At 52.1% G+C, this 57,671-nt stretch carries 37 protein-coding genes and 2 tRNA genes (2 of these 39 only partly in view); 18 read left to right on the top strand and 21 right to left on the bottom strand.

Features of this window, described 5'->3' with window-relative positions; all coding sequences use genetic code 11:
- From GmarT_RS01095 to GmarT_RS01055, 9 genes are all read left to right on the top strand, one after another.
- Positions 1–2,067, top strand: the 3' portion of a protein-coding gene (locus tag GmarT_RS01095; protein ID WP_002649579.1) for a LamG-like jellyroll fold domain-containing protein. 1,215 nt of this gene lie to the left of the window's left edge; 2,067 of the gene's 3,282 nt are visible here — the last part of the coding sequence; the start codon falls outside the window, past its left edge; it ends in the stop codon at positions 2,065–2,067.
- On the top strand, positions 2,057–2,236 hold the full coding sequence (locus GmarT_RS29680; protein WP_149302394.1) for a hypothetical protein: 180 nt from the start codon (positions 2,057–2,059) through the stop codon (positions 2,234–2,236). The genes GmarT_RS01095 and GmarT_RS29680 overlap by 11 nt, the downstream gene beginning before the upstream one ends.
- A 343-nt stretch (positions 2,237–2,579) precedes the next feature.
- Positions 2,580–3,143: an RNA polymerase sigma factor gene (locus GmarT_RS01085; protein ID WP_002649581.1), complete on the top strand. Its 564-nt coding sequence runs from the start codon at positions 2,580–2,582 to the stop codon at positions 3,141–3,143.
- 10 nt (positions 3,144–3,153) lie between these two features.
- The gene (locus GmarT_RS01080) at positions 3,154–4,653 is read left to right on the top strand and encodes a serine/threonine-protein kinase (RefSeq protein WP_002649582.1); all 1,500 of its coding nucleotides are present in this window, start codon (positions 3,154–3,156) and stop codon (positions 4,651–4,653) included.
- 37 nt (positions 4,654–4,690) lie between these two features.
- Positions 4,691–5,575 (top strand): hypothetical protein, encoded by an 885-nt coding sequence (locus GmarT_RS01075; protein WP_044240524.1) that lies wholly within the window; start codon positions 4,691–4,693, stop codon positions 5,573–5,575.
- Positions 5,576–5,749: 174 nt separating this feature from the next.
- Positions 5,750–6,148 (top strand): hypothetical protein, encoded by a 399-nt coding sequence (locus GmarT_RS01070; RefSeq protein ID WP_002649584.1) that lies wholly within the window; start codon positions 5,750–5,752, stop codon positions 6,146–6,148.
- A gap of 289 nt (positions 6,149–6,437) precedes the next feature.
- The gene (locus tag GmarT_RS01065) at positions 6,438–6,686 is read left to right on the top strand and encodes a PF20097 family protein (RefSeq protein ID WP_002649585.1); all 249 of its coding nucleotides are present in this window, start codon (positions 6,438–6,440) and stop codon (positions 6,684–6,686) included.
- Between the two features lie 98 nt (positions 6,687–6,784).
- Positions 6,785–7,429 carry a hypothetical protein gene (locus GmarT_RS01060; RefSeq protein WP_002649586.1) on the top strand — a complete coding sequence of 215 codons (645 nt, stop codon included), beginning with the start codon at positions 6,785–6,787 and terminating at the stop codon, positions 7,427–7,429.
- A gap of 88 nt (positions 7,430–7,517) precedes the next feature.
- Positions 7,518–8,066, top strand: coding sequence for a hypothetical protein (locus GmarT_RS01055; RefSeq protein WP_002649587.1), 549 nt, complete (start codon positions 7,518–7,520; stop codon positions 8,064–8,066).
- A 116-nt stretch (positions 8,067–8,182) separates the two neighbouring features.
- On the opposite strand, the gene GmarT_RS01050 is transcribed toward GmarT_RS01055, so the two are convergent.
- Complete coding sequence (locus GmarT_RS01050) at positions 8,183–8,893, bottom strand: hypothetical protein (RefSeq protein WP_002649588.1); 711 nt, start codon at positions 8,891–8,893, stop codon at positions 8,183–8,185.
- A 310-nt stretch (positions 8,894–9,203) separates the two neighbouring features.
- Between GmarT_RS01050 and GmarT_RS01045 the strand changes: the two genes are divergently transcribed.
- The 3 genes from GmarT_RS01045 (at position 9,204) to GmarT_RS01035 (ending at position 12,127) form a co-directional block, all read left to right on the top strand.
- Complete coding sequence (locus GmarT_RS01045; RefSeq protein WP_149302393.1) at positions 9,204–11,105, top strand: dienelactone hydrolase family protein; 1,902 nt, start codon at positions 9,204–9,206, stop codon at positions 11,103–11,105.
- 40 nt (positions 11,106–11,145) lie between these two features.
- A complete protein-coding gene (locus GmarT_RS01040; RefSeq protein ID WP_149302392.1) occupies positions 11,146–11,376 on the top strand; it encodes a hypothetical protein in 231 nt (76 codons plus the stop codon).
- A gap of 289 nt (positions 11,377–11,665) precedes the next feature.
- Positions 11,666–12,127, top strand: a complete 462-nt coding sequence (locus GmarT_RS01035; protein ID WP_002649591.1) for a nuclear transport factor 2 family protein — start codon at positions 11,666–11,668, stop codon at positions 12,125–12,127.
- Between the two features lie 162 nt (positions 12,128–12,289).
- Here GmarT_RS01035 and GmarT_RS01030 read toward each other — a convergent pair whose 3' ends face one another.
- The 6 genes from GmarT_RS01030 to GmarT_RS01005 form a co-directional block, all read right to left on the bottom strand.
- On the bottom strand, positions 12,290–14,071 hold the full coding sequence (locus tag GmarT_RS01030) for an amidohydrolase (RefSeq protein ID WP_149302391.1): 1,782 nt from the start codon (positions 14,069–14,071) through the stop codon (positions 12,290–12,292).
- A 62-nt stretch (positions 14,072–14,133) separates the two neighbouring features.
- A complete protein-coding gene (locus tag GmarT_RS01025; RefSeq protein WP_149302390.1) occupies positions 14,134–14,694 on the bottom strand; it encodes an antibiotic biosynthesis monooxygenase in 561 nt (186 codons plus the stop codon).
- Positions 14,695–14,786: 92 nt separating this feature from the next.
- Complete coding sequence (locus GmarT_RS01020) at positions 14,787–15,455, bottom strand: hydrolase (RefSeq protein ID WP_149302389.1); 669 nt, start codon at positions 15,453–15,455, stop codon at positions 14,787–14,789.
- Between the two features lie 482 nt (positions 15,456–15,937).
- On the bottom strand, positions 15,938–16,132 hold the full coding sequence (locus tag GmarT_RS29775; RefSeq protein ID WP_002648971.1) for a DUF5616 domain-containing protein: 195 nt from the start codon (positions 16,130–16,132) through the stop codon (positions 15,938–15,940).
- Positions 16,133–16,188: 56 nt separating this feature from the next.
- On the bottom strand, positions 16,189–16,692 hold the full coding sequence (locus tag GmarT_RS01010; RefSeq protein ID WP_002648972.1) for a DMP19 family protein: 504 nt from the start codon (positions 16,690–16,692) through the stop codon (positions 16,189–16,191).
- 31 nt (positions 16,693–16,723) lie between these two features.
- On the bottom strand, positions 16,724–17,143 hold the full coding sequence (locus GmarT_RS01005) for a hypothetical protein (RefSeq protein ID WP_149302388.1): 420 nt from the start codon (positions 17,141–17,143) through the stop codon (positions 16,724–16,726).
- A gap of 420 nt (positions 17,144–17,563) precedes the next feature.
- Here GmarT_RS01005 and GmarT_RS01000 point away from each other — a divergent pair, with 420 nt between their 5' ends.
- A complete protein-coding gene (locus GmarT_RS01000; RefSeq protein WP_002648975.1) occupies positions 17,564–18,844 on the top strand; it encodes a hypothetical protein in 1,281 nt (426 codons plus the stop codon).
- A gap of 623 nt (positions 18,845–19,467) precedes the next feature.
- On the opposite strand, the gene GmarT_RS29320 is transcribed toward GmarT_RS01000, so the two are convergent.
- The 4 genes from GmarT_RS29320 to GmarT_RS00985 form a co-directional block, all read right to left on the bottom strand.
- Entirely contained in the window at positions 19,468–19,752 is a 285-nt protein-coding gene (locus GmarT_RS29320; protein WP_002648978.1) for a hypothetical protein, read from the bottom strand.
- Between the two features lie 190 nt (positions 19,753–19,942).
- Positions 19,943–21,553: a TROVE domain-containing protein gene (locus tag GmarT_RS00995; RefSeq protein WP_002648979.1), complete on the bottom strand. Its 1,611-nt coding sequence runs from the start codon at positions 21,551–21,553 to the stop codon at positions 19,943–19,945.
- Between the two features lie 302 nt (positions 21,554–21,855).
- Positions 21,856–22,001: transfer RNA gene (locus tag GmarT_RS00990), tRNA-OTHER, on the bottom strand.
- Positions 22,002–22,367: 366 nt separating this feature from the next.
- Positions 22,368–22,439: transfer RNA gene (locus GmarT_RS00985), tRNA-Cys, on the bottom strand.
- 641 nt (positions 22,440–23,080) lie between these two features.
- Between GmarT_RS00985 and GmarT_RS00980 the strand changes: the two genes are divergently transcribed.
- From GmarT_RS00980 to GmarT_RS00970, 3 genes are all read left to right on the top strand, one after another.
- A complete protein-coding gene (locus GmarT_RS00980; protein WP_002648981.1) occupies positions 23,081–24,814 on the top strand; it encodes a choice-of-anchor I family protein in 1,734 nt (577 codons plus the stop codon).
- A gap of 84 nt (positions 24,815–24,898) precedes the next feature.
- A complete protein-coding gene (locus tag GmarT_RS00975; protein WP_002648982.1) occupies positions 24,899–25,831 on the top strand; it encodes a DUF1559 domain-containing protein in 933 nt (310 codons plus the stop codon).
- A gap of 215 nt (positions 25,832–26,046) precedes the next feature.
- Positions 26,047–26,775, top strand: coding sequence for an SGNH/GDSL hydrolase family protein (locus GmarT_RS00970; RefSeq protein WP_002648983.1), 729 nt, complete (start codon positions 26,047–26,049; stop codon positions 26,773–26,775).
- A 145-nt stretch (positions 26,776–26,920) separates the two neighbouring features.
- Here the strand turns inward: GmarT_RS00970 and katG are convergent, their stop codons facing one another.
- From katG to GmarT_RS00920, 10 genes are all read right to left on the bottom strand, one after another.
- On the bottom strand, positions 26,921–29,296 hold the full coding sequence (katG, locus tag GmarT_RS00965) for a catalase/peroxidase HPI (protein WP_002648984.1): 2,376 nt from the start codon (positions 29,294–29,296) through the stop codon (positions 26,921–26,923).
- Positions 29,297–29,784: 488 nt separating this feature from the next.
- Positions 29,785–31,830 carry a DUF1559 family PulG-like putative transporter gene (locus tag GmarT_RS00960; protein ID WP_044240066.1) on the bottom strand — a complete coding sequence of 682 codons (2,046 nt, stop codon included), beginning with the start codon at positions 31,828–31,830 and terminating at the stop codon, positions 29,785–29,787.
- A gap of 107 nt (positions 31,831–31,937) precedes the next feature.
- Positions 31,938–33,440: a hypothetical protein gene (locus GmarT_RS00955; RefSeq protein WP_149302387.1), complete on the bottom strand. Its 1,503-nt coding sequence runs from the start codon at positions 33,438–33,440 to the stop codon at positions 31,938–31,940.
- A gap of 390 nt (positions 33,441–33,830) precedes the next feature.
- Positions 33,831–35,297 carry a hypothetical protein gene (locus GmarT_RS00950; protein ID WP_002648988.1) on the bottom strand — a complete coding sequence of 489 codons (1,467 nt, stop codon included), beginning with the start codon at positions 35,295–35,297 and terminating at the stop codon, positions 33,831–33,833.
- A gap of 19 nt (positions 35,298–35,316) precedes the next feature.
- Complete coding sequence (locus GmarT_RS00945; RefSeq protein WP_149302386.1) at positions 35,317–36,501, bottom strand: hypothetical protein; 1,185 nt, start codon at positions 36,499–36,501, stop codon at positions 35,317–35,319.
- Between the two features lie 18 nt (positions 36,502–36,519).
- Positions 36,520–40,494, bottom strand: a complete 3,975-nt coding sequence (locus GmarT_RS00940) for a cell envelope integrity TolA family protein (RefSeq protein WP_002648990.1) — start codon at positions 40,492–40,494, stop codon at positions 36,520–36,522.
- 88 nt (positions 40,495–40,582) lie between these two features.
- The gene (locus tag GmarT_RS00935) at positions 40,583–42,982 is read right to left on the bottom strand and encodes an SHD1 domain-containing protein (protein WP_157158996.1); all 2,400 of its coding nucleotides are present in this window, start codon (positions 42,980–42,982) and stop codon (positions 40,583–40,585) included.
- Between the two features lie 104 nt (positions 42,983–43,086).
- A complete protein-coding gene (locus GmarT_RS00930) occupies positions 43,087–44,496 on the bottom strand; it encodes a hypothetical protein (RefSeq protein WP_002648992.1) in 1,410 nt (469 codons plus the stop codon).
- A 20-nt stretch (positions 44,497–44,516) separates the two neighbouring features.
- Positions 44,517–49,769 carry a DUF1559 family PulG-like putative transporter gene (locus tag GmarT_RS00925; RefSeq protein ID WP_149302385.1) on the bottom strand — a complete coding sequence of 1,751 codons (5,253 nt, stop codon included), beginning with the start codon at positions 49,767–49,769 and terminating at the stop codon, positions 44,517–44,519.
- Positions 49,770–49,847: 78 nt separating this feature from the next.
- Positions 49,848–53,783: a hypothetical protein gene (locus GmarT_RS00920; RefSeq protein ID WP_149302384.1), complete on the bottom strand. Its 3,936-nt coding sequence runs from the start codon at positions 53,781–53,783 to the stop codon at positions 49,848–49,850.
- Positions 53,784–54,239: 456 nt separating this feature from the next.
- On the opposite strand from GmarT_RS00920, the gene GmarT_RS00915 reads away from it, so the two are divergent.
- Positions 54,240–55,823, top strand: coding sequence for a sulfatase family protein (locus tag GmarT_RS00915; protein WP_002648996.1), 1,584 nt, complete (start codon positions 54,240–54,242; stop codon positions 55,821–55,823).
- A 411-nt stretch (positions 55,824–56,234) separates the two neighbouring features.
- Positions 56,235–57,671 carry the 5' portion of a PSD1 and planctomycete cytochrome C domain-containing protein gene (locus tag GmarT_RS00910; protein WP_044240079.1) on the top strand. 1,077 nt of this gene lie beyond the right edge of the window, so the window shows 1,437 of its 2,514 coding nt (coding positions 1–1,437); its start codon is at positions 56,235–56,237; the stop codon falls past the right edge of the window.

Below are 57,671 nucleotides of genomic sequence, written 5' to 3'. Positions count from 1 at the left end.
GACGCCGGCAAACCGGTGCCGACAGATGGTCCGGAAACGATCAATGCCGTCAGGGGCATGCTCGATTCAGCCCTGGCGAATGATTTTGATATCGCTGCTTCACTCTATGCAGGCCACTTTTTAAAAGATCGTAAAGAGTTGAGCAGGGTCGATCGAAACGGTCAGCCTTACCAACGGCACGATTGCAATGCCTCCTTGCCCGGTCTGCAGGAGTTCTCAGAAAACTATGGCCGCAGTGTGGGAGAGATGTATGGTGACCACCCCGCCTTAACGGCAGCACTCATTAACAGCGAAGTCCGCGATAGCACACACGTCAGTTTTTCCAAGAGTGATTTTGCACGTTATCGTGAGTTCTCTGGGGAAGACATTCCGGCTGAGGTGACTGATAAAATCGGGCCACGCTGGCATACCATCCCCGATTTTCCCAAAAACCGGGTCCTGCCCGATGATGATCGGCTGCTGAAGTTTTATCGCTGGTTCTGGACCGTCGGTGATGGCTGGAACCCGTTACACACCGCTTTGCATCGGGGCCTGAAGGCCGACGGGCGAGATCGCATCTGGACGTTTTATGATCCCGCCATTCGTGCCCCCAGCATCGGTGGCTCAGGTGGAGAGGTAGATGTGATCAGTCAGTGGACCTATACCGAACCTTCGGCATTACGCGTAGGCTATTTTTGTGATGAAGTTTTTGCGATGGCAGCCGCCTCAGACAAACCACAGGATGTCATGAAAATGACACAACTGTTCTGGTACCGCTCTTCCAGCGCGCCAAAGAAAACCGGTAAAGAATTTATCGCTTCTCCGTTTGACGATCATGATCCCGATGCCGCCTACATCTCCATCGCACCCACACATTTACGCAGCGCTTTCTGGAACAAAATTGCACGACCCGTAACAGGCTTGATGTATCACGGCTGGTCCTCCCTGGTGCCCACCGATGGCACACATGCCTACAAATACACGCAGCCCGATCTGCAGACGGAATTCAAACGCCTGCATCGGGAAATCCTGGAACCGCTGGGACCGACGCTGCTAAAAGTCCCCGACCGTCAGGCTGATGTCGCGTACCTCGACAGCTTCACATCGCAAATATTCGCAGGCCGCGGGAGTTACGGGTATTACCATGACGAAGCATACCTGACGCTCCTGCATGCACAGTTGCAGCCCGAAGTGATCTTCGAACAGACACTGCTCAAAAAAGGACTGGATCAGTACAAGCTGCTGGTGCTGGCTGACTGTGATGTGCTGACCCGCTCCGTCGTAGAAAAGATCCTTGCCTTTCAGAAACGGGGAGGCATCGTCATTGGCGACCCCAATCTGACACCGGCGATCAAAGCGGACATCGTGCTGCCGAAATTCGTACGTTCCAAACGGACACAGGAAGATCAGAAGACCATTCTGCAGCATGCAGCGCAGTTAAAATCCGCGTTAGCAGGACGGTATGAATGGTATTCGCAGTGTACGACTCCCGAGATCGTAACCAGAACCCGCTCGGCTGGAAACAGTGATTATGTATTCGTGATCAATGATCGACGCGAATTTGGAACGTATGTGGGACAGCATGGCCTGGTGATGGAAGATGGCCTGCCAGCGGAAGGCAGTCTCACTTTATTACGCGAGGGTGGTCACGTTTATGATTTACAGACAAACCGTGAAATTTCGACCCAGCAGACAGAAAACAAGGTAAGCTGGCCCGTGCAACTGGGCCCCTGTGAAGGACGAGTGTTTCTGGTGACACCCACTCCAATCGCTGCAGTGAAGATTACAGGCAATGAAAGCACGCCAGCCGGAAAGCCGCTCGAGTTGCTGGTGTCGGTACTTGATAGCAAATCAAAAACGATCCCTGCTGTGATTCCATTGCAAGTAAAGATCACCGATCCCGCCGGCAGGGTGGCTGAATTCAGCGGATATTACGGAGCCGAACAGGGACAACTCCCTTTAAAGCTCGACATTGCCGGCAACGACCGGCCCGGGATGTGGAAAGTTCACGTCCGGGAACTGGCTGCGGGACAGACCGGCGTCTCTTACTTTCGTGTGCAAAACACAGCAGAAAGTAATGCCAAATAACCACGCTGGCAACATCACAAGAGTCAGCAGCCAGATACCCGAATTAAATATTTTTCGTGTCGGTTCGCGTCTTTCGTGGTCGGAATATTTCCGGGTTGGTCATACAACTGGCCCCGTTTACACCAGTCCTGAACCAGCGATGGTCAGCCCGGGGGACTGGTTCTGTTAACGCTCTGACTATAAGAGCCGTTTCAGGGTTTGTCCGAAAACATTGCTGCATTCACACAGAAAACTGATATAACGGATAGAGGAACTCTACTGGTCACATGTCTGCACATTTCAAACCACACCAGGCGCTGCCTGCCCCCTGAGACGTACCGGAACCGGATCAACAAACTCAATTTTCAATCTTCTGACAAAACTAAAAAGATAAGCGTATATCCTTTTCTGAAATGACTTTACAACACGACTAAAGAGATCCCATTCAAATATTATTTCTTTTTTTGTGACAACTTCAGCATTCCCGTGTGTTATCTCGTGGAGGAGTCGCTTTGCAAGGTCCTGAAACAAGAGTGTCGCTGATCGCAAGACTACAGCATCCTGCCGATGATGCTGCCTGGGATGAGTTCAACGGCATCTATCGACCTCTGATCGTGCGAGTCGCTCGTCTGAAAGGTTTACAGCATGCCGATGCAGAAGACATGGCCCAGGAAGTATTAGCAGCGGTTCGCAAGTCAATCAAACGATTTGTCCCCCACGCGCAGGGTACATTTCGAGGCTGGCTGAGAACCATCACCCGGAACCTGGTAATCAACCATTTGACGCGCTCAAAAGGACCAGTTGGGTCGGGGGACAGTAATGTTCAGGCAATGTTGCAACAGGTTCCTGCGTGTGACGACCCCACGGCAACACTGTTCGATATCGAATTGAAGCGGATGCGGTTTCGCGTAGCGGCAGAGGAACTGAAGACTGAGTTTAATGATCCCATCTGGCTGGCCTTCTGGCTGACAGCAGTGGAGGGACACTCGATTGCTGACGTTGCACAGCAGTTGGAAAAGTCAGAGGGTTCGATTCGTATGTCGCGTTGTCGTGTCATGGCCCGATTACGCGATAAGGTACGCACATTCGAAGAATGAGGTAAGTGGTATGGTGGCACGTTTTCATTTCGACGAAATCATGCTGGAACGTTACCTGCGTGATCAGCTTGACGATCAACAGCAGAGTGCGCTGGTCGAACATGTCGAAACATGCGAAGTCTGCCTTCAACATATTGACACTTTGTCACAGCAGGGGCTGTCATGGGACGACGTGGGGGAGATGTTGCGTGATGATGAACTCTCCGAAGCCGTTTCAGGAGCAGACCATCCGGAGTCGCGTTCCCCGGAAGACGACCAGGCAGATTTGCTGGAACCGACGGAACGTCAAGATTCGCTGGGACGTTTCGCTCAATATGAAATACTGGATTTCCTGGGGCGAGGCGGAATGGGGATCGTGATGCGAGGGCTTGATACGGCACTCGACCGCCAATGTGCAATCAAAGTCCTCGCTCCGCGCTTCGCCAGCAGCGCGGCGGCCCGCAAACGTTTCTCTCGGGAAGCGAAGAGCGCCGCAGCAGTAGTCCATCCGCACGTGGTACCGATTCTAACCGTCAACGAACATAACGGACTGCCGTTTCTTGTGATGCCCGTTGTAGAAGGCCAGAGTTTGCAACGCCGCATTGAGGAATACGGGCCATTGTCTGTCATTGAATCCATACGCATCGCTGCACAGGTTGCCGACGGGCTCGCGGCAGCTCATACCCAGGGACTGGTTCATCGAGATATCAAGCCGGAAAACATCCTGCTGGAACATGAGGTCGAGCGGGTTCAGATTACCGACTTCGGACTGGCCCGCGCCATCGACGATGCCAGCATGACCCGCAGTGGTGTGATCGCCGGTACGCCACAATACATGTCGCCCGAACAGGCACACGGTGATTCGATCGACCATCGCAGCGATCTGTTTTCGCTCGGCAGCGTGATGTACTTCATGCTCGCGGGCCGCAGCCCGTTTCGCGCTGAAACAACGATGGGAATCTTGAATCGTATTGGGAACGACTCTCCACGTGGCTTGAGAAGCATCAACGTCGATGTACCAGTCTGGCTGGAAGCGATTGTGATGAAGCTGCTTGAAAAAATTCGGGAAGACCGTTTTCAATCTGCCGAAGATGTATCCGGCCTCCTGAATCAATGGCTGGCGCATCTGCAGACACCGGACTCAGCTCCGCTGCCGAGTCAGCCAATGCCATCTGCAGGCCAACCCGAAACGGTGATCATCACAAACACGGCCCGTTCCGGAAACCACAAGCGCTGGCTGATTGCCGGCTGTGTAAGTGTGATACTACTGACGACGCTGATCCTGCTTAATTCGGGGAAAGTCACGTCGCCGAGCGGGGCGCAGCATCATCCTGGCAACACATCGCACTCAGCGAAAGAACTGGGCTTCGAGACACAGAAAGTGCCTGAAATGGCAAAAGGAACAGGATGGAATACAGGACCCTCTCTGCAGGAGACAACCGAACTGCTGAATTATTCCGATACCCTTTCGCAAGACGCACAACGACCGTTCCGTAACACCCCGTCAGCAGAGACAACCATTTCAGAATAAACAGATACAAACCCTTTTCCTCAACGAGGTGATTCTTATGCGTATGATACTGAGTTTAATCTTACTTTTTTCCGGCTTTGTTGGTTTAACACTCGCCCAGACCGTCAAAGAAGATCCGAAAGCAAAGCAGAAAACTTCGCGTCCCGATCCCAGCCTGACTTCCGGTAAACACTCGCACGAGATTCAAGCATTACGCGCTGATTACGAACAGGCGGAACGAGATTCAGCCCGCTACGCCGTCGCGTTGAGAAAACATTCGAAGACAGACGCCCCGTCAAAAGAAAAAAAGGGAGCTGCTGCTGCGATCGATCAGCAGAACGAAGATCCAAAGACCTGGGATCAAATGAAAAGCCAGTTAGCGGAGGCAGTAGAGCGTGCCTTCAATCTGCGTCTACAAATACAACGGGCACAAATTGAGCTGGTCGAACAAAAGTTGAATGAGACCCGGGAACAACTCGGCCAGCGCAAACAGGATGCCAGAATTATTATCCGGCGCCGCGTTGAAGAACTGACCCACAGTGACGATCTCTCGTGGCTGGGAAATGCCTCAAAACTGCCGGTGGCCTCTGCTTTTCCTCGCAATACGCCGAAGTCTCAGGCTCCGGAAGAATTACCGATCTACCCCCGAGATGCCGTGCTTAAATATATGGCAGCGGCCCTGGCACTCGATTCAAAGGCAGCAGCCAGATGGGCCAGCGATGAACTGGCACAGCAAGCATCCCTGAAGCGCTGGAATGCATTTCTGAATGAGCAGCCCCACTTTATTCAACAAGTGCTGGTCGATTCGAAAACCACCCATTCCCAGATTTTGATGACCGTTCATGGGGAACGGGTCCTGTTCGAACTGGAGCGATTCACGACAGGCGAGTGGCGGGTGACAGCAATCAACCGACTTGAACTCATCGCACCGCTCGATAAATAACCGTCGTCATTCAGTAAGGTTGACTTTTGTTGGGATTGTCAGCCTCTTTTCCAGAAAAGCATGAAACAGAGCCGCGCGCCATGTGTGTTACTATCAGGAAGAATTCGCCGGCAGATACCGACTGCCAGATTCCAGAATCAACCAATGCCTGATACCCACGGGTGGAGAAGTGACATGAAAGATTTATTATCAACGACCTCATCCCTCTTTATCATCCTGTTCAGCCTGTCGCTACTGTTCCTGACTGAAGAGCCGAATGTAGAATCCGGCGAACAGAAAAAGACGATTGCCACTCAGCGAAAGCAGCCTCCTGAGAAAAAAACGACGACCTATGGCAGGGTTCAAAGCGTAACGGTCCGAGACGGCGTACTGATTTTTGTAGCGTTCGAAAAGGATGGACTGAAGGAATACTATTTTTCTCTGCGAGGTAAAAACGTGATTCTCTGCCAGTCACCAACATCACAGATGCCGCACAAATCCATTCAGTTTGAAGAAAGTGATTCTGGCAGCCTGCGAATCACACTCTCCACCAGCCTCGATATCAATTTAGAAAAAGAGCTGAAAGACTTCTAAAAAAACGCGTCACAGATAACCATAGCGTCTCTCAGTCTAAGATACGCGGTCTAAATGGCCCAGGAGACACTACTGTAAAACTGGACATAGCCTAAAACGTACCCGGCTTGCACCAACGTCTTTCATCCATCAACACCCGGCCCAAACCCACCGGAAGACGCCCCGTTTATCGGGACACAACCTCGTGATGACGTTTTGGATTATTTTGACATTCGAATGATCCAATGGCGATCATGCTGCGTTCAACCCAGATCAGCAGTTATGAAAACAAGACTGATCGGAGCGTCTGATGAACACGATACCCCACTGCCCGGACTGTGAAAAACAGATGGAAAAAGGATTCATTCCAGATACGACACTCCTGGGTGCGCTCCAGGCGACGTGGCATCCGGACGATCCAGAAAACGCGGGCGGCACGTTTTTCGGGTTCAAGACGAAAAACAGAACCAAGACTGTCAGAATTGAAGAATCCCGAACAAGAAAGATCATTTCCTATCGCTGCCCCGAATGTGGCCTGTTGCGCTCCTTTGCGAAGTGACTGGTTTCCTGTATTATTATATTGAACGTCAAAGCTAAACATTAAAGGTTCCATAAACATTAAAGGTTCCAGGAACCGAAAAATAAATCCCCCACGCAATGCAGAAACTGCCCTATCGTACTGATTCTACCTGTCTCTCAGACAATGATCTGATTCTGCTGGATGTTCTTTTTGATTGTGATGTTCGGTTTCAATACCTGCGGCAGGAGGTCTTCTGCGAGCAGTGGAATCTGGGTTACTCACATGACTTCGATGATGATCAATTACAAGACCGCCTTAAGTGGTTATGTAAGCGTGGTGTGCTTGAAGTCGGAGGAAACCGAAATCAGCCTTACTTCCGGATCACACTCAAAGGGGACGAACTGTGGTCGGAGGAACGTTGTCCGATCTGGGACCGGTTCTGCACAGAGCGCTATAAAACCACGTCTCAAAAACGTACCATGATGACGGTTTTTGCCGTGTCGCCACAGATTCGAGATGATTTCCTGAGATTGTGGCCGATGTATCCTGCGCGCCGTCGCACCGCGACCATCGCCGATTTCGGTCTGGTTCACCGCCGCTCCTTTCCGCAACTCTATGTCGGCGTGGCAACATACAAGGAACAGTACGAATGGACGCCGGAAGAATATTTCGTTTATTGCAAACTAGATCAAGAGTATCGAGAGAGACTGGAAAGCGAACGCAGCTGGTGGCGGTATGTTCCTGAACTTCAGAAATTCATTTTAAACGGAGCAGAATCGTAGTAGAATCAACGAACTACCGGGGTAGCGTAGCCATCATTGAAACAGGCCGGTCTCTAACTCGATTTCAAGTGAAACAGAACTCTGACTGATGAGCAAACCAAAAGCATTCAGCTTTCTGAAAGGGTATTCATTTTCGTTCGAGGATGACGGCAGAATAATTGAGGCGTGGTTCAGTTCGTTATCCGGTTTACAAAAGGTGTTTGTTGACGGGACTCTGGTCTCGACACAAAGAAGCGTCGCTACCGAAACCGCTCATAATTTCATGATAGGTGACGACCGTTACACGACGACAACGAAAATGGTCAGCCTTTCCAAAGGACCTCTTCTCTGCACATTAAGCAAAAACGGCAATGACATCAAACGCCAGAAACTTGTTTATCCTCCACTCAAAAATGACTTGAGCAGTCCCGCTTACCGGTTGAAATCGCTGATTCATTTCGTCGTCATTTTCCTGGCATCAGCCTTTTTACTTTATATTGCAGTCGCCTGGTGGCAGCTGACTCCCGCATCAATCTACATGTTGTTCGGATTTTCATTCGTAATCGCAGTCAGCGGTGTTGCTTACTACATGCAGAAGTTCGCTGCGGAAACCGAAATCGTCGATGAGGAAATCGGAGAACTCAGCTATGACGACTGACATCAATGTCCCAGCAACAGCCTCCGAAACCACAAACACCTCTCGTGTCATTTCGTGTCTTTCGTGGTAGCCAAAAAAAACCGGTCTGGTCACTCAACCGGCCGATGGCGATCACTTTACTGGTTACTGCCTGTCATGATCTCGGCGAAATCAACGCCCCATTCGATGCGTTGGAATGTGGGTGATATTAATTCAAATTGAGTATTAGAAAGCCATTTCCCATTCGATTCCTCAATCCGATATCCCCCTTGCGCAGGCACAACCCGACCCATTTTTTTGCGAAACAATTCTGTTTTGGATCGATTCCGAAACAGACAGCAGGAGAACTCCAGAAACTCAAGCCCGCATTCATAATAAATTCGCACACGCCACTTGGAATCGGGAGAACTCCAGGAATGTTTCAGGTAACCATTGAACTGATAATCATCCTGTTCAGCCTGTTTCCGTGCTTCATTCAAGGGCCGCGCATCCCACTCATACTGAGTGGCAAGATACTTCACACAATCGGTCATCGCTGAAAATATCATCTTCTTCTTATTCAGCTCGGATGCCTCAACATATTTGTCAAATTGAAACAACCACGTAAAGATCAGCACATCCGGCTGTTCGGGATACATATGGTGGCGTTCTTTGACCAACGACTTGTTATTCGTAAACGTCAATGCGAGCTTGGCTGTCCCAGCCGTTTCAATTTTTCGGTGAATCAGTCGCAGGAACAAATTGATACAACCAGTGACATCCCGCGCAAATTTCCCCACGAAACCATCTTTATGGGTCGAAACAATTGCCTTGTCTGCATGAATTGAGACATCTCTCAAAAACATCATATTACCCGACCTGAGAAGCACCAGCCTTCGTGTTACAAAACAAAATTCCCAATCGTCCGTTCATACAGGCAGTTCCAGAAATTGTTACTTCACGATTCCCTGCGAAACACATTCTTTTCGTGTCATTTCGTGTCTTTCGTGGTAGCAAAATTACCGGACTGGTCAATCAACCGCACTCGAACAGAAAATACATAAGCGACCCCCGAACCCTTAATCCTCAGCATAAACATTTTTATGGCTTCGGTCATCTTTTATTTTATATAATAGATCTCTTCAGGCTTACATTACTTTTCACAAGCGAACTACCTTCATGACTCATACCATTCATAAACGAACTCTCTTCGTCTGCCTGCTGTTCGTAATCATGCAGTCTTCAGTGCAGGCAGCCGAAACTCTACCTGCACTCCAAGACGAACACGCACCGCAGAACTTCGCTGAAATGTGGGCCGGCTTCGATCCCCGCAGTGAACCGCTGGAAACTGAAGTTCTTAAAGAGTGGGAAGAAGAAGGCGTCGTCCTGCAGATCGTCCGTTTCCGTATCGGCGTCTTCAAAGGTAAGACCGCCCGGCTCGCGGCCGTGTTTGGTTATCCCAAACAGGCTGTCGCCAACAAACAGAAATTGCCGGGCCTGCTGCAGATTCATGGCGGCGGACAGTACGCCGACTACCGGGCCTGCCTGCTGAATGCCAAACGCGGGTACGCGACCCTCTCCATCGCCTGGGCCGGCCGCATCAACGCCCCCGACTACCAGGTAACGCCCGCGGAAGTGAAACTGTTCTGGGACGGCAAGACCGACGATCCCCGCTATCAAGTCACCACAGACTGGGGCGCACTCGACGGCTATCATGCGCCCGGAAAAAACCCGGGCAATCAGTTCCCCGGCATTGAGCCGGATGCCTGGACGCTCGACAACATTGAATCGCCGCGTAACAGTGGCTGGTTCCTGTGTGCGCTCGCTGCGCGTCGGGCTTTGACATTCCTCGAACAGCAGCCCCTGGTCGACCCCGATCGCCTGGGAGTTTATGGCCATTCGATGGGAGGCAAGCTCACCGTGTTGACGGCCCCCGATTCCCGCGTCAAAGCAGCAGCCCCCTCGTGTGGTGGTATCAGCGACCGCTACAACCGAAGCCCCCTGTTCTGCCAGACGCTGGGAGATAACGTCAGCCTCAAACAGATTTCCTGTCCCATCATTTTCCTCAGCCCCGCTAATGATTTTCACGGGCGCATTGGCAATCTGCCGACCGCCATCGAGGAAATTCAAAGCAGCGACTGGCGCGTCACCTGCTCACCACACCACAATCATCAGGACACCCCCGACTTCGAAGTCGCCACCATACTCTGGATGGATCAGCATCTCAAAGGCAGCTTTACGTTTCCCCAGACACCCAAAACAGAGTTGACGCTCAACACCACAGACGGCGTGCCCCGCTTCACAGTGATTCCCGACGAATCCCGAACCATCCTCTCCATCGACGTCTATTACTCCCGACAGGGCAAAACAGATGAAGGTCCCCAGGACCGGCTCAATACCAAGCATCGCTTCTGGCATCACGTCAAACCCGTGAAAGCCGAGGACGCCTGGATTGCGAATCTGCCCCTGGGCAATATCAATCAGCCTCTGTGGGTGTACGCCAACATCCGCTATGCCCTCGACGAACCGGTGTCCGGTGCCGGCTATTACTATCGCTCTTACACCACAAAGTCGTTCAACCTTTCATCGCTGCTGCAGGTGGTCTCACCTGCGGAATTACAAGCAGCCGACGTTCAGGCCACGCGCGAGCCTTCCCTGCTAATCGAAGATTTCCAGGACAACTGGCGGCAGGAATGGTTTTCGTATCAACCCGACAAATGGGCCATTACAACCCACAAACTGAATGACGGTCTCTGGAAAGCACCGCCGCAGGCACAACTTGCTTTGGAAGTTCGCGCCGCCGAAGCCAATCAAATGGTGGTCGTCCTGGATGATTACGCCACCGAAGTCGAACTCACCGGCGGCCCCGACTGGCAGACCATCACCCTCAAACCGTCCGACTTTCAAAACCTGGCCGGCGTAACGTTATCAGACTGGCAAGGTATCCGTCAGTTGAAGCTCACCCCCGCCGAGGCCCAGCGTCCCACTCGCGGCAGCAAAACGAAACAACGCATCCTCGGCAAAAACTGGCGCGGCCCGCAACCCACATTCCAAAACCTGCACTGGCAGGTCGACCCGTAATATTGTTTTATCATTCTGTTCCGATAAGAGGACCCAACCCATGGCGTTTCAGACATTCGACCCTGATGACGAAGAGTCGTTCGACAAGATGCGCGACCTCTTCAGCCCGGCACAGGTGGACCAGAGCGTGCGCCAGGCGCTGCAACTGTGCTGGATGATGCTCCCCCAGGACAAACGCAATGTCGACGAACTGGAACAACAGTTCCGCCGCATCGTCGACCGCGCACTGAAAAATATGCGCGATGATGACCAGGCCTTTGGGGGCCAATAATCGAAGATCGCAGTGAAATCGAAATACCAGCGATGATCCGATCAAATTCCACTTGACCCCCAATAGACTGATCTGTATACTTTTTTTATTCAGACGCTCGGTTCGCAAAAAGACCCATTAGCCGCAGGGCGTTAGCCCCGGTTGAACTTCATCTGAAATAATAGCCCTTTTATTTTGGTATAATGTGCAATCAAATTGTTACGTTTTTGAATGAGGTCATCCACTTTTTTACCACATACTATGCAGACCTGTCTGTCTAATGCAACCCAAACCAATAAAGGAGAATCTCATGTCCGCTCTCAAACCCCCGTTCACACTCGAAACCGCCACCGCTAAAGTCCGGGCCGCAGAAGATGCCTGGAACAGCCGCGATCCCGAAAGAGTCTCCCTGGCTTATTCCCCGGATTCAGAGTGGCGCAACCGCGACCAGTTCCTGCAGGGCCGCGATCGAATTCGGGAATTCCTGTCTGACAAATGGGAACGGGAACTCGATTACCGACTTGTCAAAGCACTCTGGAGTTTTTCAGACGACCACATCGCGGTCCGCTTCCAGTACGAGTACCACGATGCGGCCGGTCAATGGTTTCGCGCCTACGGCAATGAGCTCTGGGAATTCGATGAAGAAGGTTTAATGCGCCGCCGCGAAGCAAGCATCAACGACGTCCCTATCGCGGAAGATCAACGCCGGTTTCACTGGCCGACCTCCGCTTCACGCCCCGCCGATCACACCGGGATTCCGGAGGTCGCCTGACAGAACAGAATCAGGGTCAGCTGCTTAGATTCAGACTGACCCTGATTACTGTTGCTTGAGCTTTCGTCACTCTCCCGACAGATCCACAATCCAGGCGTAGGACACCCGTACGTCGATGGTTGTGCGTCTCATTCAAGGTGTCAGGACACGCTTCGAAATTGATCAATTTCCACAGCCACAACTGGTTGTCCACACGCGACCGTCAGGGGCCATAATGGGAGTGTGCTCGTGAATGGGGGGCGCGGGCTGGCTGTTATCGTATCCACCGTAAAATGCCACGGGTGACCAGTCAGGACTGACCGGGGGAAGTTCCGGCGACAAATTCGCATAGTTTTTTTTACCATAAACAACCTTGCCTCCCAGCATTGTCAGTACACTTTCGATCTGGCGGATCGCATCTGCTTCTACAGAAAAATAATCGTCAGACAAAACTGCCAGGTCTGCGAATTGACCCACTGACAATGTTCCTTTACGGTCGTCTTCATTACTGAACCAGGCACTCCCCTGTGTATATAAACGCAACGCTTCTGAGCGGGACAGGCAGTCTTCCTGATCATGCAGCACTGTTCCCCCCACCGTTTTCCCTGTGACCATCCACCACAGACAGGTCCATGGGTGATAGCTGGCAACCCGCGTGCCGTCCGTCCCGGCTCCCACGGGAATCCCCATCTTCAACATCTGACGGACAGGAGGATGCCGTTTGACTTCTTCGACTCCGTAACGTCGAATGAAGTATTCCCCCTGGTAAGCCATGCGATGCTGAATAGCAATGCCGCCGCCCAGTTTCTGAATCCGTTCCAGATTGCGATCGGAAACCGTCTCGGCGTGATCGATAAACCACCGCAGATCATCAATCGGATGCGCGCGATGCACACGTTCGAAAACATTCAGAAATCGATCGATAGTTTCATCGTAGGTCGCATGAATTCGCCATGGCCACCTGGCTTCAGCAAGCTTCATCACAATCGCCTCAAGCTCTGATTCCATCACCGGTTTCAAATCGGGTCGTGGCTGCAGAAAATTTTCAAAATCGGCCGCGCTCCAGGCTAAATTCTCACCGGCTCCATTCACGCGGAGCAGATCCGAACCGGCACCCGGCTTTGTCATATCGAGCCAACGCGTATAGTCATTCAGTTCTTCACCCGAATTCTGCGCAAACAGGCTGTAGGCAATGCGGAGCGTCAATTGGCCGGCTTTTTCCAGTTGATTGACGACAGCATAATCGTCGGGATAATTCTGCCCACCGCCACCGGCGTCCGCAACACTGGTGACGCCAAACCGATTCAACTCGCGCATAAAATGACGAGAGGAATTGAGCTGATCCTCCATCGACAGCTTGGGCGCATTGGCGATTGTGGAATACAGAATCAAGGCATTCGGCTCGGCAATCAGCAATCCAGTCGGGTTACCCCGCTGATCTTTCACCACGACGCCCCCTGGTGGGTTCGGCGTATTTTTATCCATGCCCAATGCATGGATGGCCGCCTTATTCAACATCGCAGAATCATACAGATGCAACAGGAACACAGGTGTATCAGGAGCCGCTGCGTTCAACTCCTTAAACGTGGGCATGCGACCTTCAGCAAACTGAAATTCGTTCCAGCCTCCAATCACACGCACCCATTGGGGAGGAGGGGTTCGGGCAGCCTGACCTTTCAGTTGACTCATTGCTTCTGCAATGGTGGGTACGCCATCCCAGCGCAATTCGAGATTCGAAAACAGACCGGCCCGAATCACATGCAGATGCGAATCATTCAATCCGGGAATGACACGCCGATGCTCCAGATCAATCTGCCGGGTGGATGGCTCCGCCAGCGCCCGGATCTCGTCACTGGTTCCGATCGCTGCCACCCGCCCCTCCGAAACAGCGATGGCAGCGACTTCGGGATGGGAGGGATCCTGTGTAGTAATGCGACCATTATAAAGAATCGTATCAACGGACATTGCTGACCTTCTTTCGTATAAAAAGAAACGGCCCGATCAGAGAACAGACGCGTTTTCCGGAATCACCTGGGAATAGAAATCCGCTCCGCGTGCCCGGTCTGCAGCCAGGGATGAAATATTTTTGTAATGAAAGGCATCACAAACCACGTAAGCGTAACAACAACACAGACATTCACTGCCATGGAGAATACCAGCCAGTGTTGCCCCTCCAACACAGGCAGCAGTACCGTAGACCAGAATAAAACCGCTGGAAAGACCCCCAGAAAAGTCAGGCATGCCATCTTCCAGCGCGGCGGCATTGCACCCCGGCCAGACCGGAAGAATGCCTCCAGTCCGGTGAGCCTGCGATGCACAGGCTCACCTTCGACCAATGGTTCTGCATCATCCAGCCAGAGGTGAAACAGATCCGAGGCATAAAATTTCTCAGCCGCTTCTTCACTCTCAAACGTACGCAGCACACCATATTCACGACTGCCCGTCTGGGGAGCCGGCCGGAGTATATGCACTCCCAGAACTCCTTCCGAGGACATTGACTCGCGAATGAAGGAGAGCAGCTTCGCATCAAACTGCTCCTCCATCCCCAAACGCACATTACGTGTGACTGCAACATGAACGACTGACATCTCACATCTCCACTGAATTCAACAGGCTTGTGCTGGACTTTTACAGCAGCATTTCCAGCGACTTCTGGACCGCGTGCCCACAGGCGACACGATCAGGTAACCTTCCGGGCCGCTGGTGCGTTATGAACCATGGTGTAACAGTACTCAATTCCAATTCCGTAAGCTCCGCCATGTTCACGAAACAGATCCATTAACGCGTTGTAATGCTCCCGGTTGGCCCAGTCACGCTGGAATTCAAGCACCGTCGCAATCGTTGTCATGCGGACGGCACCAGCCTGTACCATGCGTGACAAAGCCGCATCGTGAGCAGCCTGCGAAGTGCCGCCACAGGCATCTTCCACAACATAGATGTTGTAACCTTCGTCAAGCATGTTCAACGTCGGCCAGGTGATGCAGACCTCTGTCCACAGCCCCGAGAGAATAATGTTTTTTTTGCCCGTCGCCTTGATGGCTTCACGAAAAGCTTCCGTGTCCCAGGAATTCATTCCCGTACGTTCAATCGGAGACTGATCAGGAAAAATATCCAGCAACTGAGGCCACATCGCCCCGCTGAATGATTCGGTTTCGACCGTTGTCAAAATAACAGGGACATCAAACTCTTTGGCCCCTTTGGCAAGCATCAAAACATTATTCATCAGCAGCTGGCGATCAATCTGATTCGATACACCAAACGCCATCTGTGGTTGATGATCAATAAATACAAGAGCACAGTTCTCTGCCGTCAGCAGTCCGCCATCAGTATCGGGAAGAATATTTTTCATGGGTTTCTTTTCTATTAAACAAAGTGATGAATAGAGATATTTTCAGTTTCATTTGCTGGAAACTTCACTCAGCGAGCGGCTGGATCAGTCTATTTATACGCACGTGATTTCTACGCCGTCCAGTAAAATCCGGACGATCCTCTCCTCTCAGTTCCTCAGCCTCCCTTCATTTCTCAAACATTAGCTTACATGTAAACTATTTGCCCAAATAAAAAGTTTTTTCAGATCATTAAGTCAGATTATGTCTGCTCTGATCGACTCCTTGTCACTGCGGCTTAACTGCCTGTCTGTCTGTCAGATTGAGAACCTTCAGATCGCTGACTTAGCTCTGCCTCATACATCTTTAATTTACATATAAACTATTTTTATGTCAACTATAATTCTGGAAATTTTCTCTTTACTGGAACAGGCTTTACATACCACCCGGGGCGTTTACCAGATCGCTCCGCTCAAGACTGCTGTCTCAAATAAACCTGATCCCATTACAGATCAGGGCGTTCCTGCATGACAGTCAAACCCTCTCCCCTCGACAAATCCACAATCCAGGCAGCGGGAATCCGCGTCTCAATGGCGCAACGTGCCAGGTTGAACCAGCGTTCGGCCTGGTTGAGAATCTGGCTGTCGGCGGAAGCAACAATCTGGTCAGCTCGACTCAGCACGAGATCGGGGTCAGGCACCAGTTCGATCTCCCAGTTCCAGCCATGCTGCTCACTGATCTGAAGATAAGATTTTCTTAATCCGGTCTGATGCCCAGCGCCTGGTGCAGCTCTGCGCTGTGATTCCCTGCATACTCCTCTGCCCATTCAAACATGTCGGAGTAATCAATCTGCTCTTCGAGCTCCTGGATCTCAGCGGACGCGGCATCCCATTTGTCACCATGCAGTTTTTGGAAGCTCGTGATCGAAAACTCCTCGAGGCCCGACCGATCTGCCTGAATCGTGTCATGGGTCATGCCGGCATTGGCAGCTACGATCAGAATTTTCTGGAGCAGGTTGGCCTGAGTCTTTGCGCCGATCGTCTGCAACGCAGCAACGGTTTCATGCGCATACTGACCACTGCTATTCCCGAGAAAATTGTTGATACCATTCATGGAGACCTCGGTTTCAAAGTCAATGATGAGCATCAGGACCGCCACCGGATCAGACAGATCACAGATTCTGCCATCCTCGCGCATCTCGGAGAGTGGCGGTTCATAAATCTTGATCGAGAACTCGGTCAGCAACGCTTCCGGCGTCATGCTCCTCCCCTTTCCTGCTGATCCTGAGCGATCAATCAATCAGACCGTCCGCCTGCATCTGCTGTTTCCGGATTTCCGCATCTTGCTCAAAATACTCTTCCGCAAAATAGGCCGGCAGCGGCTCGCGCTCATCGTGGAGACGCAAAATACCTTCCTCAATCAACGTACCGATGATTTCGTGGATCTGTTCACGTAGCCCCGCCGGTGCGCCCCCTTCGTACTGGCCGGCCATATTGGAAACGAATTCGTCGACCGTGTGCTCCCCATCGGCAGACATGAAGACCACCCCGTACCATGGTTCCATGGTGATCATCCGGGGAGCCTGATCGCTGAAGGTATCATGCACAACCAGTTGGCCCTCCATCGTGTGCCAGCAGGCCCGGCGAGAAAAGTATTTGTCATCCATGGGAAAACCTCGTTTGCAGCCCGATTTTGCAGCAGGCGAAATCAATTCGGAAAACCATCATCTTCAACATAGCGGATTTCCATCGGATTACAACAAGTTTGTCGAACGAGGGCCGGACTTCAACGCCGGGGATCCTGCCCGACATTTTCTTCCAGAAACGCCCATTCACAAGTCGCACCGATGACGGCCCGACCAGCGGCCATGCTTCTGGTTCCTCTTGACAGATTTCCGGCACTGCGGGTAGAGTGCCGCGGCTCTAGTAGTAGACAATTGTGATTAAACAATAGCAACTATACGCCGGACGAAACAGAGCGATCATCCAAGTCCAGTGAGGGCAAGTGGATGCGATTCGCCGCCGCTGTCAGAGCCACACGCAGGCCTGGCGCGGGTCCACTGGACCTACCCGCTGGGAACGGAATCGATCACCTCGAACTGGGGCCACCCAGTCGTGAAAGGAAGCAAAGCATGCGATATTTCTTACCTCTCACCCTCTGGATGCTCACCCTGAGCGCCGCCTTTTCCCCGGTCGACGCAGCAGATTCCTCGAACGCAAAACCACCGGCGAATGCCTCTCCCCTCGAATTGAAGACCTGGAAAGCACTCCAGCAACCGATTGCACTGACGATGGAAGAAATGCCTCTGTCCGAAGTGTTAAGAGAAATCTCCCGGCGGAGCGGCATTAACCTCTTCCTCGATTCCTTCGGACTGGAGGAGGTCGGCTTAACCCCCAAGACTCCTGTCACCATCGAAGTCAAAGGCATTAAGTCGAAGAGTGTTCTCAATCTGTTGCTGGAACCTATGGACCTCGCGTATATCATCAGAGACGAAGTCGTCGTCATCACCAGCCGCACGCGCTCCCTGGGAAAGCCGTACGTCGCGAGCTATCCGGTTGCCGATTTAGCAGTTCCCGTCCCCCTCGCCGGTCCGGTGCCTGCTGACGAAACAGAACCCGTGCCAAACACGCCCGCAATCGATTTCGAATCGCTCATCGACCTCATCCAGACGACGGTAGACCCCGACAGCTGGGAGACCGTCGGAGGTAACGGCTCAATTCAACCGCATGCGGCCTCGCAGAGTCTCGTCATCCGCCAGACCTCAAAGACGCATCAGCGAATCGAGGACCTGTTTACGGAACTTCGTCGACAGCAGGACTTCCAGATTTCGCTGGAAATGCATTTTCTCGAAAACGTACCAGAGGACTTCTGGGAACAGATCGGCCTCGATCTCGATAAGCAGAAAACCGCCCGTCCGCAGCCACAGAACAACGGCCCCCTCGAGGGCATCATCCTCACAGATAAAGAAGTGGCCCTGCTGTTGAACGAGGCACAAAACAACGCCCGGACAAATTTGATCCAGGCGCCCCAGGTCACCCTGCTCAATGCACAGACGGCTGGCGTGACGAACTACACCGCCGGCGGCAAACAGCATCCGCTGAAGCATCCCTGCTATATCCAGCCGGTCATTTCCGCCGACCGCCGGGACGTCCGCCTCAACCTGCGGGTCAGCAACCCCCAATCGTCTGCTGCCGCCATGTGGACCTGCGTGAATACGGTTCCCGATCGCCAGACGATCCTCATCGAAATCGCCCAGCAGAAGACAGAAATCCCCGTATCAGTTAAAATAGCAGACACTGGCGAACTGGTCTACAAGTACACCAGTCTGGAGCAGACCCGCAGTTTCCTGTTTATCCGCCCGAAAATCATCGTGCAGGACGAAGAAGAAAAAGCCCTCTTTTCCGGCCCGTAAAAATGAAATCATTCCCTGCCCGCAAATCAGCAGGCGACCGGTGCGTTTGACAGGCACTCCCTGTCAGAACATCAGTTTTTCTTGGTAATGATAATTTCTCTGACGGGTGGCCCCGAATGCAATTCGGGGTGAGCGTAGCGAACAGGAAACCAGCAGAGTTGGCTCATAATTCCAGAGTATCATTCTTCACACTTTCAACAGCACGAAATGTTCTGTTTCCTTCCAGATAAGACTGCATATCGTCACCATCTTTCCGATCAGATTTCTTTGTTCGACCGCGAAGTAGACCCTGGAAATTGCGAACGCAAGTAATACAAATGGAAAAGAAAGTACTGCGCCAAACTTACTGAATTCCTTCACTGAAAACATGAAATACGACCATCCATTCCATTTCGGAATTTCTTCAGCTTTGCCCGTGTAGCAACTGAGTCCCCCCCATGATCGCCCCCAGAGCAACGAAGCAACAACACACAAAAACGGAAACAACCACCGTCCGTAAAAATCGCCACAATCGTGATGGCCTTGCCGATGCATGTCCGTCAGTGCTGTGTGTTGCTGGTGTCGGAATTGGATTACTCACAGTTGGCTTCAGCGCCGACCGCGGCTCCGTGTGTAATGCCTGGTCAGGTGGAAACTTGATGAGTGAGCAAAGCGAGCGTTCGAATCCAGATGAATGCGAGGAACAGAATGCCCCCCCAATAGAGTACGCTGACACCTGAAACACGGGTTCCGAAACTCAAGTGTACGATGGCTGCAAGAATGTTGAAGACCACAACACAACTCAATAAAATCGTCCACTTGCCGTGGGTAGGGAATACGTCATACACCTTTTGCCGTCCAAGCCATAAAACCAATGGTACGGCGACAAGGGAAACCAGAATCGAATTCGCAAATATGTCTTCGATCATTATCAGAACTTAATTTTGACTGAATGATTTCGGGATAACCCATCAAGAGAATCGGTACTGTATTTTCGTTTAAATGAGAATAAACTGTCAAGAGAGGACTGACGAAAGCGTCCTAAACGAATCTGACAAACAAAAAGCCCCTGGCCCGAAACATCAGACCAGGGGTGTCCCTGATTAACAATAACATCGATCAGACTGTGATCGACTCGACTTCCGCAACGAAGCGGCTGGCGCTGTTGCTCAGGAAGGACGTCACCACGTTGAACACCGCGTCACTGAAGCCGCCGATGTTCAGGATGTCGTCACGCTCCGTAGCCTGCGACGAACCATAAGGCTGGATGTCGATACACACCAGCTTGGGATCCGCCACGCCCAGTCGCCGCTGATTCTGCGCGAACGTCTGCCACGCAGTCATCACACCGGTCGAACCATTTCGGCCTGTACCAACCCAGCTCTCGTTGTCGCTCACCAGCACACAGCCGGCAAACGCGCGCTGACCCAGTCGTACATTGGCTTCGCGAAGCGGAATCGAACAGTCGGTCCCACCGCCGCCATACTTCGCCAGTCGCTCCGACAGACTCAGAATCGAGTCGGCTGGATCGATCCGCACGTTGTACGCCCGCGTATCGAAGGGAATCACCACGCTGTCCGGATTACGACGCAGAACCGCAGCAGCAAACAGCGCCGCCACGTCCACACAGCGCATCTTGCTGTACGAACTGCGATGCTGCCAGCCCGTCACCGAACTCGCCATCGAACCGGACGTGTCGAGTCCGATCACCACCGGACCTGACAACTCAGGCACGTTTCCACAGGCGATCTCAGCAGCCTCATGCAGCGCCTTTGTGATCTTGTGCGGAATCTGGTCCGACGCGTTCAGATACGCAGCCAGAAACTGGTACGGAAACTGCCGCGAACGTCGGATTGCCTCCTTGTCAACCAGGCGGTTCGCCACCTCGTCAATCAGAGCATAATCCTTGAACACGTCATGACGCAGCAGCGTGTTGAGGTTCATCCGCAGCGCCTGTGGACCCATCTGACGGGCGATGGCACGCCACACCAGAGGACCTTTGGCCGCATCAGCCAGCAGATCCCAGCGCACGGACAGACCCTCTACAATCGCAGCCTGCTCCTGCTCGATCTCTGCACCTCGATAAGCCATCAGCGCCTGCACCTGTGCGGGCAAGTCCGCCTCCGTGGCAGGAGCCCACTTCGCCAGTTCCTTATCGGTCAGCCAGCCGAACAGCGCACGCCGTGCGTTGTCGACAGGAGTCGGACGTGCCAGCCGCAGGACATCGCGCAAGCTCGGATCGTTACCGATCGAAGCCGACAGCAGTTTACCCACGGAAGCCTCGTTCAACCAGCGCTGAAACGCCCGCTGCAGACTCGATGACAGACCGGTACGACCAAACTGTCCCGAGCGGATCATCTGGAACATGGTGCGCAGCACGCGACCATTGTCGACCACGCGATCAAACACGCGATGCAGCAGTTCGGTATCCCGCGTTGACAGTGTTACCAGCAGCGCCGCCGGCATGTCCTTCATGCAGGCGCGTTCCCGCGCATACACGGCCAGTTGTGCCAGGAATCGATTGTCGTCAACCTGGTTGATCAACGTACGCAGCTCGTCCAGCTGTGTCTGGGCATTCGCATAGAACACGCCGTTAAATGTACCGGTTGCCGCCAGCTGCGCCAGCGCATGCTTCGGCTCATACTTGTAAGCCCGACCTCCGGCTTCGTTACGCGCATCTGCACGTGGAAACTGATTCTGACGATTCGAAAACAAAGATTTATTGGCCATCATAGCCTCCTTCAAAAAGGGAACCGGCGAAAAAGGCGTCAGTCCTCACTGACGGCAGCCGGATCCTGTAAATAGCACTCGACGAAATGATGGGCAGAGACCTCCCTGCGATACCACACACGCGATTCACAGGGGCCGGCCGCATAACTCTTGTAACAAAGCGGCCGGGCAGGAATCGAACCAGCTTCACCATGTACTCCACACCGGCAGTCGAGTGTGTATTAAATAACCAACGAAGTGGTGAATCAGAGTTTTTAACGGTGCTCTACCTGTTGAGCTACAGCGCGACAGGCTTAGCGAAATTGCGCTGGTGGGAATCGAACCCACATCCTCCGGGTTAATTTTCATGTACTCCCATTCGGCAGTCAGTTATGTCTCTTGTGAAGAATGATCGACGAAGTTTTAAACCAGAGCGTTTACGGTGCTCTATCCGTTGAGCTACGGCGCGACACACATTGAAAATAGCGCCGGCGGGAGTCGAACCCGCAACCACCGGGTCCTGAACCATGTACTCCAGTCTGGCAGTCGATCAAATGTTCTTAATAAGCCCAACGAAGGGTTGTCGAGATTGTTGCTGTTCTCGGCCGCTCTTATCGGTCGCATGTGAGACCGACAGTGGGCACACGCCAGACCATCTCAAAGAGATGCCGTTGCGCTCACCTTTCCTGGATCGCTCCAGGTTGGCTACCTCAGGACCGTCATAATGTAATCCCGACGGGCAGTTGGATTGTTCAACAAACCGGCCAACGAAGAAATCACTCAGACATCGTTTCTGTCATAAAGATGTAGTCCGAGCCGACAGTTGGTCGGTTAAAGACGCCGGTGGGAATCGAACCCACTTCAAACTGCTTTGCAGGCAGTTTCCCGGCCATCAGGTATCAGCGTCAATCAAAAGTACCTCACCAGGGAGTCGAACCCCGTCTAATGGTTCCGAAGACCATTGTGCATCCATCACACTCGCAAGGCAGATTATTCAGAGTCGACCAAACGCGTTCGCCAACTGCTGGTTATAGACAGGAAGCACAGAAAACCGGTTCGCCACTTTCAAAAAACTTTCAGCAGTTTCTGTAAATCAGAAAGCAGACGAAAAACCGTGACCGGCATCGTTGAGCTGCAGAGAGAGAGAGAGAGAGAGAGAGAGAGAGAGAGAGAGAGAGAGAGAGAGAGAGACGCCTCAGAACGGCATGCAGAACTGAGACAGAACGTCTTCACAATATCTTTCGTAAATATTCATCATTTATTAACCATTCGTTATTTTTGATGCTTCTCATTTTATTTTCGTCAGACAGCAAACGTAATTCAATATCTCCTTGAAATCATCCTGTATAGAGGCTGCTCGCTTAAGACCTCTTTGTTTCTGACGGCAAACAGATGCAGACCAATCGGAGCACATCTCAAACATTAATAACATCTTCTCAATTTCTTCATGTACTCTTGCTAGATTCAGACCCATGCATTTGACCATCTAGCGCCAGTTCGTCGCACCTGCATCTGATTTTGACACCGCACCTGTTTAAGAAATACATCATGACTAACACCTCACCACAGTCTGCAGTGAAGCCGCGTTCGCACATCCTCCCCATTTTCGTTGGAATGATTCTCAGCGTGTGCTGCCTCACAGTCTCCGGCTGTTCCGATACCGCAGGCAATGAGGTGACCGCGATCAACAGTCAGCCCCCCAGTGGAGGAACTGGTGAGATTGCCGAGCCCCTTCCGGAACCACCCGCAGCGTCCAAAGCTGTCGGCCTGAAGTTTCTCGGACGCTATCGTCACGGTACAAGGAAAAAATCGACGGCGGAAATCTGCGCCTTCGACACGGAGTCGAAACGACTCTTTGTTGTAGACGGAGAGCGGGTCGCCGTCGATATTCTTGACATTACCAACCCGTCCGAACCGCAGTTGTTCAAGTCGGTTGACCTGGCAGAGTTGGGATCCAAACCAAACTCGATCACGGCGAAAGGAGGTGTGATCGCCGCCGCCCTTTCATCCGATCCAAAGCAGGAGCCGGGCCTGGTTGTTTTTCTCTCACCCGCAGGTGAAGTGCTGAAAACCGTTCACGTTGGCCCCGAACCGGACATGCTCACCATTTCACCGGATGGGCACTGGCTGATTACTGCCAATGAAGGAGAGGCGACAAAAGATTATACGCGAAATCCGGAAGGCAGCGTCTCGCTCATCGATCTGAAAGATGGTGTGGCAGCGGTAACCGATGCCTCCGTCGTTCACATTGATTTCACAGCTTATAATGACAAGTCTAAACTGCCATCTGGCGTGCGTGTCTTCGGAAAGAATGCGACGCCGGCCCAGGATTTCGAGCCGGAATACATCGCAGTCTCCCCCGATTCCAAAACCGCATGGGTGTCGCTGCAGGAGGCGAATGCATTTGCGATCATCGATCTCGAAACAAGTAAACTCGTCGATCTCGTGCCGCTGGGGTTCAAAGATCATTCGCTTCCCGAAAATGCCTTTGATGCCAGCAACAAAGACAAGAAGATTCAGCTTCGCACCTGGCCAGTCAAAGGGATGTACCAGCCCGATGCCATCTACTCCTTTGAGATCGACGGTACGGCGTACGTTATTACTGCTGATGAAGGGGACCACCGCGACTTCGACGGCTTCAGTGAGAAAGCCCGGGTGGGTGATCTGAAACTTGACCCGAAAAAGTTCCCCAACGCAAAAGAACTGCAATCTCCTAAAGCACTCGGGCGGCTGATGGTGACATCATCCAACGGTGATGCCGACGGTGATGGACTCTACGAAGAACTTTATTGTTTTGGCGGAAGGTCATTCTCCATCCGCAGTGCGGATGGCCAGCTGGTCTATAACAACGGCAACGAATTCGAACGCATCATCGCGAATCGTTTTCCCAAGTCGTTCAATGCCGATCACGAGTCAAACGATCTCGATGACCGCAGCGACAATAAAGGGCCGGAGCCCGAAGGGCTGGTTGTGGGAATGATCGAAGGTCGTCCCGTGGCTTTTATCGGCATGGAACGACACAGCGGCATCATGGTCTACGACCTCACCAATCCGAAACAGCCGGTCTTCTGCGACTATGTCATCACGCGCGACTTCGACAAATCGACGAAGAAACCAGAGGCAGGCGACCTGGGGCCCGAAGGCCTGACGTTCATTCCTGCCGACGTGAGTCCGACAGGAAAACCGTTACTCGCTGTCTCCTATGAAATCAGCGGTACGACCGCGTTGTTCGAAGTCGTCAGCAATACCACTACTGAAAAGCAGGGCCAATCACTGAAGTAAAGAAATTCATATTGCTCGCTGAATTCTCAACTTTAACTCATCATTTGATAAACGACATATCGTTTACAGAAGAAAGGTTTTCGAATGCAACAGATAAGTTTAACCCGCAAACGAGGCTTCACGCTCATCGAATTGCTGGTCGTTATTGCGATCATTGCAATTCTGATTGCGTTGCTGCTACCCGCCGTCCAGCAGGCGCGTGAAGCGGCGCGCCGTTCCACCTGCAAGAACAATCTTAAACAGATTGGTATCGCACTGCACAACTACCACGACACTCACAGTGTCTTACCGCCAGGCGTCCTGATGTTTGACGACGGTTCAGGCGACCCCGACCCCGATCTGGGTAACTGGGGCTGGAACACCTTCCTCCTCCCTTATATCGATCAGGCACCGCTCTATAATCAACTGACTCCCAACGGAGCGAATTTTCCCACAAGCGCTGCCGGCAGTCTGATTCAGACGGTCGTTCCTATACTGGTCTGCCCCTCCGATGCCAGTGGTGGCATCAATACCTACGTCGGATTCACCAATAATGAAGATGGTGTCGGGCTCGGCAAGTCGAACTATCCCGGCGTCAGCGGCAGTAAAGGCGTTGATGATGACGAGTGGTACGACCGCAGTGATGACGCAGACGAACGCGGCATTTTCAATTATAACAGTAGCACACGGATGCGCGACATCACCGATGGAACCAGCAACACGATGGCGTCGGGCGAACGGATGTGGGATGGAATTTCCATTAAAGACGATGATCCGGGCGGATCACTCAGCAAAGGTTCCGTCTGGGCCGGTCGTCCTTACGACGGCGAAAAGTACGCAACCCTGCTCCGCACCAACGACTCGGACGCGTTCATTCCCAATGGTACAAACCAGGCCAGCGCCAGCAGCCGTCACGTGGGCGGCGCACATTTTCTGTTTTGTGATGGTGCCGTCCGGTTCATCTCAGAAAACGTCAACCGCGAAACCTATAAGTTCCTGGGCAACATGTCCGACGGAGAGGTAATTGGCGAATACTGATCTATGTTGAACGAGATATCCAAGTCTCGTCACATTGCTTTAAGCACTGGCGTTTCGGTCGTTTTTGGCCGGAACGCTTTTTTTACTCTTTATAAAAACAACTACGACTTGTTTCACTGGATGACAATTCATTTCTCTCCTGCTTGACCCCGGTGTGTTCTATGCTGATACTGAATGAAATCGTTTCATAATTCATCACCGGCAGGAAAAGAGACATGACTCGGCTGAAGCACGCTTTCAGATTTCTTACAACACTCCTCATGATGTTGTGTGTGGCTTCCACCAGTACAGCACAGGACAACCAAGGCTCAACACAGAGCAACAGAAAAGAGGCTGATCTACCACACGTTCTGATCATCGGCGACTCGATTTCCATCGGCTATACCAAACCAACCATCGAACTGCTTAAAGACGTGGCGAACGTAGAACGCGTGAAAGCCAATTGCGGCGATACGAAACGGGGGCTGCAGAATCTTGAGCGCTGGCTGGGAAAGACCGACTGGGACGTGATTCATTTCAACTGGGGTCTGCACGACCTCTGCTATCGGCACCCCGACTCAAAAACCCAGGGACACCGCGACAAAGTCAACGGCACGATTTCCGTGCCACTCGCGCAGTACGAGAAAAATCTGGAAGCACTGGTGAAGCAACTCGAAAAAACGGGAGCCACACTGATCTGGGCCACCACCACTCCGGTCCCGGAAGGAGAAGCAGGCCGCGTCGTCGGCGACGACTTAAAGTATAACGAGGTCGCAACAAAGATCATGAAACAGCACGGCATCAAAATCAACGATCTGCACCAACTCGCTTCCGAATTCGACGCGCCCCACTGGGCCGGCCCGGGAAATGTGCATTTTAAACAAGCAGGCTCCGACAAACTCGCACAACAGGTCGCAAAGGAAATCAAAGCCGCCCTGCCGGTAAACAGCAATCATCCAAACTGAACCGGCCGCTTCAGCAGAATCGGCGAGATACTGCGGGGAACGAAAAAAGGGACAGAGTGCAATCACTTACGATTCATCACTCTGCCCCTCCTCCGCAACTTCAGGGACTCACATCAAACGATGTAAGCAAGGCCTGCTTCCTTTTTCAGCGCTGGCCGACGGCCACCGCTTTTGCTGCTTTCTGCTGTGACCGGTCCAGATCAAATCGGTCCAGGTTCATGACCTTCGTCCAGGCGGCTACGAAATCGTTGACGAACTTCTGCTCAGCGTCTTCACTGCCATACACTTCCGCGATGGCACGTAACTGTGAATTCGAGCCAAAAACCAGATCAACCGAACTGGCCATCCACTTGACCTGATCCGTCTTGCGGTCGCGTCCTTCATAAAAGTGCTCGCACATTTTGGACTTGTCCCATTTGGTATTCATGTCGAGCAGGTTCACGAAGAAGTCATTCGTCAACGTACCCGGCTGATTTGTGAACACACCCAGCGAAGAATTAGCCGCGTTGGCATTCAACGCCCGCATGCCACCAACCAGAACCGTCATCTCGGGTGCTGTCAGCGTCAACAGATTGGCACGATCCACGAGCATCTCCGCCGCGGGTCGGTCGTAAACATGACCGTGATCCTGGTAGTTACGGAATCCATCCGCCTTGGGTTCCAGCACAGCGAATGCTTCCACGTCTGTCATTTCGTCAGTCGCATCGGTACGTCCCGGTGTGAAGGGCACTTGCACTTCATGCCCGGCTTTTTTCGCCGCTTCTTCGACAGCAGCGGAACCCGCCAGCACGATCAGGTCTGCCAGAGATACTTTTTTCCCATCGGTCCGCTCACTGTTGAATTCGGACTGAATCTGCTCCAGCGTCTTAAGCACTTTTGCCAGTTGAGCCGGATCGTTGGCTTTCCAGTCTTTCTGCGGAGCCAGACGAACGCGGGCACCGTTGGCACCACCACGGTTATCGGAGCCACGGAAGGTCGAAGCCGACGCCCAGGCTGTTGAAACCAGTTCGGGAACCGTTAATTCCGAAGCCAGCACTTTGGCTTTCAGTTCAGCGATATCCTGCTTGTCGATCAGTTTATGATCGACGGCGGGCACCGGATCCTGCCACAACTGAGCGGCTGGCACCTCGGGTCCCAGGCAGCGGGACACAGGTCCCATATCGCGGTGAGTCAGTTTGTACCAGGCTTTCGCGAAGGCAGCGGCAAACTCATCGGGGTTTTCATGGAAGCGTTTGGAAATCTTGCCGTACGCAGGATCCATCTTGAGCGCCAGGTCGGTCGTGAACATCATCGGTGCATGGGATTTTTCCGGATCGTGTGCGTCAGGAACGGTTCCCTTGGCAGACTCTTCTTTGGGAGTCCACTGCCAGGCACCGGCGGGACTTTTCACCAGTTCCCACTCATACCCGAACAGGTTATCGAAGTAACCGTTCGACCATTGGGTCGGCGTGGAGGTCCAGGCACCTTCCAGACCGCTGGTGATTGTATCGCCTGCGTTCCCTTTTTTATATTTGTTCTTCCAGCCTAATCCCTGTTCTGCGAGGCTCGCCCCTTCCGGTTCGGGACCCACGTTGCCTTTGGGAGTGGCAGCGCCGTGCGCTTTTCCGAATGTATGTCCGCCGGCGATCAACGCGACCGTCTCTTCATCATTCATTGCCATCCGACCGAAGGTATCACGAATGTCGCGGGCTGCTGCCAGTGGATCAGGCTTGCCGTTCGGTCCTTCCGGATTGACGTAAATCAAACCCATCTGTACGGCGGCGAGCGGGTTCTCCAACTCCCGATCCCCCGTGTAGCGTTTGTCGCCCAGCCATTCACTTTCCGGGCCCCAGTACACATCCTTCTGTGGTTCCCACACATCTTCGCGACCGCCGGCGAATCCAAACGTTTTGAATCCCATTGATTCCAGTGCGCAGTTTCCGGTTAAAACCATCAGGTCAGCCCAGGATATTTTACGACCGTACTTCTGTTTGATGGGCCAGAGCAATCGCCGGGCTTTGTCCAGGTTCGCATTGTCGGGCCAGCTGTTAAGGGGTGCAAAGCGTTGTGTACCATCCGAAGCACCGCCGCGACCATCGGTCACGCGATACGTGCCCGCGCTATGCCAGGCCATGCGAATAAACAGCGGACCATAATGACCGTAGTCCGCAGGCCACCAGTCCTGAGAGGATGTCATCAACTTTTTGATGTCTTTCTTGACGGCTGCCAGGTCGAGTTTCTGAAACTCCGCGGCGTAGTCGAAATCTTCGCCCATCGGATTACTCTTCTTCGAGTTCTGATGCAACACATCCAGATTCAACTGGTTCGGCCACCAGTCTCCATTCGACATGCTGCCGGCTGCAGTAGCTCTCTGTGAGGGATGACTGGCGCCCCCCATCACCGGGCATTTACTGATGTCCTGTTTTTTGTCAGCCTGTTGAGCGGCCTCTTTCGTCAGAGGCGGATGCTGCTGAGCAAACGCGGCTCCTGCGATGCAGAACATCGCACAGCTCGAAACGAAACGCTTAATGTGAGTTTTCATGGTCATGTCTCTCCAGGAATGGACAGTGATGCGGATTACGTGCAAAGTGAGATCATCCCACCTTGCTTCTTTATTATGGACACGAGCATCTAATACATCCAATGCATTTTCAACATACTAACCATGCATAAAACGCATTGACATACCCGCAATCTTGATCGCTCACCGATATACAGACCACTGTTATGTCATTGATACCATTAAACTTAGGAAGTTTTATTGCTTTCGATTCACGCAACTGAGAACGCATTACCAGCCTGGATTACATCACTGACGTTCCAGTAAACATATGAATTGATTCAACAGTCTGTTTGCATCTGGTACAGGCCGCCTGCAAAGCTGGTTACAATGGTAATCATCAGGCTGTTGAAACTGAGATCGAACTCAAAATTGAGAGAGACGATGGTTTATCCATAAAGCGCTCCGGCAGATCAGACATCGGATCGACGAAACAGTTTTTGATCTCCGCTGGAGCAATGGCAGACAGATTAAAAATCACCGACGACCTGCCCATCCTGATGATTGATCAGATTCTTTAATTTTTCAGCAGAGATGTCTGTTTTAATTTCGCGTACGGTTCCATCCGCGATCCCGGCCTGAAAATGATCTCCCTTGATGGTTCCCAGTGACTGGTGAGGATTCTCCAGATCGAGGGTCAGGTCCTCCGGCTTCGTCCAGGGAACCGCTTTGTCCGGTCCTGCTTTGACATACAGGATTGTGTACTTTCTGCCGTCTGGGATGCGACTGTACGTGGGACCTGGTTTATCGACCTGGAAGGGAGTACCGGGGCCGACAAACTTCATGATCGAAGTCAGCCCGGGCTGCGTCACACCTTCACATTCATAAACATCCGGCATCAGCTCCAGCAGTTTGATATTATGCGGGCTGTCCCAGGGCTCATCCAGCTTGAACTGGGCATACAACGTATGCGCCCCCAGGGACGGCAGCAGGTGCACGCGCCAGCTTAACAGCTCCTTCCCTTTGATCACATGCTCAGTGGCGGGGGGAAATCGACGATGCGAATTGATGAAGCTCAAAAGTCCAGACGAAATTTTCTTCAACTGAACCAGATTGTTTTCAGGAGTCGTCACTTTTATCGGCCTGCGAACCTTAAGCAACAGCTTGTCTAAATCGACTTTGGCTCGATCGGCAGGATGAATGACACTCCGCCAGGTCTCATCATCAATGCTCGATTTCAGTAAACGGATTCTTCCATCAATAAAGGCGGTAGGAATACCCAGCGGAGTCTTGCCGATGGATTTGGATACGGAAGCCAGATCCAATTCTCCCGGCTTCGTCCATTCTACGGCCTGATCGGGCCCCGTTTCGATCAGCATGACGGTATTGGAAATCCCATCAATGACATCCCTCATCCTTCCTCTTGAGCCGACTGTAAATATTGAGGCCACAGAGCTTGTCCCCCTGCCCCGCGCCCGCCCGGCAGTTGCCGGCTGTGCGACACTTTCCGGATCTTCAAATCCACGAAAGCGAGTCTGATTCGAAGCCGCGGGTGTTTCAGGAGAGCGATAGATTGCAGGCATGTATTTGGCAGCCGCCTGATTGATCGGACTGTCCCAGGCTTCATCCAGCTTGAATCGCTGATACAACAACTCTTCCTCCAGAAAGGGGAGCAGATGCACGCGCCAGCTGACCTTCAAACGCCCCTGATCATCATAGTAATGCTTGAAAATTTTGGGATCGGGCACTAATCCCCTGTGGGTTTGAGAGTAATTATGAAATGCATTCATGATTTTCGATAATGAATCTTCTACTTTATGATATCGCTCAGGTGACATCGTTTCCTGTGTCACGATTTCCTCTACCGGTTCCGCCTTAACCACTGCGGGTGCCTCAGGCTTTTTGGGAGTAGCTTTCACTACCGGCATGGCAGTCGGCTCTGGTTTGGCTGGTTTTGATTCTGCGGGCTTTGGTGCGACCGGCTTCGGTTTCACCGGCATGGGCTCAACCGGCCTGGATTTTGCCAGCTTCGGTTCTGCCTGCTTCGGCGCGACAGGCCTGGGAACCATTGGCTTTGGTTCTTCGACAGGCTTCGATGTCACCGGCTTGGGTTCGACTGATTTTGGTTCGTCGGGTTTAGACAAGATCGGCCCCGATGGCGCTGCTTCCGGTTCGCTTTTTACTGGCGGCTCAAAGGCAGGTTGATCGCTTTCTGCAACCTGCTCTACTTCCTGACCTGCGGGCAAGGTCAGGTACAGACCCAGGCCGACCAACAACAATACCACAAGCGTTCCACCGCCGAGCAGAATCCACTTCCCTGTCCTGTCACTCTCTGGAGAAGCGTTCTGTTCCGTTCCGAAAGGACTGCTTTTCTTTCGATCCACCAGGTAGGAAATGTCCTCATACTCCTCCAGGTCTTCCTCTTCGAGCACATCCAGAAATTCCAGATCTTCTTTAGCAGGCACAGGGATCATGATCAGCGCCGAGCAGGCTTTGCATTTCACCCGCCAACCACTTTTCTCGTCCGTAACCCGATAAGACTTACCGCATTGCTTGCACTGAAATTCAATGGCCATGGCTGCCTCACATCAATTCTATAATCTGCTAAACAGGAAGAGCATACACAGATGACAGCTGAATTCAGAATTGTCAAATGCATCTACAGAACACATAAGCGAACCGGTTAACCTCTTGCCTCATCCTGGACGAAAAGCTGGAACACCTGGAACGCCATTTGTTGATCCTCGGAATATAAGGTGATTATCACATACACATAATTATCTTCAAACGTTTCCGGCACCTGCCAGGTCAGCCGCCCGGTCTCTGACAGCTGCATGCCCTCTGGTGCGGCACTCAACTCAATGGTCACTGACGGCGAACTGGATTTGAATTCCAACTGGTAGTCCAGCTGAGATCCTCTGATGCATAACTGGGGAGAAACGGAAGAAGCAAACAGATAACCCTCTTTGGCTTTGTCAAGATTTTCGACCAGGGAAAACGGGACAATTCGCAGTGCATCATCCGAAAACGGAATCGTCACGATCTGATCCGCCTGGTAAATATAATGAACCCGCTTCTCCAGTGAGATCAGATCATCTAAATTGCGAGCCTGAGCAGCATTCCCGCGGGGACTGATCTCGTCAGACAGTTTTCCCAGGGGACCCACAACCGTTGAAGCAATCTTCTCACCGGATTCGGCGAGAAAGATATCCACCGAATTGCTTTCCATCGGGTGGGAAACATAGAAATTGGCATGAGTGGAGGGGACCACACTTCTCCCCCCGCGTTTAAAACCTCGATATTGATACGCCTGGGAATAAGGGCCACTTTCTGTCAGCATCAGCGATCCATTCCAGTCCGGCAGATTGTAATTACCATAAGTGTCACCGTTACGGTTTTTCCCGAATTTCCAGATTTTTGAATACAGGGGTTTCCGATTGACAGCAAACAGCCCCTCGAAATCACCGTCCCTGGGATTATGGAGTGTAAAGACAGTTCCATCTCCCGATGCCCTGAATGTCAGCAAGTCCGGAGCTGAAACCTCGGCCAGCCTGATGGTATCGTATGCAGGATCATCCTGCAGCGTTTCCAGGTCGCAGAACAGCAGCAAAAACTGATTCTGCTTGTCCGTTTCATTCTCCAGATAGAGCATCAATGGTCCCTGCGATGCATAACCCAGAGCCATTTGCTTTAACTGCGTGTTGTCAGGCAAAGGAGTTTCTGCCTCTTTCTGCAAAGAGGCAAAGGACCAGCGTTCCAGCTTCTTTCCTGTTCGATCGGCGACCACAAAATCTTCCGCCCCGGCAGCAATCAGCGCATCATCTGTTTCAAGGGGAATGGTTTTGACAATCTTGACTTCGTTGGCGTCATAAATGGCAATCTGTCGCAGTTGTTTCAGATAGAGAACCAGAAAGCGCCCGCCGCCGCCTGCCACTAGATCTTTCATCACTCCCGGCAGTTTGATCTCCTCCTGTCCCCCTGCGTACCGGTCGAACCCCGGTGCGGTATTTCCCTGCACAGGCGCGACTCCGGCTGCACTTTGAGGTTGGGGCGGGCGGGCAGGAGCTGTTCCTATCATATCGACTACGGGAGGGGCGGGCTCCGCTTGCGAGGTGGGACTTGCGGCGGCCGCCAGGTTCTCTCCAGAAACATCCTCCGCATTTTCACCCGGAAGCAGCAGAAACACGAGTCCTCCCAGCAACACAACGACTCCGGAGATGCCCGCGCCAATCAGCAGTAGCTTCCGGTTTCCACTCGTTGTTGATTTCCTGTTCCTCAGGGACCCTGCACCCTGCTGTCTTATTTTATTATCCCAGGAGTCCGCAGAGGTTCTCTGATGAAATACGTTTGATGAACTATCAGTGCCTGCCTGGGGAACGATCATCAGGGTGTCACACTCGGGACACTCGATTTGTTCTCCCGCTTGATCATCCCTGATTTTATACCCTTTACCGCAGCCACTGCATTTGAATTTAATAACCATCGAAACCTCGGAGACAACTCTGGCAGGTTGAAAAACAATAAGAGAATAAGTGCTTCACTGATACTATCATACGATGCAAAATGCTCGCGTTCCCTATCGGCGCGAGGCTCTGGACTTTCGGTCGGGTTTTACAGGCGGCTCACCTAACACACCCGGTTTGTATGCCACATGGATCACAAACGCCTGCAGAAACCTGTGCCCCGAAGGCGCTTCCAAAAGCAGGTGAATTCTTTCGATATCACTCGTAGAATTTTCCGGCACATCCCACTGGACCAGGCCCTCAGGAGTGACGGTCATTCCAGCGGGCCCTCTCAACACCTGATATTTGACCGGCTGTGTGTTGGATTTGTATCTCACCTGATACTGATAGGTCTCTCCCCGCTCCGCATCACGCGTTGGAAAGCTCGTTACAAAGAGGTATTTGTTTCCTGCTTGCCCCAGAGCCGCATCGATATCAAAACGATGCAAAATGATTTCGTCCCGACTCTCCGGCAGAAAGGAAATCAGATGCGCATCCGGAAGATATCGCAGACGTGCGTGCGCCGTTTTCAAACCTGCGTTGTAATCCGGCCAGCGGTCTTTCGTCCAGATATCCGGAACCGTGGTCAGAAGGGGTAAGGAACCTGTACGATAAATATTAATCGCAGAACTGCCCGAGTCGAGCGTCATACAGAGATCCCCATGCAACGCCGGTATACCGTGAGGGATTGGTCGATAATCCGTTTCCTTGTCCAGGAGAAACAGGTCCGGGAAGCGAGTTCCTCTTTCCGTGTAAATCGCTTTCCCTTCCGGGCCGGGAAGCACAACATTCAGGTATTCCCCATCCTCATTTTTGAATCCCTTCAGGTCTTTGAAATAGAGGACACGCGCCTGATTTCTCTGAACAGAAATGACCATCGTCCCGAATGTGGGATCTACCCCCGACTGGGACAGACAAAAGATCCGCCCGTTCGCAGACGCCTTAACCAGCAGGTCCTGACCTTCAACAGATTCCCATGATTCCTCGGGCATCTGAATGGCACTCGGCTGGAGCGTTTGCAGATCCAGAAAATATGGGTGCCCTGACTCTCCTGTTTCTGCCCCCACCAGGATCGGCCCATTCGAAGCTGCCCCCATGGTAATGCGCGACACCGGATCGCCGGGCGCCAGGGCAACCGACAGTTCTTTTTCGAATGTCTGCAGACTGTACCGTTCAATCTGATTCTGGTCGCGGAGCAGTACTACCAGCTTGTCTGCGCCGGCAGCGACAGCAAGATCATCCGAGCCCACATCCAGTACTTTTACAGTCCGGGCTTCCACCACATCAAAAATCGCCAGTTGTTTTTTGTCCTGCAACTGAAAGATCAGATACCGCCCTCCTCCGCCATCAACGGCATCATTCACATAAGGGGCAGGCAGTTTCACCGTGATCTTTGTCCCCTCAAACTTTGTGACAGACAGCGGTGGCAGTTGTACGGGAACCAGGTGCGCTTCACCAGGTTTTGACTGCCCTACTGAAGTCTCCTGGACTCCCGCCCACAGCAGCAGAAAAACGCAGGCCATCACTTTTGCTGAATTCATATTCGGTTTCCTCATTGTATTACCGATCCCGTACTTCCAGCGGGAACTTTTGAAATTTCGCCTTCCCTCCGCGCGGTGTGAGTGTGAGAATCACAAACGCCTGATCAGCCTGGAGGTCCTCGGGGACACGCCAGGTCAGCTTTGCGGATTCGGTAATCTGCATGCCCTCTGGTGCCGCGCTCAACTCGACGGATACATCGTCTGCAGAGGATTCCAGCTGAAGTTGATACTGCCACTCCTGTCCACGCCAGCAGACTTTGGAGGGAACGGAAGACACGACTAAATAAGGCGGTTCCTTTTCCAACAGTTTGCGCAGCGCCAACCGGGAGACATGCAGGCGATCACTGGGAAAGGGGATCGACAGAACCTGGTCTGCCTGCGGAATGAAATAGATCCGTTTCCTGACTGTAAACAGTCGTTCCAGCGGACTGTAATCCTGATGCTCCATAAACGCGATTTCCGCGTATCCCAGCTGTTTCACCGGCTTCCTGGTGAAGATGCTCACGTGCTCGGTGTTTCCTTCACCCGTCGGAAATCGTTTCTTGTCATCCAGTCGAAGCGGTAACGAAATGGCATAATCCGGATGACTGCAGATTCCCATCTTACTGTTAAATTTCTGCTCTTCTTTGGATAATTTCTGTACCAGGTGCGGCTCGGGAGCGGCGACCTCTTCCAGGGTCTGCAAGTCAAAATAGCGCTCAGGATTGCCACGCAGGGTAAGATCGGAACGGACTTCCTTCCAGGTCAGTTTCAACGGGCCGCAGGAGTCAAAACCCAGTTTGAGGCGTGTGACTTCGCCCCTGATTGGCAGCAGTTTGACAGCCTCCCGCTGAAAGGTCCCCAGTGACCAGCGTTCCAGCAGGTTCTGAGAGCGATTCACGACAAGCATCTCTGCAGCCCCGCCGACGATCAGCGCATCGTCTGTCGCCATCGCCAGATTTTTAATGATCCGGACCTCATTCACATCGTACACGCTGACCCTGCGCAATGACTGCATGTAAATCAGCAGATAACGTCCCTGCCCCGCCAGACTCACATCGGTAATCTCAGCCGGCAGCTTCAGATCCTGATGTCCACCCTGATATTTCCTGAATTCAATTGATGGCACGGACACCGTCGACGTCACCGATTCCTGCGCAGACAGCAAGCTGCCCGAAAACAGGATCAAGGACACAGTCAGCATCAGACAAAATAAAACGCGCACGGAAAGTACCTCATCCAGTTATTTTTTTAATTCGTAAGACTGCCCGTCATCACAGGTAAACATCCGGGACAGAGTACTCAGGGAGTTGCTGCTGGAAATAAACTCCGATTTGCCATCGGCAAACAGGACATAAAAACCATCTGGACGAAAACCATACAGAGATTTAATGGAATTCTGATCCATAAACTCCCAGTCAGCCGGCTTCGTCCATTCGACTGCCAGACTGTCTGGGACTTCTACCAGTAAAGCCGTCTTATTATGGCTATCTTTCAACTCAGGCTTCTCATCTTCTTCAGCTGTAGAGAACAGACTATGCTTACCGGAAACTCCCAGCAGGTTCGCCTTTCCCGTATCTGCTTTAGAATCGGGAGAGCGATAAAAATCGGGCATAAATGGAATCAGCTGTCTGTTATGCGGACTGTCCCAGGGTTCATCGTGGTGAAACAGTTGAAACAGATCGTAGCCGCCGATCGCAGGTAATATCTGCACGCGCCAGCTGAGCAAGGGTTTGCCTTCAGGGTCAACGGAGTAAGGCGGAACTAAATGCGAACCTCTGAAGGTAAACGGTTCCAGGCCAGATGTAATTTGCGACATACTCAGTCGCGGCGAATGTTCTTCAGTCTGAATTGTTTCAAATAATTTGCGTTTATCAGCCAGATACCCGGTGATCGTATTCACATATTTACGATCTTCGGTACTTAACTTTTTCAGAGGCAGCTTGAGGGTGAGGTTGCTTTGATCCCGTTTCATAACAGGGGTACTAAAATATCCATTCCCGGCAAACACACGCGTCAGTTGTGCTTCAAACTGGTTGCCTTTTTGGTCTGTCCAGGCCCGGGTTCTCAGATTCAGCTTCTGCTGGTTCAGCTTTTCGATCTGTTGCTGCAACTGGGCTCGCGCATTGGCTTCAGCCTTGGCCTTGGCAATCGGGCCGACTTTGACTGCATACTCGGTTGTAACTGCCCGAGGCTGCCTGGTCGGAGTTCTGCGCATCCTGCTCTGGGCCGGCTTTTGCAGCTGCCTCTGTTTCTGCTTCTCCATTTCCTGGCTGCGACGTTCTTTGGCCTGACGTTCCTGAGCCTCTTTGACGGCTTTGAACTGTGCCAATTGCTCCTCTGCACGACGGGCTGCATTCTCCGCTGCGCCCGGTATCGAAACCTTCACTGAATGCATGATGGATTTCCCGGACTGATCCTGGACATTGAAAACGGTGCCCTCTTCAGGAGAGGCGAAGTCCTCCGGCGGCGTCCAGGTGATCAGGCCCGTGGGCGAAACAACCATACCCTTGGGCCCATAGGAAACCTGGTACTTCACTCCGCCCTGCTTCGATTGCACCTCGATCTGATGCTGCCACGGTTTTCCCAGGTGCGCTTCAGACAGTGAGCCCGAAGTCACATACAGATAATTGTGGTCAGACTGTTTCAGCAGTAACTCTGGATTGACCTTGTGGAGTATCAGCCTGTCTTCTCCTGTGGGAATCTGGATCAGCAGACGGGCATCAGGCACCAGGGTGTAGCGTTTGGTATAAGCCATGCCTGTGAAACTGAAAACGCGATCTGGTGGCAGACGATTCAGGGAAACATCCACCTGTTTCAGTTCAGCAAACGGTGTCGATTCGCCTTCCAGGCAGAGTGCCACCCCGGTACTCCCCTTCCTGCTGTAATGCCCGGTGACAGAAACACAGAACCCGGGCTGTGTTGCGGGAATCAGCAGATTCTCCCCATGTCGGTGACTCTCCTTTCGAGCCATATTTATTGAATAGAGCGCGAGTGGAGCATAGATCAGACTGCCATCTGTATTGGGACGCATCCCGTAATCTTTTTCCTTCCTCACTCCAGAAGACCTGAACAGTCGGGGACTGAGACGTCTCTCATAAGTCATGTCATTCAGTAATAGAATCGTCTCTCCGACAGCAATCACCCGACCATTTGCCGACGCATGCGCGTATTTCAAATAACGCGACTCGACGCCACGATAGGTACCACGGTTCCTGTCCGATCCGCGCATCAATTCCAGCTCGATCGGCTGCATGGTATTCGGATCAAGAAACAGGAACGACGGCCCCGTATCACAGATCAGCACCAGAGGTCCTTGTGAAGCGCTGCCCATTACCATCCCTCCCACCGGAACCGTGGTGGGCGCGGGGATCATCAATTCGCGCTGCAGTGTCTTTAAATTCCAGCGCTGGATTAACATCTTATCGCGAAGCAGGACGATCAGATGATATCCGCTGGCCGCGATCAGAACATCTTCTGAATCGACAGGGAGGTACTTCACGATGGCTGCCTGGGAACAGTCAAAGACTGCCAGCCGCTTCAGATTTTTTAAATACATGATCAGATAGCGTCCGCCCCCGCCCACCACCAGGTCGGTCATCGGTGCCGGCAGTTGGATCTGCTTCTGATCTTCCTTGAATGAAACCGGTTTAATAACAGGCATTTCCGTAGAGTTCGTCGCTGTGCTGATATCTGCATCGGGAGAGGTCACTGCTTCTTTAGACGCGGTTTCGGGAGCAGTATTCTCTCCCTCGATTCCTAATTTGCAGGTCTGCAGAACTTCCTTGCCTGCCTCATTGGAAATGGTCAGCACAACTTCGGTCTGTTTTCCGGCAAAGTCGTGGGGGACCTGCCACTTCACCAGTCCTTCGGGGCTCACGGTCATCCCCTCCGGGCCGATAGTCATTGTGTATTTCACCTTTGCCGGACTGCTGTTCACGTTGACCTGGTAAGTATAAGTGGCTCCCCGCGCAACGGTTAAAGGAGGACGACTGGCCAGGAACAGATAATCCTTACCAGACTTCTTCAAGGCCTGTTCAAAATCGAACCGGTGGAGCTCAATCTGGCGATTATCAAGGGGCAGAAAGATCAGCATTTTAGCATCGGGCACGAAATACAACCGGTAACCATTTTCACGCCCTCTCCATAGCGCGTAATAAGGCCCCTGTGTCGGCTCACCAATGTCAGGAACGGATACCAGAGGCTCGGGATTACCTGGCTGCATGATCTGCAAAGTAGAACTCTTCGCGTCATCGCCACGCGTCAGAAAGAAATCGCCGGTACTGCTTGGAATACCTGGTAACTTGAAAGGCGAAGCCTGGGGTTTCATTTCGCGGTTGTAAACTTTCCCATTCAGATAAATGGTTTTACCGTCCGCGCTGGGAAAGGGATAGCCGCCGGAATGGGTATTGAAATGCTTCGTGATCGATTTCTGGCCCACCACGATACTTGCTGCATGATGCAGATCATGCAGTGTAAACAGACGCCCGTTGGCTGAAGCACGGAGCAGCAGTTCGCGGCCCCCGCGGACATCGAAGCGATCTGCTTCAACCTGCATTCCATTGGGCTCCAGCGTTGCCAGATCATAGAGCACCCATTGTTTAGGGAGTTGTTCTCCGCTACACAGCAGAAAGGGACCATTCGACGCAGAGCCCATTGCGATTCTGTAGAACATGTCCGGTTCCGGTAACGGCTTTGTCAGTTCCTGCTCGAAAGTCAACAGGTCATAGCGTCGGATAAAACCTTTATCGCGCGCCACAACCAGCAGCTTGTCCGCGCTGGCGGCAATCGCTACATCTTCCGCATCGAGAGGCAGATATTTGATAATCCGGGCCGCGGACACATCAAATACGGCCAGCTGATTGAGTTTTTTCAGATAGAAAATCAGAAACCGCCCGCCGCCCCCTTCGGCAACATCACTGAATTCGGAAGGCAGCTGCACCGTCGTTTTCGCTTCCTTTAAGCGGGCGGGCAGAATCGAAGGCAGTGTCACCGGCACCAGGTGCGCTTTCCCCGGTTCTCCGTCCGTGATTCTGCTGCGCGACGCTGATGGCTCCAGGCCGGGCATCTCGCGGTAGATCCGCGCGACATTTTCCTGAATGCGGCTGGCATGAATCCGTGTTTTCGACGGCGTCTCTTTCTCCTGTCCCCCTGATGAACCGAGGCAGCAGACCAGGCCCGTTACAAAACAGAATAACCGTATTGGAATCAACCGCATGACATCACCCCGTCAAATCTCATCAGAGCCAGGGAACCAGAGTCCCTCTTCGAAACAGCCCGCTCTTCGTTGGATTGATCAAGCACGTTCATTTCAACTCTACCTTTCCGCCGTCATCGCGTTTGAACGCCCGGGAAATATCGCTCAATGAATTTTCGCTGGAGATGAAATTCACAGCCCCATCCGCAAACAAGGCAAAAAATCCGTCCGGATGAAACCCGAACAGGTCTTTGATTGCCGCCTCGGATGTGAATTCCCAGTCATCCGGCCTGGTCCACTCGACCGCCAGTTTATCGGGTACTTCTACCAGCATTACCGTCTGTCCCAGCTCATCTGTGACCTCGGTCAGTCCAACCGAGCCACTGTCTTTAAACAGGCAATGTTCTCCGCTGACAACCTGCAGGTTGGTTTTCCCCTCGTCCACTTTGGAGTTCGGCGTGCGGTAATAGGCGGGCATCAGCGGAATCAGGCGTTTATTGTATTCGCTGTCCCAGGGTTCATCGTGACGAAAGAGTTTATACAGGTCGCCGCCCCCGTTATACCGCAGCAGTTGGACGCGCCAGCTCAACAGTGGCTCTCCTTCTCTGGAACGCGAACGGGCACTGATAAATCTTCCTCGCAGCTCTTGCAAACTTCTCTGCAGCCCGGCATAAACCTGACGCATCTGCAAATGGGGAGAAAAGGCCAGCGACTCAGCAGCTTTCGTTTTTTTCTGTGCTTCGCGTGCAGCCGCTGTGATTTCCCGAATGTATTTCTGATCAACGGCACTCAGTTCATTCAGGGGGATATCATACTCACCCGACGAATTACTTTTCAGTTTCACTCTACCTGCAAAGACTTCAAGCATTTGCGCATCCAGTTCATTGCCTGAGACATCTCTCCAGGTCCGTAATACAGGAGCACTCTGTTTTCGATTTTCGTCTGCCTCCAGCCGTCTCAGATAGCCAAGTGCATTGTTTTCTGCCAGCTGTTTTGCCCGGGGACCGGATTCTTTTAATTTCGCAAGCATCAACTGAAGCCGTTTGTCATTCGACTCCTGCATCCGTTCCTGGCGTGCTTTGTCCCTCATTGCGGCTGCCAGCTCTTTGTTCTGAGCCATATCTACAACGATCTTTGAGATGTTAATTAAAAACGCATACTTCGTTTTCAATGCCGACTCCATCTCCAGCTGAACCTCTACCGGTACAACCGGACTGGAAAATTCATTCGGCACCTTCCACGAGATCAGGCCGGAATCGGAAATCGTCATCTGCTCAGGAGCATTCGTCAACTCGAACTTGACTTTCCTGCTCGAATTCACTGTCAACTGATGCTGGTAGGTTTGTCCCAAGGCAGCCGTATTGGGAGGGATCGAGGTGACATAAGCATAATCGTCCTGCGAATTTTTCAGCATCGCTTCCAAATCCGCTTTGTGAAGAATCAGCTTGTCAGCAACATTGGGAACCTGGATCAGCAGTTTCGCATCAGGAATAAATGTAAACCGTTTTTCCTCCGGTACTTTAAAATCGTCTCTTTTGATACTTAATTCGGTATTGACCTTCCCGAGGGGAAACAGCAACTTGGGATAATTGGCGATCCGCAGTACGATCCCGGACTGCGGCGCGTTCATATTTCTGTTGCGCGTATGTAACACAAAGAACAGGCCCGGCTGAACTGCGGGATAGGGAATTCCCCACTCGCTTAACACGCTCGACTGATCCTGACCAACAGAATAAACAGACTTGGGTGCATATAACAGATTGCCCGCTGCATCAGGCAGACCGGAATTGCGATTTAAACGATAACCGACACTCGTCCCGGTCACCATCATCATGCAGTAATCGGTCGCGACAAGCTGGCCATTCGCAGAGGGGTGAATCGATTTCAGATATTTCGGGATGCTCTGCTCTTCCCTCCGTCGTGACATGAGTCGACTGCGACGCGAATCTGTCTCCTCAACCGCTTTTTCAGGCTCAATGAACTGCTGCAGCTCCAGTAACTGCAGCGTATTCGGGTCCATGAATTTGCAACTCTGGTTATTGGTCCCCGCCGAAACCAGAAATACAAGCGGTCCCGGTGATGCATGTCCCATCGCCATCTGGACCACTTTCTCAGGAAAGGGAACGGGGACCACTTGCTCCCGCTTGAATGTAGTGAGGTCCCAGCGTTCGATCGTCTTTTTCTCAGGCGACAATACCACCAGACAGCGGGCACCGGCCGCGAAAAAGCACCCCCTGGAAGGCAGGGGCAGATACTTGATGATCTCCGCTTTGACCGTATCGAACACGATCAGGTGCCGGATCGCTTCCAGTTTCAGAATCAGGTAGCGTCCCCCAGCAGCGACAACCAGATCATCCACGTCAGCCGGCAGCCGGACTTCTTTCTGGTCACCAGAAAAGCGAACGGGTGTCAGCTCAGGCAACTCCACCTGCGCCCGTGCTGCTGCCAGCCCACTGAATAGCGAAGCCAGCAGAACCATCAGCCCGCCCCATCTCCTCAAGCAATGCATACTGGCCGTTCCTTTTATCAATGGAAGAAATCGCGTTTTACTCATAGCACTGATTATCGATTCAGAAAATGTTTCACGTTGTTCATACCAGGTTGACCTGACCGTCAGCGATCCTGGACCTCCAGACGAAATGTCTGGAACTCCGTCTGATCACCTTTTGCTTTTACTGTGATGACCACAAACACCTCATCATCATCAAAAGATTCCGGAACCTCCCAGCGGAGTTTTTTACTGTCAATCAGTTTCATCCCTTCCGGAGCCGCGCTGAGTTCGACCTCAAACTGACTGGAGCTGGATTCTACTTGCAGTGAATACTCAAGCGTTTTGCCTTTTTGACAATGACTTGGCGGCAGCGATGAAATAAACAGATAGTCCGTTCCCCGCTTCTTCAGTTCAGCTTGCAGTTGAATGGGAGTCATCAGCATTCGATCATTTGTGTAGGGAAATGTCAGCAACAGATCGGCCTGGGGAATATAAACCAACCGTTTATCAAGACTGAATTCAGGGGCGAATTCGGGTTCTCCGTACTTGCTCTCATCCTGCTCCAGATTCAGGGGACTCAAAGGCAGATTGGCGATACGCTGTCCGGTCTCCGTTAAATACAGAATGCCGAAATAATCGGAACCTGATGACGTTCCCGTTTTATCCCGACTAAAATAAGGAACCTCAAGATAGAAGGCTGGATGCAGTGTCGTGACATATTGCGCCTCTTTGCCACGTTCATTGCCTCGATAAAACAGTTCTCGCGTAAAGAGACCGTACCGGGTTAAAACATAAGACGCATCAGGCAGCGGTCGTATAAATTCCAAGTTGTAGGAACGGTAATTATTCACTTTCTTACCATCCAGAACCCAGAGATGGCTTTCACGATCCCTTCTGACTGTGGAAATCCCAAACAGCTCTCCCCCTGCCGAAGCGCGGATTCTCATGGTTTCCCTGTTCCGCGGAAAACCCATTCTCTGGCGAAACGTGAGGTCGGGCACGGGCGCCAGCGTCTCTAAATCAACCAGCAGACATCCGGTCTTGGCGTCATAATCTTCCTCCTCTGCAAAGCGCACCACGAAAGGTCCCTGAGATGCATAACCCATCCCCACTGCTTTCAGGATTCCGGAAAATGGCGTCTGGCTGACTTTTTCGCGTTCAAATGTCGTCAGCGACCAGCGTTCGATGATGTGCTGGTCCGAGTCGATGACGATAAATTTCTCGGCCCCCGCGGCAATCTTCACTTTGTCGGAAATCAGCGGCAACGTCTTGATAATCTTTGCCTGGTTCACATCAAACACGGCCAGCTGTTTCGCCGCTCCCATCTGAATCAGCAGGTAGCGTCCGCTCCCCGCCAGCACAACATCGGTCACCTTCTCCGGCAGCTTGATCTCCTGCTGTTCGCCCTTGTACTTTTGAAACAGGGACGCCGTGTCTTCAGCCGCCCAGGCCTCACCCTTCACACCGGGAACGGCACTGCTCCCGCAAAGAATCATGATCGTCAGGGTCAGGAATATCACTGGTAATCGCATACCTGAAATCTTTCTATCATTCATTTCAGCTTGACAGGCTGCCCGTCACGGATGGTAAATATTCGAGAAATATCACTCAGAGAATTCTGATTCGAGATCGACCTGACACTTCCGTCAGCAAAGATAGACCAGAACACATCCGATCCCGCGCTGAACAGATCTTTGATCTTTTTTTCCGCCGCATATTCCCAGTCATCGGGCCTGGTCCACTCGATTGCCAGCTCATCCGGCACAACAACCACCATCGCCGTATTAGCCAGTCCGTCGCTGACATAGTGAGACCGCACTTCATTTTTCCCGACAAAAATGCAATCCTTGCCTTTCACGCCCAGCAGATTCGTCTTTCCCTCTCCGGCGGTGGAACCGGGAGCCTGGTAGAAAGACGGCATCAGGGCAATCAGCCGCCTGTTGTAGTCACTGTTCCAGGGTTCGTCCTGGCGGAAGAGATTATAGAGGTCGGCCCCTCCCAGGTACGGCAGCAGATGCACGCGCCAGCTCAGCATCGGCCTGTCCTTCAGCACGCCACTTGCAAACCGGTCCACGGAGTAAGCAGGCGGAAAACCAATCGACCGCTGAGACTGCGATCGGATTGAAGCTGCCACCAGTTGTAACTGTCGTCTGAATTTTTCCTGTCGCTCTGCGGCCGTCTCCGGACGTTCGCGTTTCTCTCTTTGAGCAGCGGAATAATTTCGCACATACTTCTGATCGGTTGAAGAGAGTTCACTCAGAGTAAAGCTCATCAGTTCCGGTTTTGGGTTCGTATTTCGCGAACGCAAACTGTTTTGCGGATCACTTTTAAGACGTACTTTCACAATTCCGCCAAACACCTGCACCAGTTGTGCCTCGATTTGATTACCGTCCGCGTCAGACCAGAGACGATACGGAATCGTCTGCAATCCCTGTTTTTCCTGCTGGCGTTTCAACCACAGTTTTGCTTCTGTTTCTAATTTATCCTTCGCGGTCGACCCTTCTCTTTTCAACTTGATCAGCCTCATTCGGTTTTCGGTGGCATGCGATGCCTCAACTGCTTTTGCCGCCAGCGCAATCTCCTGTTCCCGCTTCGCTTTCGCTTCTGCTGCCTTCTGCTTCGCCGCCAGCTCTGCCTGCTCGCGGGCATTTTTATAGGCTTCGGGAATCGTGATTGTGAAGCTGTGGTACAATTCCTTACCGGACTGACTTTGCAACCGTACCAGGACCGGAACTTTCGAAATGGTAATACCAGGGCGAATATCCCATGTCATCAATCCGGTTGGAGAAACAGTCATAGCCTCAGGTCCCGTTTCCAGGTGATAGGAGACCTGCTGTTTTGATTTCGCGGAAAATTGACACTCCCAGCGCGTACCGATCTTTCCTGTTGCCGGAGCAAACGAGGTCACGTAGAGATAATCTTCGCCTGATTCTTCCAGCAGACTGTCGATTTCAACTTGATGCAGGATCAATCTGTCATTTGTAATCGGAATTTGCACGAGCAGATCAGCAGTTGGAATGTAGGTATAGCGCTTTTCAAATGACGGAACCAAATCGGGCAACGTGCCAAAACACTGGGTCACATCTATATCAGGTAACGGAAATTGGGGATTCTGCCCATCTTCAATCTGCAGCGTCAGATCCTGAGGTGGTTTTCGACTTCCGTGATTGTGAATTTGAACCGTCAGATAATAACCAGGTTGAACCGCCGGGATATGCCTGATGCGATTCTGCTTTCCGATTTGCTTCATCTCGGTATCGAAGATTCCAGCCTCTGTATAAAACCGTGAGCCAGAGGCATTCGGTAATAACTTCCAGCCCAGGCTTTTAAGTGAACGCCAATCGTATACGGGACCAGTCACATCCAGCGCTCCGAATCTGATACCAACCAGACGACCATCTGCCGAAATCGTATCCGTTCCGTTAAAATGATCAGTGACATGCCTCCGATTCAGCTTTCGCTCCCGTAATCTCCTCTGTATACGGTCTGCCGATGATTCGAGATTCACATCAGGAGTTAACAGTTCATGTAAGGTGACCAGATCCACTTCCTGCATCGAAACGGGATCGACAAAGTAGAACGGGTCATGACTGTGCACAAATACAACCAATGGCCCCCGAGAAGCATTCCCGATTGCGATTCCTTCCAGCGGATCCTGAATGGGAAGCAAAGCAGTCGCTTCGCGCTGAAACGTCTTCAGGCTCCAGCGTTCCAGAATTTTTTTCTCGGGATCAACAATCAGCAGGTGTTCTGCGCCCGCTGCAAACATTACCTTCTCAGAATTAACCGGTAGAAATTTGACGATTTCTGCCCGGGACGTATCAAAGATTCCCAGCTGATGCAGTGTTTTAAAATACAAGATGAGATAGCGGCCGCCTCCCCCCACCACGAGATCTGTGATTTCAGCAGGCAGTGTGAGCTCTTTCTGTTTTCCCTCAAACTGAACTGCCTTCAGCTTCGGCAGGGTCACCTGGGTCGAACCATTAAGGCGTTCCCAGACAGATTTGGAATCCATTTTCGCAAGCGGCTGCGGTTTCGGCGCAGTGGACCCTGCTGGTATTTTCCCGGTAAGGGAGAGCAGGTAGGAATGATACAGAGACTTGCCTGTCGAATTGGATACCGAAACAATCACTGACGTCTGATCGTTCTTAAAATCGTGCGGAACAGCCCAGCTCACCACTCCGGCGGGGGAAACCGACATACCTTCGGGTCCGGAATCGATCTGGTACGTTAACGGGGTCTGATTAGATTTGGCTTCGAGCTTGTATTCATACTTCTCGCCGCGCGCAGCAGTCTTGACAGGCTGGCTCTGAGTGAAAAAGTAATCATCCTTGCGATTCTTTAATAACTGATCCAGTTTGACTCGATGCAGATGAATTCGACTTTTCGTTTCAGGTAGATAGGCCAGAGTTTCTGCCTGGGGAATATAATACGCATTCATGTATCTCGCGTCGGAACCCATCATCGACTGGTATGACCCATACCCTTTCTCCCACACATCAGGGATGGTGGCTATCGGCTCTGTTTCGCCAGTCACGTAAATCTTGACATCGCGTTTCGTAGTTCTTACCCGCTGCACCAGCAGGTTTGGATCTGAAGAAGGATACATGCTTTTCAGGTCCTGATAGACGGGCATCAAAACCCTGTTCATGACCACGCCACTGGCAAATATATGATTGCCGTCAGGACCGGGAATCATCGGCCCGTAAGATTTTTTCAGGGGCACTGTTTTCAACTGTTTCCCGTCAACTTCGTAAGTCACTCCTTCCCAACCATCCTTCTCCCGCAGACTGACTCCAAAGACCTTCCCGTTGGCTGAAGCATGTACATAAAAGCCTTTGGTATCTCCCAGTGGGATGACTGGAGGACGCTCTGATTCCAGTTCAATCAATTCCAGAGATTCCAGGTCCAGAAAACTGTTGAGCATAACGCGGCGACGCCGGTCCCCGGTCTTCACGGAGCCGACATAAACGGGACCATTGGAAGCGGCCCCCAGCGCCAGTTGCACAACGCTCCCCTCCACCGGGATCCGCCGCGCGAACTCTTTCTTAAATGTCGAAAGTTCATAACGCGTGATGATTCGCTGACTGTGATTGAGCACGACCAGTTTGGTAGCACCGGCGGCAAAGGAGACAATACCGGACTTCACGGTCATGTAATTCACAACGCGGGCCCGGGAAACATCAAACAGCGCCAGCTGACGAATATCCGGTAGATAAAAGACAAGATAGCGACCGCCGCCCCCTGAGATGACACGACTGAAGGGGCGCGGCAGTTTGATAACAGCACGATCGCCTTGAAAAGCAGACGCGCTGATTTCAGGTAAAATGGCTGGCCTCAGATGCGTTTCTCCTGCCTGACCAGCTGCCGTCAAAGGCAGAATCTCAAAATGGACAGGTTTCTCCCTGATATTCAGCTTCGTTTGAATGACTGACTCTCTTCCATAAGGATCAGAGACCTTAAACTTGAGTTCGATCTGCTCAGTGATGTGAGACAAGTCGACGCCGTAATCCTCAGGTACCTGCCAGCGAATCTTGCCTTCCGGGGTAACCGTCATCCCAGGGGGAGGCAGAATCTGTTCCACCTTGACTTCACCATCAACGGACTTCACTTCGATTTCAGACTCGTATAATTCGCCCCGATATGCGACATCCGCAGGGGAACGCGAAACATAGAAGTGAACTCTTCCGTTTTTTTTCAGTCTCTCGACAATATTCAGAGGACGTACGTCAATCGAATCATTCGTCTCTGCAACAAACATCATCAGTTGCGCCTGCTCGATGTAAAATCGCCGCGGGTAGCCGGGCGTATTGACATCAGCGCGGTACCCTTGGGGCAGGACAACATGCCGGACCGCCGGGGATATTTCAGGTCCAGGTCCCGTCACAGTGAGTAATGGTTTATTCAATCCTGGCAGAAGAACCGAATAGGGATTTCCTCTACCGCCATGTGGATACAAATAAAAATCACTGAAACAAGGCAGATACCCGCCGATCAGGTTTTTAAATTCATCGATTTTTTCAAGCTCCTGATCGTAAATCCCCGTCAGGTTACACAGCTTGCTGCCATCTTTATTGGGAAATACCGTTCCCCAGGTTTGATCCAGGTAACGTGTCTCTACCGTGTTCCCTATGATCGCCACCCGCAACAACCCCGATGGTGAGGCATGCCTCTTGCAGATACCAAAAACGCGACCATCGGCTGAAGCCTCAACATCACACCGGTCAGCATGATTCAGTTCCCACTCGGACGAAATCTGAACTGATGAAGGACCGAGTGTCTCCAGATCCAGAAACTGCCACGCCCCTTGCGCTTTATCAGAACCCAGTAAAATGGGACCGTTAGATGCGGCTCCCATGGTGATATGGGCGACTTTCAAATCGGCGGGCAGAGTTTGCGACTGCTCCTCTTTCAGACCAGGCAGTTGATAGCTCTGGATCTTGTTTTGATCGCGATACACGATAACCAGCTTGTCGGCACCCGCGGTGTAACAGAAATTATCGGAACTCATTCTCAATGTATTCACAACTTCGAGTTGGGAAACATCGAACACAATCAACTGTCGTTTACCTGGAACGTGAAATACAAAATAGCGCCCACCACCGCCAATGGCGAGCTCAGTGCAGGCACCTGGCAGTTTGACATTCACCTGGTCCGGCTCGATCTTGGGAACTGTAATTTCAGGCAGATTCACCGGAGCCAGATGAGCTTCGCCCGGCTTCGTCGTTTTCTGTGCTGCCACTTCACAGCAGATGAGCGCACTGAAGGCAATCAGTAGTGACATTCGCAGCAAAGTGGAATTCACGTGGCTGTTCCTTTGATCTGGAAACTCAATTTATATGAATACTGATAACGGATAAAAAAACAGTCCGATTATTTCGGATCATGGGGAATCTTTCGCGGGTTCATTTTTGAGATTCAGCAGCGTGCTGATCTCGTTCAGAGGCTTCTTCTCGGAAATCAACTCGACTTTTCCATCTGCAAATAACGCGTAAAAACCGTCCGGATGAAATCCGAACAGTTGCTCGATGGATTTGTCTGATTCATACTCCCAGTCATCGGGCTTCGTCCATTCGACGGCTAGAGCATCAGGTGCTTCCACTATGATGGCCGTTTGGCCCGGCAGCTCTCCTTTGTGAAACAGGCTGGCTCCTCCGGGACCGGAAAACAGCGGACGCTGCGCCTGAATCGCCAGCAGGTTGGTTTTCCCTGGACCTGCTTTGGACCGGGAAGATCCGTAAAAAGCGGGCATGAGGGGAATCAGTTTTTTATTGTACTCACTGTCCCAGGGCTCATCATGACGGAACAGGGAATACAGGTCACTGCCTCCCCTGACATGCTTCAGCAACTGTACCCGCCAGCTCAACAGCGGCTTGCCCTGCTTGTCCTGAATGTTTCCCAGCAGATTTTTTTTACCGAAGCGGCTGGGAGTTTCCTGTGTTGCCAGCCAGAGTTGTATCATCCGCTGCTTCGGCAAACTGCGATCCGATAATTCCTTTTCACGCTGCTTCCGTTCCGCAATTTCCGCTTTTGAAATTTGATCGAGGTAATCCCGGTCAACCTTGCTCAAACTCTCCTCCGGAATCGTCAGGATCTGGTTTGACCGGGAATACAGAATCACTGTATCAGCAAAGTACTTGATCAGTCGTGCGTCGATTTCGTTCTCGCTGGTATCTGTCCAGGCACGGTACGGATTTGTTTCCTGCCCGGGGATCCGGTATCCCTGCAATTTGCGTACTGACTGTTCTTTTTCATAACTTTGCAATCGATCTGTCAGGTATTGTTCCACCTGCGTTCGGGCTGCTTCACCACTCTCAGTTAACCGTTTTAACTTGTTTCGGTTCTGTTCCTCGCGAGCCGCAAGCCGTTCTGCTTCGCGCGCCGCTGCCTCGCGGGCTGCCGCCATTTTCTTTTCAGCTTCTGCCCGTTCCTGCTCCTTTCGAAGTTGTTCCTGCGCACTCCGAATTGCATCAGGAACAAACAGCGTAAAGCGATGCGACAGTTGTTGTGTAGAATCATCTTTCAATTGCACTATGACATTCAATTCAGGTTCCACAATGTCGGCGGGAACCTGCCAGGTCAGCAGCCCGGTATCCGAAATTTCCATTCCCTGGGGACCGGATTGAAGTTCATATTTTACTCCCCCTTTGCGGGAAGCCGTCTTAATCTGATATTTCCAGAGCTTACCAGGTTCCGTTTTCGTCTCAGGCCGGGATGTCGTATAGAAATAATCGATTCCGGTCTCGTTCATCAGCTCGCGCAGCGGGACCTGATGCAGAACCAACCTGTCATTGGTATCAGGAACCTGGATCAGAAGATCCCGATCCGGAAAAAACAAGAAGCGTTTATAATGCGACATCCCCGGCGGATTTTTCCATTCGAACTTGTTGAGTGATGTATCGACCTGATTCAGCGTCAGCAGTGGTTCCAGTTCTCCTTCTAAATGAACGGCCAGTACATCAGACGTCCTGGCATTTCGTGGCGTCTTCAACAAGAGGTCGAGAACGTAACCGGGCTGTACCGCAGGAATCAGCATGCCTGTCTGAATGGGCCGTGCGGGCTCCCCCACTTTTGCAGCCATAATGATTTCTTCCATCTGGTTGGTGATGATTCCCCGTTCTGAGTACAGAAAAGTACCATCACCGCCAGACAGAATCAGAGAACCATAGTCACGCGGGCTCTGGCGATGCTCTACCTTCGACTCCAGATAGATCAGCGTATTGTTTGCCAGCGTCACCACACGCCCGTCTGCAGACGCGGTGACACACTTTAACAGCAGGGGTCTGGAACTGAGATAACCCGCTCCTTTGCGCTCCACTTCCAGCACTTTCATCGTGCGGACGTCGACATAGTCAAAATTCTGCGTGCGATCATTCGGACCATGAAACAGAACCAGCAGATCCCGGGAGGAATGCCCCATCACCGCCGCGTGAATCGGATTGTCTACCGGCGAAGCGACGACCAGGTCGCGTTGGAAATCATCCAGTTTCCAGCGCTCGATTTTCTGCTGATCACGCAGGACGACCATCAGATGCTCCGCGCCGGCTGTAAACAGAATGTCTTCTGATTCCACCGGTAGAGTTTTGATAAATTTCAGACTCGAAACATCAAATACTTTCAGTTCTTTCAGGCTTTGAAAATACATAATCAGATACTGGCCGCTGCGTCCCACCACCATGTCTGTCAGGGGAGCAGGCAGATCTATCTTGCTCTGCCCTGGTTTGAGTGTGTCATTCGGTTTCGATTCCGCTTGCACAGGCGATACCGGTTTAGACTGGCTGGCAGACTTGAGAAACGCGAGCGCACCTTTGCCACCGTGAGTGAAGAGATTCCTGTTTTCACGCGCTGGCTGATTCACAACTGGTTTCGGCGGAACGTTCGGAATTTCTGCCAGCATTGCCCGATCGCCGTTGACTGCAATTGAAAACGCATGAAACAGCTCATAGCCGGTGGCATCACTGATATTCACAATGACATTCACCTGGCTGTCCGGGAAATCAGGAGGCACCTTCCATTCGAGTACGCCCCGGGAGGAAATCGTCATCCCGTCCGGTCCCGCTGACAGCTGAAACCGGGCGTTTCCCTGCCTGGTTCTCACCTGAATGGGACTGGCATAGCGTTTGTCTCGCGTCGCCTGCCCGCTCGGGCCTCTGCTGACAAACAGATAGTCCTGTTCCGTCTGCGCTAACGTCTGTTCCAGATCGAAATGCTGCAGTACGACTTCGTCATTCGAGTCAGGCAGATATATCAGCACCTGCGCCTGCTCAATATAATAATAACGCAGGAAAGATTCTGCATCCTTTGAGACACCCCCTGTCGTGCGACCGTATCTGTCTTTGACGACAGGCAGAATCTCAGGACCGGGTGCAGCGATCGTCGCGATGGGACGCGATTGTCCTCCCCGATGCAACTGGAACGTTTTACCATTCGCTCCACGCACGAAATAAAAATCGCTGTAGACAGGAGGAATCCCGGAGTTCAAACAGGCTTCATCCGCAACCTCTCGGAGCAACGGGTCATAGATTCCCATCGCGTTAAACATCAGGCTCCCATTACGACTGGGAACGGCCACGCCTGACGTATCATGCCGGTAGGCTACTTCAGCGGTGTTGCCCTGGATCCGGATTGTAGTCAAACCGGGAGGAGAAGTACCTTTCCGACAAATACTAAAAACCTGACCGCCGGGAGCAGCATGTACGATGGAATGATCATGGAGAGTGCGGCCCCAGTCGGAAGGTAAATCAATACGACTTTTCTCCAGAGTGTTGAGATCCAGAAATAAATTACCGCCTCTACTACCCCCTTCGAACGTAACCAGAATCGGCCCGTTGGACGCAGACCCCATGGTCAACTGAGGCCCCTTTCCTTCCACGGTAAACGGACGCGTCAACTCTTTTTCAAATGTTTTCAGACTATAGCGCGCGATGAGAAACTGATCTCTGGATATAACGACGAGCTTGTCTGCTCCTGCTGCAACACTGATATCGTCAAACAATATGGGAATCTGCTGAATGATCTTCGCTGCGGATACATCGAATACGGCCAGCTGCTTCTGCTTCTTCAGATAAAAAATCAGATACCGGCCGTTCCCGCCGACAACAACTTGACTGAACACACCAGGTAGTTTTATCTTCGCTTGATCACTGGCCAGGTTTGTCGGTGTGACAGGAGGCAGAGTGACAGGAATTAAATGGGCTTCGCCTGGGCTAAACTCACTCTGAGCGGCTGATTGGGTATCTGTTTCCTGCCCGCTTGCAAGTACACAGAACATGCAACTATACAATATCGATAGAGAGATCCACAGGATGCTGATTCGCATTCCGCATCTCCTTTGATTTTGAAAGGGAATGATAAAATGAAAAGCGATGAGGAAATAAAATCAGTAATTCAGTGAGTATGCTTATGAATAACAAAGAGTCAGTTAATGAATAGAGAAACTGAACATCCATAATGGTCAGATGTGAACGACAGATCAACATGGATCTTAACTTTATTTTCTAGATCGAACTTTTTCTTAACTTTCCTTCGAGAACGAGATTCACGAATTTGCGATGTAGAAACGCGTGATGATTCAATGCTGCACGATCGAAATCAATCATGCCTTGCTTGACCCGCCGCAATACGTCTCTGATACTAAGAGACTGCAGACAGTACACCACAGATCGCCGAAACAGACTCACATAGAGGACTCATCATGCAAACTGTAATAGCGCGTTACCAGTTTGAACTCAAACCACGAACGACTTTTTCGATCCCGAGCGTATTGTCGCTGATAATGACTGCTGCTTTTCTGCCACTGTTCCTGTTCTCTCAAAACACAGCGCACGCCTCAGAAAAAGCAAACGATCCCAACATCATCTACATTTTGGCCGACGACATGGGTTACGGCGACATTCGGGCACTCAATCCGGAATGTAAAATTGCGACGCCACACCTGGATCAACTCGCGCATGGCGGCATGATTTTTACGGACGCTCATTCCAGTTCCTCCGTCTGTACGCCGACCCGTTACGGCGTGCTCACCGGTCGTTACAACTGGCGCTCGCGGCTCAAGAGCGGCGTGCTCTGGGGATTATCGCGACGTCTGATTGAACCGGATCGGGAAACCGTCCCCTCCATGCTCAAAGAACATGGTTACTATACCGCCTGTGTCGGTAAATGGCATCTGGGAATGGACTGGTCACTCAAGCAGGGCGGCTTCGCGACAGAACAGTCTTATAACAAAAAAACCAATCCGGGCTGGGACGTCGACTATTCCAAACCGATCCAGAACGGACCGAACAGCGTCGGCTTCGATTACTTCTTTGGTATCAGCGCTTCACTCGACATGCCCCCCTACGTTTATATTGAAAACGATCGCAGCCAGGGTATCCCCACGGTCACCAAAGCATTCTTCCGCGATGGACCCGCACATAAAGATTTCGAAGCCATCGACGTGCTGCCCCGCATCACCGACAAAACAGTCCAGATCATCGACGAACATGCGGCCGCTTCCAAAGAAGGTAAGCCGTTCTTCATTTACTTCCCTCTCAATGCACCACATACGCCGATTCTGCCGACACCCGAATGGCAGGGCAAAAGCGGCATCAACGCCTACTGCGATTTCGTCATGCAAGTGGATGACACCGTCGGCCAGGTGATGCAGGCGCTCAAGAAACAGGGTATCCATGAAAACACACTGGTCATTTTCACCGCCGACAATGGCTGCTCACCCGCTGCCAACTTCAAAGAGATGACCGACAAAGATCATCAGCCCAGCTACCAGTTTCGCGGACACAAGGCCGACATCTATGAAGGCGGCCATCGCGTCCCGTTCATCGCCAACTGGCCTGCGCGGATTAAAGCGGGCACGCATTCGGACCAGCTTACCTGCCTGACCGATCTGTTCGCGACCGCCGCCGACATCGTGGGAGCCAAAGTTCCCGATGACGCGGGCGAAGACAGCGTGAGCATTCTCCCGGCGATGGAAGGCACAGCCCATACGCCTCTCAGAGAAGCCGCCGTCCATCATTCGATTCGCGGTGCGTTCTCCATTCGCAAGGATCACTGGAAGCTCGAGCTCTGTCCGGGCTCGGGTGGCTGGAGCTTCCCCAAACCAGGCAAAGACAATCTGAGTGAACTCCCTGCCATCCAGCTGTATGACCTCAACCACGATGCAGGCGAACAGAAAAACGTGCAGGCGGAACATCCCGAAGTCGTCAAAGAATTGACCACTTTACTGCAGAGCTATGCCGATCGCGGACGCTCCACTCCGGGCAAACCACAGCCGAATACCGGCGAAGTGGATATCTTCAAAGCGGGAAAATCAGCACAGAGCATGAAAAAGCCCGCGAAGAAAAACACGAAGAAGAAATCCTAAGTCATACTGTAATCGAGCTTTAGTAAACCGGTGATTCCAGAATTACCGGTTATGCGAATGCCTTGTGTGCAGATGAAAAAACTTGAATTTTCTCGACTCGTCCGTTATTCTAACGTATTGAATTATTCCAATAGGAAAAGAACAACGTCAATCGACTCTCCCCAAAATGAGTTCAGCCCGTCAGGCAATGGTGTCTGACTACCGTCCCCCGAATTCGGCGGTTCTGACGGACCGGCATTACTTTCAATTATCTCACCAGGTTCCCTCTTGAGATTCTTAAAGTCTTACGGGTGGCCTGACAGGGATTGAACGCGTATGTATGGTTCTCAAGTTCCACGAACTGTCTGTAGCTGTCTCGCGGTTTTCACCTCGCTTGTGTTGAGCACTCCGGTCACTTCTTACGGTGCACCTGTGTCAGCTGAAAAACCGGCGGCTCACAAAATCGACTTTGAGAAATCGGTCCGCCCGCTGTTTGTCAAACACTGCCAGGACTGTCATGGTCCGGATGCCCGCGAAGGGGGTCTGCGATTAACCAGCCGCAAAAATATTCTGCTTCGCAACGATTCGGGTGAACCGGCCATCATTCCCGGAAACAGTAAAGAGAGCCTGCTCCTGCATCGCGTCTCCACAAAAGACGAGAGCGAGCAGATGCCTCCCGCGGATGCCGGCACTCGACTGACCGAACAGGAAATTCAGACGCTCAAACAATGGATCGACGCTGGCGCAGACTGGCCGACCGCTTCGGAAGAACCGAAACACTGGGCCTACATCCCACCCGTCAAAAGTCCGCTGCCGGAAGTAAACAACTCTTTTCGAATCAACAATGCCATCGACGCGTTTGTCGCAGAGAAATTATCTCAACAACAACCGCCACTCGCTCAGTCTCCGCCGTCCAGCCCCGCGCGACTGCTGCGACGCGTTTCCCTCGATCTGATTGGACTGCCCCCTTCTCCTGAAGATGTCATCGCGTTTGAAAAAGATCCTTCCCCCGCTGCTTATGAGAAATATGTCGACAAGCTGCTCAAGTCACCCCGCTACGGTGAAAAATGGGCGCGGCAGTGGCTCGATCTGGCCCGCTATGCCGACTCCAACGGGTTTCAGGCGGATCAGCTGCGCGAGATGTGGCTCTATCGTGACTGGGTCATCAATGCCTTGAATAAGGATCTGCCCTTTGATCAGTTTACCATTCAACAGATTGCCGGCGACCTGATCCCCCAGGCCACCCTGGAACAGAAAATCGCCACCGGCTTTCATCGCTGCACCACCTGTAATGTTGAAGCGGGTGTCGACCCCGAAGAGAATCGCGTCAACCAGATCTTCGACCGCGTCAATACCACCGGCCTCGTCTGGCTCGGTTCCACTTTCGAATGTGCCCAGTGTCACAATCACAAATACGATCCCTTCTCGCAGCAGGACTACTACCAGATCTTTGCCTTCTTCAATAATACCCCACTGGAGGTCAAGCAGGTGGGTAAGAGCGTGACGTTCGAAGTCACCGGCCCCAAACTGGCGGTCCCGCTGGCCAAAGAAGAGCTGAAAACAAAAGAGCAACTGACGACCGAACGCCTGGCACTACAGAAGCAGTTGAACCAGCGGCAGAAAGATCTCAAAACCGCCTGGTCCGAATGGGAAGAGACCACCCTGGCACTGCTGGAGAACAGCGAAGAAGCCGGCAAAATCCCCACCGCCGTTCGTAAAGCATTGCAGACGGAAACGGAAAAACGAACCAAAAAACAGAACAATGCATTAACGCAATATCAACAGCAGCAGGATGCGGAGTACGCGGAACTGGATAAGAAATTGAGCCGTGTCCGCAAAGAACTGACGGCACTGGAACCCGATTCCACT

This window comes from Gimesia maris, from assembly GCF_008298035.1.
GTDB classification, from domain to species: domain Bacteria; phylum Planctomycetota; class Planctomycetia; order Planctomycetales; family Planctomycetaceae; genus Gimesia; species Gimesia maris.
This window is presented reverse-complemented; position numbering and strand designations above follow the sequence as displayed.

Bases quoted from the DNA above. Each gene is read 5' to 3' on its own strand.
- GmarT_RS29680 (WP_149302394.1), top strand. From the start codon at position 2,057: ATGCCAAATAACCACGCTGGCAACATCACAAGAGTCAGCAGCCAGATA.
- GmarT_RS01080 (WP_002649582.1), top strand. From the start codon at position 3,154: ATGGTGGCACGTTTTCATTTCGACGAAATCATGCTGGAACGTTACCTG.
- GmarT_RS01075 (WP_044240524.1), top strand. From the start codon at position 4,691: ATGCGTATGATACTGAGTTTAATCTTACTTTTTTCCGGCTTTGTTGGT.
- GmarT_RS01070 (WP_002649584.1), top strand. From the start codon at position 5,750: ATGAAAGATTTATTATCAACGACCTCATCCCTCTTTATCATCCTGTTC.
- GmarT_RS01065 (WP_002649585.1), top strand. From the start codon at position 6,438: ATGAACACGATACCCCACTGCCCGGACTGTGAAAAACAGATGGAAAAA.
- GmarT_RS01060 (WP_002649586.1), top strand. From the start codon at position 6,785: ATGCAGAAACTGCCCTATCGTACTGATTCTACCTGTCTCTCAGACAAT.
- GmarT_RS01055 (WP_002649587.1), top strand. From the start codon at position 7,518: ATGAGCAAACCAAAAGCATTCAGCTTTCTGAAAGGGTATTCATTTTCG.
- GmarT_RS01050 (WP_002649588.1), bottom strand. From the start codon at position 8,893: ATGATGTTTTTGAGAGATGTCTCAATTCATGCAGACAAGGCAATTGTT.
- GmarT_RS01045 (WP_149302393.1), top strand. From the start codon at position 9,204: ATGACTCATACCATTCATAAACGAACTCTCTTCGTCTGCCTGCTGTTC.
- GmarT_RS01040 (WP_149302392.1), top strand. From the start codon at position 11,146: ATGGCGTTTCAGACATTCGACCCTGATGACGAAGAGTCGTTCGACAAG.
- GmarT_RS01035 (WP_002649591.1), top strand. From the start codon at position 11,666: ATGTCCGCTCTCAAACCCCCGTTCACACTCGAAACCGCCACCGCTAAA.
- GmarT_RS01030 (WP_149302391.1), bottom strand. From the start codon at position 14,071: ATGTCCGTTGATACGATTCTTTATAATGGTCGCATTACTACACAGGAT.
- GmarT_RS01025 (WP_149302390.1), bottom strand. From the start codon at position 14,694: ATGTCAGTCGTTCATGTTGCAGTCACACGTAATGTGCGTTTGGGGATG.
- GmarT_RS01020 (WP_149302389.1), bottom strand. From the start codon at position 15,455: ATGAAAAATATTCTTCCCGATACTGATGGCGGACTGCTGACGGCAGAG.
- GmarT_RS01010 (WP_002648972.1), bottom strand. From the start codon at position 16,692: ATGACGCCGGAAGCGTTGCTGACCGAGTTCTCGATCAAGATTTATGAA.
- GmarT_RS01000 (WP_002648975.1), top strand. From the start codon at position 17,564: ATGCGATATTTCTTACCTCTCACCCTCTGGATGCTCACCCTGAGCGCC.
- GmarT_RS29320 (WP_002648978.1), bottom strand. From the start codon at position 19,752: ATGATCGAAGACATATTTGCGAATTCGATTCTGGTTTCCCTTGTCGCC.
- GmarT_RS00995 (WP_002648979.1), bottom strand. From the start codon at position 21,553: ATGGCCAATAAATCTTTGTTTTCGAATCGTCAGAATCAGTTTCCACGT.
- GmarT_RS00980 (WP_002648981.1), top strand. From the start codon at position 23,081: ATGACTAACACCTCACCACAGTCTGCAGTGAAGCCGCGTTCGCACATC.
- GmarT_RS00975 (WP_002648982.1), top strand. From the start codon at position 24,899: ATGCAACAGATAAGTTTAACCCGCAAACGAGGCTTCACGCTCATCGAA.
- GmarT_RS00970 (WP_002648983.1), top strand. From the start codon at position 26,047: ATGACTCGGCTGAAGCACGCTTTCAGATTTCTTACAACACTCCTCATG.
- katG (WP_002648984.1), bottom strand. From the start codon at position 29,296: ATGAAAACTCACATTAAGCGTTTCGTTTCGAGCTGTGCGATGTTCTGC.
- GmarT_RS00960 (WP_044240066.1), bottom strand. From the start codon at position 31,830: ATGGCCATTGAATTTCAGTGCAAGCAATGCGGTAAGTCTTATCGGGTT.
- GmarT_RS00950 (WP_002648988.1), bottom strand. From the start codon at position 35,297: ATGAATTCAGCAAAAGTGATGGCCTGCGTTTTTCTGCTGCTGTGGGCG.
- GmarT_RS00940 (WP_002648990.1), bottom strand. From the start codon at position 40,494: ATGCGGTTGATTCCAATACGGTTATTCTGTTTTGTAACGGGCCTGGTC.
- GmarT_RS00935 (WP_157158996.1), bottom strand. From the start codon at position 42,982: ATGCATTGCTTGAGGAGATGGGGCGGGCTGATGGTTCTGCTGGCTTCG.
- GmarT_RS00930 (WP_002648992.1), bottom strand. From the start codon at position 44,496: ATGCGATTACCAGTGATATTCCTGACCCTGACGATCATGATTCTTTGC.
- GmarT_RS00920 (WP_149302384.1), bottom strand. From the start codon at position 53,783: ATGCGAATCAGCATCCTGTGGATCTCTCTATCGATATTGTATAGTTGC.
- GmarT_RS00915 (WP_002648996.1), top strand. From the start codon at position 54,240: ATGACTGCTGCTTTTCTGCCACTGTTCCTGTTCTCTCAAAACACAGCG.